The 56108-nt window shown below is 58.5% G+C and carries 54 protein-coding genes and 3 pseudogenes (2 of these 57 only partly in view); 20 read left to right on the top strand and 37 right to left on the bottom strand.

Annotated features, from left to right (window positions below):
• Positions 1–1559, bottom strand: partial view of a metallophosphoesterase gene (locus AC1DLT_RS01930; RefSeq protein WP_477485719.1) — the 5' portion only. Its footprint begins 595 nt before the window's first position; the window shows 1559 of its 2154 coding nt (coding positions 1–1559); the start codon lies at positions 1557–1559; its stop codon lies beyond the left edge, outside the window.
• A gap of 4 nt (positions 1560–1563) precedes the next feature.
• Positions 1564–2088 carry a hypothetical protein gene (locus AC1DLT_RS01935; RefSeq protein WP_477485720.1) on the bottom strand — a complete coding sequence of 175 codons (525 nt, stop codon included), beginning with the start codon at positions 2086–2088 and terminating at the stop codon, positions 1564–1566.
• Between the two features lie 139 nt (positions 2089–2227).
• On the opposite strand from AC1DLT_RS01935, the gene AC1DLT_RS01940 reads away from it, so the two are divergent.
• The 5 genes from AC1DLT_RS01940 to AC1DLT_RS01960 are packed head-to-tail and all read left to right on the top strand — an operon-like array spanning position 2228 to position 5567.
• Positions 2228–2533 carry a hypothetical protein gene (locus AC1DLT_RS01940; RefSeq protein WP_128441520.1) on the top strand — a complete coding sequence of 102 codons (306 nt, stop codon included), beginning with the start codon at positions 2228–2230 and terminating at the stop codon, positions 2531–2533.
• 3 nt (positions 2534–2536) lie between these two features.
• Positions 2537–2905: a helix-turn-helix domain-containing protein gene (locus AC1DLT_RS01945; protein ID WP_113559408.1), complete on the top strand. Its 369-nt coding sequence runs from the start codon at positions 2537–2539 to the stop codon at positions 2903–2905.
• Positions 2889–3743, top strand: a complete 855-nt coding sequence (locus AC1DLT_RS01950) for an ImmA/IrrE family metallo-endopeptidase (protein WP_477485721.1) — start codon at positions 2889–2891, stop codon at positions 3741–3743. Before AC1DLT_RS01945 ends, AC1DLT_RS01950 begins: the two co-directional genes overlap by 17 nt.
• Positions 3733–4536 (top strand): thymidylate synthase, encoded by an 804-nt coding sequence (locus AC1DLT_RS01955; RefSeq protein ID WP_477485722.1) that lies wholly within the window; start codon positions 3733–3735, stop codon positions 4534–4536. The genes AC1DLT_RS01950 and AC1DLT_RS01955 overlap by 11 nt, the downstream gene beginning before the upstream one ends.
• Complete coding sequence (locus tag AC1DLT_RS01960; protein ID WP_477485723.1) at positions 4533–5567, top strand: nucleotide kinase domain-containing protein; 1035 nt, start codon at positions 4533–4535, stop codon at positions 5565–5567. The genes AC1DLT_RS01955 and AC1DLT_RS01960 overlap by 4 nt, the downstream gene beginning before the upstream one ends.
• Here AC1DLT_RS01960 and AC1DLT_RS01965 read toward each other — a convergent pair.
• The 8 genes from AC1DLT_RS01965 to AC1DLT_RS02000 form a co-directional block, all read right to left on the bottom strand.
• Positions 5551–5925: a holo-ACP synthase gene (locus AC1DLT_RS01965; RefSeq protein ID WP_477485724.1), complete on the bottom strand. Its 375-nt coding sequence runs from the start codon at positions 5923–5925 to the stop codon at positions 5551–5553. The two genes, AC1DLT_RS01960 and AC1DLT_RS01965, sit on opposite strands and share 17 nt — an antisense overlap.
• A 3-nt stretch (positions 5926–5928) precedes the next feature.
• Positions 5929–6123: a hypothetical protein gene (locus AC1DLT_RS01970; RefSeq protein WP_477485725.1), complete on the bottom strand. Its 195-nt coding sequence runs from the start codon at positions 6121–6123 to the stop codon at positions 5929–5931.
• A gap of 1 nt (position 6124) precedes the next feature.
• On the bottom strand, positions 6125–7684 hold the full coding sequence (locus AC1DLT_RS01975; protein WP_477485726.1) for a patatin-like phospholipase family protein: 1560 nt from the start codon (positions 7682–7684) through the stop codon (positions 6125–6127).
• Between the two features lie 427 nt (positions 7685–8111).
• Complete coding sequence (locus tag AC1DLT_RS01980) at positions 8112–9203, bottom strand: UvrD-helicase domain-containing protein (protein WP_477485727.1); 1092 nt, start codon at positions 9201–9203, stop codon at positions 8112–8114.
• Positions 9196–10797 (bottom strand): ATP-dependent nuclease, encoded by a 1602-nt coding sequence (locus tag AC1DLT_RS01985; RefSeq protein ID WP_477485728.1) that lies wholly within the window; start codon positions 10795–10797, stop codon positions 9196–9198. Before AC1DLT_RS01985 ends, AC1DLT_RS01980 begins: the two co-directional genes overlap by 8 nt.
• 582 nt (positions 10798–11379) lie before the next feature.
• Positions 11380–11802, bottom strand: a complete 423-nt coding sequence (locus tag AC1DLT_RS01990) for a hypothetical protein (protein ID WP_477485729.1) — start codon at positions 11800–11802, stop codon at positions 11380–11382.
• A 53-nt stretch (positions 11803–11855) separates the two neighbouring features.
• A complete protein-coding gene (locus AC1DLT_RS01995; protein ID WP_477485730.1) occupies positions 11856–12353 on the bottom strand; it encodes a hypothetical protein in 498 nt (165 codons plus the stop codon).
• Between the two features lie 70 nt (positions 12354–12423).
• Positions 12424–13566, bottom strand: coding sequence for an RHE_PE00001 family protein (locus AC1DLT_RS02000; RefSeq protein WP_477485731.1), 1143 nt, complete (start codon positions 13564–13566; stop codon positions 12424–12426).
• A 433-nt stretch (positions 13567–13999) separates the two neighbouring features.
• Between AC1DLT_RS02000 and AC1DLT_RS02005 the strand changes: the two genes are divergently transcribed.
• The 3 genes from AC1DLT_RS02005 (at position 14000) to AC1DLT_RS02015 (ending at position 17478) form a co-directional block, all read left to right on the top strand.
• Complete coding sequence (locus AC1DLT_RS02005; protein WP_477485732.1) at positions 14000–16354, top strand: hypothetical protein; 2355 nt, start codon at positions 14000–14002, stop codon at positions 16352–16354.
• A 109-nt stretch (positions 16355–16463) separates the two neighbouring features.
• The gene (locus AC1DLT_RS02010) at positions 16464–16910 is read left to right on the top strand and encodes a MerR family transcriptional regulator (protein ID WP_105426600.1); all 447 of its coding nucleotides are present in this window, start codon (positions 16464–16466) and stop codon (positions 16908–16910) included.
• Entirely contained in the window at positions 16900–17478 is a 579-nt protein-coding gene (locus AC1DLT_RS02015) for a PIN domain-containing protein (protein WP_477485733.1), read from the top strand. The genes AC1DLT_RS02010 and AC1DLT_RS02015 overlap by 11 nt, the downstream gene beginning before the upstream one ends.
• Here the strand turns inward: AC1DLT_RS02015 and AC1DLT_RS02020 are convergent.
• Complete coding sequence (locus AC1DLT_RS02020; protein WP_477485734.1) at positions 17462–17788, bottom strand: hypothetical protein; 327 nt, start codon at positions 17786–17788, stop codon at positions 17462–17464. The two genes, AC1DLT_RS02015 and AC1DLT_RS02020, sit on opposite strands and share 17 nt — an antisense overlap.
• Before the next feature lie 438 nt (positions 17789–18226).
• On the opposite strand from AC1DLT_RS02020, the pseudogene AC1DLT_RS02025 reads away from it, so the two are divergent.
• Positions 18227–18391 (top strand): annotated as a pseudogene (locus tag AC1DLT_RS02025) (IS3 family transposase); the annotation flags it as partial.
• Positions 18392–18767: 376 nt separating this feature from the next.
• Here the strand turns inward: AC1DLT_RS02025 and AC1DLT_RS02030 are convergent.
• The 8 genes from AC1DLT_RS02030 to AC1DLT_RS02065 form a co-directional block, all read right to left on the bottom strand.
• Positions 18768–20303, bottom strand: a complete 1536-nt coding sequence (locus AC1DLT_RS02030; protein WP_477485735.1) for an ABC transporter substrate-binding protein — start codon at positions 20301–20303, stop codon at positions 18768–18770.
• Between the two features lie 50 nt (positions 20304–20353).
• On the bottom strand, positions 20354–21190 hold the full coding sequence (locus AC1DLT_RS02035) for an ABC transporter permease (RefSeq protein WP_477485736.1): 837 nt from the start codon (positions 21188–21190) through the stop codon (positions 20354–20356).
• Positions 21187–22164 carry an ABC transporter permease gene (locus tag AC1DLT_RS02040; protein ID WP_477485737.1) on the bottom strand — a complete coding sequence of 326 codons (978 nt, stop codon included), beginning with the start codon at positions 22162–22164 and terminating at the stop codon, positions 21187–21189. Before AC1DLT_RS02040 ends, AC1DLT_RS02035 begins: the two co-directional genes overlap by 4 nt.
• A complete protein-coding gene (locus tag AC1DLT_RS02045) occupies positions 22161–23864 on the bottom strand; it encodes an ABC transporter ATP-binding protein (RefSeq protein WP_477485738.1) in 1704 nt (567 codons plus the stop codon). Before AC1DLT_RS02045 ends, AC1DLT_RS02040 begins: the two co-directional genes overlap by 4 nt.
• Positions 23865–23875: 11 nt before the next feature.
• Positions 23876–24769, bottom strand: coding sequence for a fructoselysine 6-kinase (locus AC1DLT_RS02050; RefSeq protein WP_247032476.1), 894 nt, complete (start codon positions 24767–24769; stop codon positions 23876–23878).
• Positions 24770–24902: 133 nt separating this feature from the next.
• Positions 24903–25949 carry an SIS domain-containing protein gene (locus AC1DLT_RS02055; protein WP_477485739.1) on the bottom strand — a complete coding sequence of 349 codons (1047 nt, stop codon included), beginning with the start codon at positions 25947–25949 and terminating at the stop codon, positions 24903–24905.
• A 23-nt stretch (positions 25950–25972) separates the two neighbouring features.
• A complete protein-coding gene (locus tag AC1DLT_RS02060) occupies positions 25973–27583 on the bottom strand; it encodes a hydantoinase B/oxoprolinase family protein (RefSeq protein WP_477485740.1) in 1611 nt (536 codons plus the stop codon).
• Positions 27583–29628 (bottom strand): hydantoinase/oxoprolinase family protein, encoded by a 2046-nt coding sequence (locus AC1DLT_RS02065; RefSeq protein ID WP_477485741.1) that lies wholly within the window; start codon positions 29626–29628, stop codon positions 27583–27585. Before AC1DLT_RS02065 ends, AC1DLT_RS02060 begins: the two co-directional genes overlap by 1 nt.
• Here AC1DLT_RS02065 and AC1DLT_RS02070 point away from each other — a divergent pair.
• Positions 29542–30672 (top strand): LysR family transcriptional regulator, encoded by a 1131-nt coding sequence (locus AC1DLT_RS02070; protein ID WP_477485742.1) that lies wholly within the window; start codon positions 29542–29544, stop codon positions 30670–30672. The two genes, AC1DLT_RS02065 and AC1DLT_RS02070, sit on opposite strands and share 87 nt — an antisense overlap.
• Before the next feature lie 254 nt (positions 30673–30926).
• Here the strand turns inward: AC1DLT_RS02070 and AC1DLT_RS02075 are convergent, their stop codons facing one another.
• Positions 30927–31409, bottom strand: coding sequence for an Lrp/AsnC family transcriptional regulator (locus AC1DLT_RS02075; protein ID WP_247135104.1), 483 nt, complete (start codon positions 31407–31409; stop codon positions 30927–30929).
• A 35-nt stretch (positions 31410–31444) separates the two neighbouring features.
• On the opposite strand from AC1DLT_RS02075, the gene AC1DLT_RS02080 reads away from it, so the two are divergent.
• Genes AC1DLT_RS02080 through AC1DLT_RS02090 form a run of 3 tightly spaced genes read left to right on the top strand, consistent with a single transcriptional unit; the run spans position 31445 to position 34683 of the window.
• Positions 31445–33019, top strand: coding sequence for an aminotransferase class V-fold PLP-dependent enzyme (locus tag AC1DLT_RS02080; protein WP_477485743.1), 1575 nt, complete (start codon positions 31445–31447; stop codon positions 33017–33019).
• Positions 33006–33881, top strand: a complete 876-nt coding sequence (locus tag AC1DLT_RS02085; protein ID WP_477485744.1) for an MBL fold metallo-hydrolase — start codon at positions 33006–33008, stop codon at positions 33879–33881. Before AC1DLT_RS02080 ends, AC1DLT_RS02085 begins: the two co-directional genes overlap by 14 nt.
• Before the next feature lie 7 nt (positions 33882–33888).
• Positions 33889–34683, top strand: coding sequence for a sulfite exporter TauE/SafE family protein (locus AC1DLT_RS02090; RefSeq protein WP_247032489.1), 795 nt, complete (start codon positions 33889–33891; stop codon positions 34681–34683).
• Positions 34684–34807: 124 nt separating this feature from the next.
• Here AC1DLT_RS02090 and groL read toward each other — a convergent pair whose 3' ends face one another.
• From groL to AC1DLT_RS02150, 12 genes are all read right to left on the bottom strand, one after another.
• Positions 34808–36442, bottom strand: coding sequence for a chaperonin GroEL (groL, locus tag AC1DLT_RS02095; protein ID WP_247032495.1), 1635 nt, complete (start codon positions 36440–36442; stop codon positions 34808–34810).
• Positions 36443–36508: 66 nt separating this feature from the next.
• The gene (gene groES, locus AC1DLT_RS02100) at positions 36509–36805 is read right to left on the bottom strand and encodes a co-chaperone GroES (protein ID WP_040125314.1); all 297 of its coding nucleotides are present in this window, start codon (positions 36803–36805) and stop codon (positions 36509–36511) included.
• A gap of 182 nt (positions 36806–36987) precedes the next feature.
• Positions 36988–37596 (bottom strand): J domain-containing protein, encoded by a 609-nt coding sequence (locus tag AC1DLT_RS02105; protein ID WP_040125316.1) that lies wholly within the window; start codon positions 37594–37596, stop codon positions 36988–36990.
• Between the two features lie 166 nt (positions 37597–37762).
• Positions 37763–39019 (bottom strand): NAD(P)/FAD-dependent oxidoreductase, encoded by a 1257-nt coding sequence (locus AC1DLT_RS02110; RefSeq protein ID WP_477485745.1) that lies wholly within the window; start codon positions 39017–39019, stop codon positions 37763–37765.
• Positions 39020–39053: 34 nt separating this feature from the next.
• On the bottom strand, positions 39054–40553 hold the full coding sequence (locus AC1DLT_RS02115) for a tripartite tricarboxylate transporter permease (RefSeq protein ID WP_247135109.1): 1500 nt from the start codon (positions 40551–40553) through the stop codon (positions 39054–39056).
• Positions 40554–40562: 9 nt separating this feature from the next.
• Positions 40563–41021 (bottom strand): tripartite tricarboxylate transporter TctB family protein, encoded by a 459-nt coding sequence (locus AC1DLT_RS02120; protein ID WP_477485746.1) that lies wholly within the window; start codon positions 41019–41021, stop codon positions 40563–40565.
• The gene (locus AC1DLT_RS02125; RefSeq protein ID WP_477485747.1) at positions 41018–43393 is read right to left on the bottom strand and encodes a molybdopterin-dependent oxidoreductase; all 2376 of its coding nucleotides are present in this window, start codon (positions 43391–43393) and stop codon (positions 41018–41020) included. Before AC1DLT_RS02125 ends, AC1DLT_RS02120 begins: the two co-directional genes overlap by 4 nt.
• Positions 43394–43395: 2 nt before the next feature.
• Positions 43396–44367 carry a Bug family tripartite tricarboxylate transporter substrate binding protein gene (locus AC1DLT_RS02130; protein WP_477485748.1) on the bottom strand — a complete coding sequence of 324 codons (972 nt, stop codon included), beginning with the start codon at positions 44365–44367 and terminating at the stop codon, positions 43396–43398.
• Positions 44368–44462: 95 nt separating this feature from the next.
• On the bottom strand, positions 44463–45242 hold the full coding sequence (locus AC1DLT_RS02135; protein WP_477485749.1) for an SDR family NAD(P)-dependent oxidoreductase: 780 nt from the start codon (positions 45240–45242) through the stop codon (positions 44463–44465).
• A 10-nt stretch (positions 45243–45252) separates the two neighbouring features.
• Positions 45253–46200, bottom strand: a complete 948-nt coding sequence (locus AC1DLT_RS02140) for a 4-hydroxy-tetrahydrodipicolinate synthase family protein (protein ID WP_477485750.1) — start codon at positions 46198–46200, stop codon at positions 45253–45255.
• Between the two features lie 298 nt (positions 46201–46498).
• Positions 46499–47245, bottom strand: coding sequence for a TetR/AcrR family transcriptional regulator (locus tag AC1DLT_RS02145; protein WP_244447581.1), 747 nt, complete (start codon positions 47243–47245; stop codon positions 46499–46501).
• 233 nt (positions 47246–47478) lie between these two features.
• Positions 47479–48069, bottom strand: a complete 591-nt coding sequence (locus tag AC1DLT_RS02150; protein WP_477485751.1) for a helix-turn-helix transcriptional regulator — start codon at positions 48067–48069, stop codon at positions 47479–47481.
• Between the two features lie 77 nt (positions 48070–48146).
• On the opposite strand from AC1DLT_RS02150, the gene AC1DLT_RS02155 reads away from it, so the two are divergent.
• From AC1DLT_RS02155 to AC1DLT_RS02170, 4 genes and pseudogenes are all read left to right on the top strand, one after another.
• Complete coding sequence (locus tag AC1DLT_RS02155) at positions 48147–48860, top strand: CoA transferase subunit A (RefSeq protein ID WP_247032525.1); 714 nt, start codon at positions 48147–48149, stop codon at positions 48858–48860.
• On the top strand, positions 48860–49501 hold the full coding sequence (locus tag AC1DLT_RS02160; RefSeq protein ID WP_040125333.1) for a 3-oxoacid CoA-transferase subunit B: 642 nt from the start codon (positions 48860–48862) through the stop codon (positions 49499–49501). Before AC1DLT_RS02155 ends, AC1DLT_RS02160 begins: the two co-directional genes overlap by 1 nt.
• Positions 49502–49575: 74 nt before the next feature.
• Positions 49576–49701 (top strand): annotated as a pseudogene (locus AC1DLT_RS02165) (DNA polymerase IV); the annotation flags it as partial.
• Positions 49702–49912: 211 nt separating this feature from the next.
• Positions 49913–50221: a hypothetical protein gene (locus tag AC1DLT_RS02170; protein ID WP_247032527.1), complete on the top strand. Its 309-nt coding sequence runs from the start codon at positions 49913–49915 to the stop codon at positions 50219–50221.
• A gap of 13 nt (positions 50222–50234) precedes the next feature.
• On the opposite strand, the gene AC1DLT_RS02175 is transcribed toward AC1DLT_RS02170, so the two are convergent.
• On the bottom strand, positions 50235–50360 hold the full coding sequence (locus tag AC1DLT_RS02175) for a hypothetical protein (protein WP_258718730.1): 126 nt from the start codon (positions 50358–50360) through the stop codon (positions 50235–50237).
• A 169-nt stretch (positions 50361–50529) separates the two neighbouring features.
• Positions 50530–50778 (bottom strand): annotated as a pseudogene (locus tag AC1DLT_RS02180) (BA14K family protein); the annotation flags it as partial.
• A gap of 88 nt (positions 50779–50866) precedes the next feature.
• Here AC1DLT_RS02180 and AC1DLT_RS02185 point away from each other — a divergent pair.
• On the top strand, positions 50867–51070 hold the full coding sequence (locus tag AC1DLT_RS02185) for a cold-shock protein (RefSeq protein ID WP_040125337.1): 204 nt from the start codon (positions 50867–50869) through the stop codon (positions 51068–51070).
• 919 nt (positions 51071–51989) lie between these two features.
• Here AC1DLT_RS02185 and AC1DLT_RS02190 read toward each other — a convergent pair.
• Positions 51990–52820, bottom strand: coding sequence for an endonuclease/exonuclease/phosphatase family protein (locus tag AC1DLT_RS02190; protein ID WP_247032532.1), 831 nt, complete (start codon positions 52818–52820; stop codon positions 51990–51992).
• A 79-nt stretch (positions 52821–52899) separates the two neighbouring features.
• Entirely contained in the window at positions 52900–54042 is a 1143-nt protein-coding gene (locus AC1DLT_RS02195) for an epoxide hydrolase family protein (RefSeq protein WP_247032534.1), read from the bottom strand.
• 486 nt (positions 54043–54528) lie between these two features.
• Here AC1DLT_RS02195 and AC1DLT_RS02200 point away from each other — a divergent pair, with 486 nt between their 5' ends.
• Positions 54529–54780 carry a hypothetical protein gene (locus AC1DLT_RS02200; RefSeq protein WP_247032535.1) on the top strand — a complete coding sequence of 84 codons (252 nt, stop codon included), beginning with the start codon at positions 54529–54531 and terminating at the stop codon, positions 54778–54780.
• A complete protein-coding gene (locus AC1DLT_RS02205) occupies positions 54753–55661 on the top strand; it encodes an alpha/beta hydrolase (RefSeq protein WP_247032537.1) in 909 nt (302 codons plus the stop codon). Before AC1DLT_RS02200 ends, AC1DLT_RS02205 begins: the two co-directional genes overlap by 28 nt.
• A 110-nt stretch (positions 55662–55771) precedes the next feature.
• Here the strand turns inward: AC1DLT_RS02205 and AC1DLT_RS02210 are convergent, their stop codons facing one another.
• On the bottom strand, positions 55772–56108 hold the 3' portion of the coding sequence (locus tag AC1DLT_RS02210) for a 3-methyl-2-oxobutanoate hydroxymethyltransferase (RefSeq protein WP_477485752.1). It continues 458 nt past the right edge of the window; 337 of the gene's 795 nt are visible here — the last part of the coding sequence; the start codon falls outside the window, past its right edge; the stop codon is at positions 55772–55774.

Consider the following 56108-nt stretch of genomic DNA (forward strand, 5'->3'; position numbering starts at 1 on the left):
GTTTCACGCTTCCGAACCTGCATCATAGTAAAGGAAGGAAATGCCTCGTCTTCACCATTTCGATCGAAATCTCGCAGAGGATCGACGAGTACAGCGAGCGCTCGAGAAGATGGTTCTTTTTCCAAGAGCCTCACGATCCGGTCAATTTGATTTAGCTTTCCGCCGAATAGCCTGAGGCGCGATCCGTGTGGATATGGGAAGTCATTGTCCCGACTAGAACGTTCTAGCTGCCACCACTGAACAAGGTCCTCAAGCCAGTTCTGCATTTCCTCGTCTGTCACACCGTTTGAGCGGGGGTACTGAGACGGTAGTTTGAGCGAGCCCTTCCTCGTATCCGACGGGTCGTAGTGCACGATAAGGGTTTCGCCGATGTGGGATTTTGCTTTCTGAACGGCGCGCGCGTAGAGCTCGTCGAGATTAGATCCTTGTACAATAACCGGCGCGCCTTCCACATTCCGCAGACCGACAAGCATAAGAGATACAGGCTCCGACACTGTTAAATCGAGCGCCGTGCGGGGGAGGTCAATTCGTTCGACCGAGATCTCCGGCGTATAGGGGAGGCCTTTTAGAGTCAGCAACAGCGCCGCGTCATGATCTGCTCCATCTTGAAAAGTACCCGCAGACACGACGGCGATGCGATGCGGAGAATCGGGATCGGTGGACTGAACGTATTCGTAGCGAAAGTTATGCTCGTGCTTGTGCCCATGAATCGCCGCAGCAACATTCGTTTCTTTTAAGACGGAGCGCAACTGTTCGAGATTGGTGATGCCCTCGAAAGGTTTGTACTCCACCCGAAAACTTGGCGATCTAAGATGGTGATGCATGACGGCCAGCCTCACCTGCGAGCCCGCTGTCGGTTGCGGTGTATCATCGACAGTCTGGCGAAATACCTTCAATTGGTCATTCGAGATATTCGCCATGTCGTAGTCAAGAAGGCGCCCAAGTGCCGCTTTCACTTGTTCCTCAAGGATTCCGTTGCCCTGCGCCATTTTCTTCGGCAATTCATCCCAGACAGTTGTCAGATCTTTGGGAATATTTGCGCGAACCTGCGACCAATTGCTCGTATTCAAGGGGTATATGGCCCATTGAGCGTCATCCGCCACGAGGCGATGTCGAACCGTATCTGAAGGCTTTTGGGGATCGAGGCCATCGATCCATGGAACGATGCATCCCTTGTCGCGCCACACGGAAGCAAAATCTGCGTAACGTTCTTCCGAGCCCGGCGGCGATCCCTTCAAAACATCGTGGTTTCCTGGCGTGGAAACTATCTTGGCGGCGTCGATTCCGAATTCTTGAAAGGCGTCAACAATTGATTGGTATGCCGCGTCGTGGCTGCCTTTCGACCCCTTGTCTTGCGCGTCTCCGGCAAAGATCACAGCCTCGAGTGTGAGATGTCTACGCCGAAGATAGTCGGCGATTGAACTCAGCAATTCTCCCGTGGCCGCAATCCGGCTCGGGTTTTCGATCTTGGGAATTGAAGGCGACTTGATTTCGTCGCGCTTCAGTATGCCTGCCAGGTGTAAATCGGTGAGGACCAGAAATCGTGCTTCGCTCGCCATTCGTTCAACCCTGCTGATCGGCTGGGATGAGAAACTGGCGCTCAGTAAGCTGTTGCCGGCGAGCCAGGACTAGTGCTTCTAGATCGAATTTGTGCTCAGCAGCGAGAACGAAAATCCACTGGAGCATGTCGAGATTGGCTTGTTTTGCAATCGGAAGGAATTCTTCGAAGTGGTCAATTTTTTCACATGCATCGCAAAACCTACCTGAAGCGTCCGCAATATCCTCCAGAAGTCCGTAGACGAACTTGGCATCGGCTCTCACCTGGAAATCACGATCCAACCGCTGAGAAAGAACGTTCGCAGCGCTGAGCATCACCAAAAGAGCGTCCACAAGCGTCCGGCTCAAAACCGATAAATCATTTGGATGCAAAGCGACGCGGCCGGCATATTTGGCGTAATGCAAACCATAATGCTTGAGCCGATCTATGCGCGACAGACAAATAATGTCGGTATGGTTGCGTCTGTCATGTTGAAATTGCTGCTGCTGCCACCGAAGTAAAGTTTCCGGCTTCATTGCATTCAAGCTCATTTGCTTCCTCCGGTTATTTCTGTGGCTGCTTCGCTGAAGATAGACTTGAGCGCCGTCGCTATTTCAAGAAGAATTTTCGCGCCCCTTGCAAATCCGGTTGTGTAGGATTATCTTACGAGTCGGTAAGGAGTTCGTACCAATGACCAAAGACGAAGTCAAGAATGCCCTGCTGCAAGTGCTCGATCGCGTACAGTCGCTGAGTGGATGCCCAAGTCCTGCTCTCAAGGGCTCCGATGTTCCTGGAAAAGTGCTGGAGAGCTTCGACAGTACAGTTTGGCCGGTCGCGACTGGTTGGCTTGCGAAGAAGCTCGACATCATCATCCCCAATGATGTCCATATCTTCGGAACGTTGGACGGAAAAACCCTCCTAACTATCGACGAAAGCGTTGACCTGGTCCTCGCGAAGAAGCAAAGCAAGCCCCCGATTACGGTCGCGGCGGAGTAGTACATGAGCGAAAAAGATAGACAAAAAAGAATTGCGGACCGGATTAAGGAGGCCCGGCAACTGTCAGGCCTGAGCCAGGGGCAGGCTGCGAAGATGCTGGAGATGCATAGGCCGACGATCAGTGAGATCGAAAACGGTAATCGGAAAGTGTCAGCGACCGAGCTCGCCCAGTTCGCGGAAATCTACGAGGTTTCAATCAATTATCTGATGGGAGAAGGCCCGGATCAGATGAACCCCTCAGACCCGAAGCTTCAGCTTGCCGCCAGAGAACTGAGCAAACTGAGCCCAGATGCGTTGAACAGTTTGATGCGCGCGCTTGCGGTCATCCAGGGGGACGATAAGGATGACAATTCTGATGACGGCAAAGCGTAATCTCATCCTACAGGCATCCCAAGCGGCAGCCGACGCCCGTGATCAAGCAGGCGTAGACGATATCGATCCGATCGACGTTTATACGGTTGCGGATCGGCTCGGTTTGCGAGTGCGTTTTCTCAAGGTTAGTATGGAAGGGCTCTACAAGAAAGGCCCTCCCGCGATTACGTTTTTATCGTCGCTGCGGCCGGTTCCAAGACGCGCCTTCACGTGTGGACACGAGCTCGGACATCATTGGTTCGGGCATGGATCGACGATTGATGAGCTTAAAGAGGACGACCGCAAGTCGTCTGATAAGCCGGAGGAAATCTTGGCTGATGCGTTTTCGTCGTTCTTGTTGATGCCATCGATCGGTATCCGGAGGGCTTTCGCTTCCCGCAAATGGGACATTTCGGCCCCATCACCCCTGCAAATAGCAACGGTAGCAAGCGAGTTCGGCGTCGGGTATGGGACCCTAATCTCTCATTTGACCTATGTGCTTCACCACATAGGTGTGGAGCAACGGGCCGCTTTACTGAAGACGAAACCTCAGCAAATACGGCGCTCTCTTATCGCCGACGACACACTGACAGCTCTGCCGGTCTTCGACGGACACTCCCTGACCTCCACGGTCGACCTCGATATCGGCAATGGAATTGCACTTCCCAAGCTCAGCGAGATCAAGGGCGACGGTTTGGACTATCTGCAAGATGGCGGGGATTTTGCCATCTATAAAGCGACAACGCGCACCAAATTGAAGGTTCGGACCGGCCTGCGTCAAATGACTGTGCGTATCGGCCCTACTGAATACGAAGGCTTGATGAAACACCGACACGTTGAGGAGGAAGATGATGACTAAATCCGGATCACCACGCTTGATCGAGGCAAGCGGCCTTTCGATCGCTTGGGGACATGTTCTCTCTGAGCTGACATCACCGGGTTGCACAGAGATCTCGCCACTCACACTCTCGATCACGGGTTTTGATGACGAGGGATACCCCGTGGAGAACCAGAATATTCGAGCATCTCTCGATCATTGGTTGGAAATCACAGGCAAACGGGGTTGTGAAAATGTCGCATTCACGATCTTTCCAGAACGATATTATTTGCTCGCGCAAGGCAACCGCGCAGAGTTCTTCGAAATGTACCGAGAGGCATTTCAACGCATCCAAAAATTAAACCCGCAAAACAACAAGAAAGGCTCCTACTTCCAGCGCCTGATAGATTTTGAGGGAGGGGGCAAGGGTTTCAATCAGTTGGAGTGGATCCTTGCCGAATACGAACGTCGCCCAAGCGGCCGCAGATCCAGATGGCAGGCGACAACTTTCGATCCACACCGTGATGTCAGCAGGACATCGCTTCAAGAATTCCCATGCCTCCAGCAGGTCAGTTTCACGTTCTCAGAAACGAACGGCTTGATAGTCAACGCCTTCTATGCGACGCAGCAGATCATCCGAAAGGGATACGGGAACTACCTTGGCCTTAGCCGACTTGGTCGTTTCATGGCGCATGAGATGGGATTGAAGATGGAACGGCTCAACGTATTTGTAGGCGTCGCTCAAGCGGACGATCTGAAAAAAACGGACCCAGATTTTCTTGCTATGATGGCCGTTATCAAGGCGGAACTGCAGAACGCCCCGGTTCCAGCGTGACTGCTGAACGAAAGCTTGCGTCGCAACCATTTACAATAGGCTCGAACCGGTTTTCGAGCCTTGAGGTTACGCCGGTTTTCGACGCCTATTGGCAATTTGCTGCGGAGCGGCAGGAAATCTATTTCCGAAGAATTGAGAGGCGGCTCGGTCCTTGGACCGACGATCCAATCCTGAAGCAGTTTCGATTCACCAACGCCTATCGAGCCGCTGATCGTGTCAGCCAATACCTGATACGCTCAGTGATTTACGACCCAAACCTCGATCAAAATCCCGACGAGATTTTCTTTCGCACGATCCTGTTCAAGATTTTCAATAAAATCGAGACCTGGGAGGTCCTGACCGAGCAATTGGGCGCGCTCACATGGAACGCGTTCAACCCTGCTGCGATCGATAAGGTCCTCTCCAAAGCCCAGCAGAATGGAGGCCGAATTTACTCTGCGGCCTACATCATGCCTCCTGTAAAATTGGGGCCGCCTGACGGGGTGAAGCACCGCGGACATCTGGCTCTTCTTGAACTCATGATGCGGGAGCGGGTTTATGAACGCATTCAGGAAACGCAAAGCCTGAAGCAGGTCTATGAAATTTTGACCGCCTTTCCGTCGATAGGTCCGTTCCTCGGCTATCAGCTGACGATCGATCTCAACTACTCGTCGCTGATCCATCATGAAGAAAGTGACTTTGTCGTCGCCGGCCCCGGAGCTCTCGACGGTATTTCAAAATGCTTCGTAAACGCCGACAATCTGCAGCCTGCCGACATTATTGAGTTCATGACTGACCGCCAGGAACTAGAGTTCGAGCGTTTAGGTCTGAACTTCAAATCTTTATTCGGCCGCCGCCTACAGCTTATCGACTGCCAGAACTTGTTTTGCGAAATCAGCAAATATTCACGGGTGTCGCATCCTGACATCCCTGGGCGAGCGGGCCGCACCCGCATCAAACAGGGTTTTCGCGAGCACGGCGACGCGCCGCGACCGTTCTTCCCGCCCAAATGGAATCTTACCGTGCCGACAGGTGTCAACCTGACGCAATGACGACTGCGGCTGCAGCGTTCTGCGTATGCGTAATACTCAGAAGCCAGGACTTGATCTGCATCTCCTTAGCCCGGAGAGCGGCTTGGCCAGAAAGATGAATGGTGGGCTGACCGGCTGACGCGCGAATTTCGATCTCCGTCATTGCAGTGCCCTGCTGTAGACCACCAAGCACTTTTAGGACAGCTTCTTTGGCAGCAAATCGACCGGCCAGGCGGTCGATTTGGCTGGTGCTGTTCGCCGCTTCGCCGAGCTCAAAGGGGCTAAATACTCGGCCCAGCACGACGAGATCGTCTAAGGCATAAAGCGCGCGGAACTGCGGGATTTCTACGAGGTCAAGACCGATACCAATAAGAAGCACGCTCTAACGCGCCGCACTCTTGCGCAATTCCGGATCTTTGATCTTATCTATGGCTTCGCGCCGCTCCTCCGAAGCCCTCTGAGCCTTCTGCAAAATCACTTCCATCGCAGGGCGATGTTTCTCAATCGCAGTCGAAACCTTTTCGCCGGATTTCGGTGGGCCGCTGCGAGGCGAAAAACTTGCACTTTTCCAAGCCATTTCATTCCTCCATCTCTTTGAACCGGTCTGCAAGCATACCAAAAAACTCTTTCACATCGGTTTCGATGCTCGTGATCATCGTACCAACAGTTTCGTCTTCCGGCAAATCCCGTCCACCATCTATTTGCACCACGAAGCGGACAGGCCCATCACCAATTGAAATGGGTATGCACAGGACCCATTTCAAATCACTTCGAAGGGCCTTGCGACGCAAGCGATGTTCCGGAGCCGTTAAACTGAACTCCGGAGACAGTGGCGCGAGTTCGAACCAGCTATCGCCAGTCTTCCAGGCTTGCCCTGCCACTGTTCCATCGATTGGGATCAACATCCGCCCATCATGATGACCTTCATATCCTGTTGAATACCGAAGCCGCAAAGATCTCGTATGTCCTACGTCCGGGATTGCAATAGCAACGCGGACTTTGGGGTTGCGCTGGTCAAGCGCCGCTTCGATGACGTCGTCGACAAGCCCTTTGGTAAAACGGCAAGCTTCAGCGTAGGTCTCGGGTGTTTGAAAGAGCCATTTGTCCAACTTCGCCGTAGCCGCCGTTTCCGCGTCCAGAACCTCTTTAATGGCCCTGTCAACGGACAGGTCGAACTCGAGAAGATTCAGGCTTGTTGAAAGTTCAAGCCGTTCAGCTTGGCCGGCAGCACGGAGGTTAAGTTCGGAAGAGCCGAACAATCCGGTTTGAATGAAAGCACCCAGCCAATTTAGCCGATTAAGGATGCGCCGTTCCGTGGCTGTCTGAATCTCGACGGCGAGGGTGATGGCATCCGGATCAAGTTCACGCTCTTCATCAAACGACCAGGCAGGAAGGTTTGAGACAATCCCTCCATCCATATGCAAGTTTTCTTCAATGATCAGCGGTTCGAATATGATCGGAAGGGAGATGGAGGCAGCGACCGCATCCGCTACCGGGACATTCGGCGTTCGCTCAGGAGAAAAAAGCTCCATCTTCCCGGTCGTCAGATTGGCGCTTACGATCTTGAGGATCGGCCGACCGTCGCGGCCAAAGTCGCCCATTCGAACGACGCGTCCCGGTTCCGATGGGAACATCCGCTGCTGGAGAAGGATGCCAAGGGCTTCAGAAAACTCCCGCGATCTGGCAAGTCCTGATAAGAGCGAGGTTACAACGCAACAGAGAAAAATTATCAATGCAGCGAAAATAGCTGCGGCGAGATATATTCTGCCCCATGCCAGGAGCGCGCCGACCAAGATTAGAGTGAGCGCAACGCCGACCAGCGAGACGCATAAAATCGTCGGCAACATCGGCATCGCAGTGCGAAAAAGCCAGACTTTCCACCATCCCCATCTACCGAACAGATGCTTTGCCTGTTTGATGGAGGGCCTGATCTCACCAAGCCGGGAGATGACGGAACATTTGTCGAGCGGGTTCAGAAGCTCATCTGCAGAGAACCCCGAGGCCTTTAGTGTTGCAACCAGAGCTCCAGCGGATGTGCCAGAGAGCCCCCTGAAATCAACACCCTTTGCTTCCAGCGCTCTGAGAGCGCCAAGATGAATCAAGGCCTTCGCACCGCCCCCGGCAAACGCCACAAACATTCGATGTGTCAAACGCTTTCCACTGCTCGTTTATGACGTTGATCGTTCTTACCAAACAGAAGTGGAAAGCGGAACTATGAAGATCAAGTGTTGATTTCCAGCCGGCTTTAACCCGTTTTGCCATTTCGCGTTAGCCACCAGATCCGGTGTAGTGAATTGTGCAACAACAATTTTATCCGGCGTAAGTGGACCACTGCGAACGGAAAAATGGATCAAACACACACGGAAACGAACAACAAGATCAAGTGGCCCCTTCTCATATCCAGACGTTGCTGTTTCCAGGTCCGGTAACCCCACGTGGATCGGCGAACGCGCATGCTGGCCCCGCGATCATGGCCCTACTCTACCGACCATCGGCGTTGGTGGCCCCAGGACTTTCAACCTGACCACCCTTCCGGACAAACCACCTGCAGAACCCGGCTAGGGCCTATACCTCCTGTCTCGCCGCCGTTGGATTCCAGAAAGGCAACGAAGACGAGCCTGCCTTATCCAGAACAATCGCAACGCTCTGCTCCGCTCTCGTAACTGCGACGTAGAAGCTCGAAGCGGAATTTGCCTCTAGATAGGCGCCAGATGCGATGAACTTGGCGATGGGCGCGGTCGGGACTATCAGGACGCGTTCATACGTCATGCCCTTTGACACTTTGAAATTGAGGTAGTCAAGATCGAAGGCCTTGCCTGAATTGACGCTGTGTCGCAAGCACTGAGGCTGGAAGTGACGAACGTATTCGGTGACGTGCTTTGTCGATACCAGAAACACGCCATCGTGATCCGTAACTGTTCTGTTCTCAGACTGCGTCTCGGGGAACTTCCAAGACGGGTCGAAGATGCGGTCAGAGAATTTCGCAACGACGGGATGGCACCGCCAAGTCGTCACGCTCTCCACGATTTCAAGCAGCCCTTTAGCCTGACGCTCACGCGCCCACTTGACCGACCCCGCGTACGAGTATTTTGCATTCTTGGAACTACGCGGATTTGTCGCGAGCACCGACTGACGGATGTCGCCGACCATGCGAATGTCGACCGAAGAATCCAGCAGCACGTCGATGATTTCCCAATCGTGAGCGCTGAGATCCTGAACCTCATCGATCAGGATTTCGTCGTAGATGCACTCCAGCCTCTTCAGAAGCGCCCCCTTACTCTGAGCAACCAACTCGTGAGCGAGGCGACCAAGTTCACATCCGTATGCAGCACCGTTGGAGTCCAGAAATCGACCAATGCCGCTCGACATGCGATGGGGACGCCCATCGAAATTGAAGCCTAGGACACGTTTCCCGGCGAACTTGAACGGCAGGAAGGGCCTGGCAAAATGTCGTAGGAGGAAGGTGAACCAGCCCATCACTTCGACATGATGGTGGTCACCTGCGTACTGCTTCAGCCGGCTGATCAGTTCTTCTTGATTGGCTTGCGTATAGGTCAAGACCAGCACGTGTCGCTCGCGCGACACTGAAGCGCAGTGTTCAACGATGCTTTGTGTCTTCCGAGAGCCTGCGACCGCCAGCGTCAGATGGTTAACCATGCGCGAACTTGACAGCTTCCAGCATGTACGCCGGCGGAACAATCGTTTTGTCTGAAGCGCTGATTCGAAGAGCTGCCTCGGTCTTTTCCCTGGTCATCCATTTCAGCAGGTCTGCATGATCGGCGATCCTAAGAATGTCCCGAAGCAAGACTTCACCGGTGTGGTGAATCACTTGCGGCTCAAGCGTCTCACCGTGGGCGACCTCACCGATGAAAAGTTCGCGTACGCCCTTCTTTAGCCACTTGTCTACAGGCCCGCGAAGCTCATCTGGGTCAATGCCATCGTTGTCCCGTAAAGCTGTTATCGGCTTGCCGAGTGCAGCACAGAGTTCCAGACCGCGAGCCAGCGAGAGGCCGCGCATACTCAGCACGTCGATCCCGCACGCCATCGGACGCTTCCCGTACCGGTCATGGAAAATCCGCTCGAACACGATCTCGTCGGACGGTCCTTCGACCAGAACGATCTTGTTCGCAAGGACGATGCGCAGCGTGTCATATCCGGGAAGCTTCTTGAAGTAGTTGACTGTCTCCGGGTCGAGCGTTGAGAGCTTGGCGGTGACATCATGGCCCATCAAAAGAAGGGCATCCAGTCCCAGGCGATTGAGCACGAATGAGCTGTGCGTAGTGATGAATAGCTGTTGCTGCTCACCCGCAAGTGACTCGATTCTGGAAAGCAGAGTGACGAGGCTGGTGTGCGTCAAATGGTTCTCGGGCTCTTCGACCATGACGAACTTGGCGCGGCCGGCGTGCCGGTTCATCGCGAGCGAGATCTTGATTGCCGATTGCTGCCCCTGACCAGACATACTGAATGGAACGTCATCCACGTGCGGGGTGACGACACCTTCCCACGAAGTTCTCGCGCTTTGATCCATTGCAAGCGCGATCGGCCGGTTGTGCAGGGTCGCGTGCACGGAACTCATTCTAGTATTGACGGCATTCAATGCAGTGTTGGACAACGAAGCCTTTACACGGCGGTATTCGAGCGAAATCTGCGCTCGCTCCGCGGGCTCCAGTTGGTCGCCCAGGATTTGGCGCATGTGATAGTCGATACCAGATGAGGTCCGGACGGTGTGCGAGTTGATCACTGCAGTGGCCAGGACCTTCGGCCGTGTCGTCAGTTCCTTGTCTGCAAATGATCGCCATTCACAACGGTAATACTCTACCGGGAGAAGAGAGGTCGGAGCCTTGGCCCACTCTTCCAGTTCTGCCGCGTAGTCCGGATTCGCCGAAATCCGCATGCTCACGCCAGGACATGCCGTCGTCGGCACATGCGTGTTAACTGCACCACATAGGATTTGCAGCTCCGGAACATCCTCGAAATACAGCTCAATCAAAATCTCCGGAAAACTGACTGGAACGCCGCTAACTCGCTTCTTGATGAACTCCTCAACCACGGCTGTGTTGAACCAGTGCGGATTTAGTTCCTCGGAGACGCTGCGGCCGTTGATCCGGCCTGTGAGCGCAAGCGCGACAGCTTCCATGAGCGTTGACTTGCCAGATTCATTGGCTCCAACAATCAGGTTGAATTTCCGGTTCGGCTCGACTGACAGATTCTTATGTATTCGGTAACCCTGGATCTTGATTTTTCGAATCATCGCGTCCTCCTCCATTCCCGATTTTTATAGAGCGCTTTCTCGATTTCGGACGCAATCGCGGTATGGCTCACCCCAGGGGAACGCTCAGGCAGATTCAATCCTTCGTATCGCAACTTGGCAAGTCAGTGTGAATAGTAAGCGTGGTTCACCCTGCGGGTCAGCCACATCGTAGCAGGGACGCGGCGCGGGCCGATCTGGTGCCCTGCGGCGACGACAGGCTCCGCAGGGCACCAGATCGGCCCGTGCAACGCGATCCAGACAGGCGATTTCCGACCGTCGCTTTTTGGCTTCGGCCAGCGTCGCCTAGGCGCTGTAGAGCACGTACCTGCAAGGCATTGTTGATCCATTTCCTCACAAGGTTTGCGTTGACGCCGCCCCCCCGGCTCATCACAGCATGAAATGGGGATTACAATCGAAACAGACCACACTCTTCACTGGGCAACATCACGCCCGGTGAATTCGCAATGAAAATGGCTATGGAAAAACTGGCCAGATGGGGCCAGATTGAAAACCAAAGACTCTCCTGAAACTGGACGGAAGATGGGTCTTAGGTCAGTTAAAAAACTAGTATTGGGTCCGGGCTCAGCCCGACAAGGCCTGCGTGAAACCTCCAATCAAACCGCCGACAAAAGAACCGATTTTCGTGTAGGTCGAAGCGTCAAGTTCATCGTTGTCCGCCACGGTCTCTTCGACACTTTCACCAAGACTCGGATCAGTAGGTTTGGCCTGTACAGCGGCTATGCCTCTCGACGTTAGCTGCACGTCCTGGAATATGTAGCTGCTGTCCATCATTAAGTGTATTCTACCGCTGCGAATAAGGTTTTCCTCAAGCATCCACCTCAAGATGTCGGCAAAAATCATGGGAAGATCCTCGTCGGTCTCGATGCCGTTGGACAAGATCTTATAAGCGTCATCCTCTGTGAATTCGACGCGACGAAGTCCGACCTTGATCAAGTGCGCCAAAATGCGGCCCATGATTTCGTAGTGATTGTCCATGGTAGTCACGCACCACCTCCTAAGTCAGAGATCATAGCTTACACGACCTCTCAAACCGCTGATCATATATACATAAGGTGGTGCGAGACTATTTGAAGCTGGGGGTGATTGTCGCAAAATTCGTAGGCGATCCGGAGGACCGCATTGCCATCGGCAATGTGCTGCCGATCGTCCGCCTCGAGGCCGGTTTTCCAACCATGGAAAAAGTAGTTGCGGATACGCGCGAGCGCATGAAAAACGGCTGAGGCGTCGCCGCAATGCGGAGGTGTAGCGTTAAACCGAAGACCGAGGCCGGCTAAGTTTTCAATCGCTTTTGGAGGATCAGCGATAATGCGAGACGCCTCCACATCCGCTTTAACGAGTTGGTAAAACTTGCCGCCAAACGCCTGGCCGACCTTGTCCCAGCTGATGCCAGGGCTGGGCGGCTTAAGGGTGAACGTCTCTCCCTCCTGCCCAAAGGCCCACTCGAAACGAGAAAACGTGGAAAAGAACTGGATCGGGGCCGCATCCATTTGCGCCGAAAGGGTAGGAACCACTTTTCCCCACGAATCTTGTGTCATGGCAAATCCCTAGTTCTCGGTGCTATGACATTGTGGCTGAAAGTGTAGCACTTATCTGACGACCCTTCCACTACAGCACCCCCCACGCCCGAAACCTCCCCCTCCCCGTCATCTCCCTGAGCCCGAGTTCGCCGACGATCCGCACCGCCGCCTGCGGCGTCACGCCGACCGCCTTGACGATCATGCCGGCCGACAGCAGCGGCCGGGACATCACCAGGTCGATCAGCTCGGGCAGCTTTGACGTCTGGCGCCGGCCGATCAGCCGGCGTTCCATCGACAGTCGGGCCAAAACCAGACGGTCGTGTTCCCTGAGTCCAAGTTCAGCCGCCGCGATGATGCCGGCGACAATGGCCAGCATTCGGGTTGCGTGATCGCGGTGTCGGCGGCGATCGACCGGAATGGACTTGAGCCCAAGATTGATCGTGGCCAGATGCGCTCCCGTCGTAACGCCGACCTGGCGCAGCACAGAGGCCCCGAGCAGCCGGCCCAGCCAGGGCGCATGCTGCAGCACTTCCAAGCTATTCCAAGCATCGAGGGCGACAATCGCCTGCAGCACCGGTGGAAAACCGTCGAGCTCGCGCAGGACGGCCCGCCATTCGCCGAGCCGTTCGTCCTCATCCCAGTCGAGATCGTAGACCAGCGGATCCTTTTCCCTGGCCCGAGCCGGGCCGGGCGTTTTTGCCTGTTCGATGGCAGCGTCGGAGCGGGCCAGCACCGCATCGATGACGGCAAACTCGGCGTCGAGCACGCTGGCGCCGTCATCGTCGTCCTCCCCCTCCCCTCCTCCGCTCGCGCTGCCGTCCAGCTCGCCGGCGTCGATCGCCACGGTGTTGTCGTCGCCATGTGATGCTGCAGGCCACGCCTGCCCGCGCAGGCTGCGCAGACCATCAGTGCTGAGCGCCCAGCCCGGCGGCTGCGATGCGATCCGCCGCCGGGTCCTCAAGACGTCGCGGGCGATCGTCAGCTCGTGGGTTGGAGCGCGGATGTCGGCGCCAGCGTCGTGCAGCACCAGGTCCTCGAGATGGACGAGCTCGCCGTCGATCCACAGCGAGGCGCAGGCGTCGGCAAAATGCGATCGTTCGATCCAGCCCTGCCCGACCGGTGAGCGAGCGATGCGCTCGTCGAGACGGGCCAAGGCCGTGCCGGCGTCGGAAATCGGCCGCAGCAGGCTTGAGATGGCTAATTTCGACAAATCGTAAGACATTGAAATCATAGTAAACGATTTGCTAAACGAACTCTATCTGAATATTGCGGTTCGCCACATGGTATGACTGTGGGTTGGGTGTCTAACCATCGATAAGTACCTCTTATCGATGGTATATCTCTAAGTAACGGCTTGATCGTGATTTCTGATCCTCACGAGTATATTTCGATATCGGGATGATGGGATATTCTATACGTCTGAGCCGGCGGTTAGGCGCCTTTATCGGATCGGCGCTGCACTATTAGCCAAGGTCAATTTCCGGGCGGGACGGAGACATGCCTGCCGATCGGATACTAAGCAGGTCAGTGGTTCGCCGGAACCGATGTTGGGGTGGTCCTCCTGCCTACTCGATGCTGCTGGCGGCCCGATAATCCTTTGTTAAAAATCAGCTCCTATTTCCGCTCGCCCTTGGCACTGGTGCCAAGAGCTATGGAATGCAAGCATGCCAAAACAAGATATTGCCTCACGTCATTTTCAACGAAAGATCTCGGATTTCTGCGACGTGCGCATCGCGCCAATCGCTCCGAAACGGGTGCTGGAGAATATCAGATCCTACCTGATCAGCCTCATCATCTACCGGAAGTCCCCGCCCCTTTTAAACGGCCGGATCGACTGGACAGCGGTTGCAGACGCTTGCGGAATTGAGACAGAACTGACAGCCGAGCTGAAAAAGCGGCTTCGTCCTGGCCTTGACGCCATCATTCGATGGCTCGGCACGCCGGCTTTGGAAGAAGGTCCCGCATCCAAGCCGAAAACTAAACCGGCTCGACCCGCTCGCCGCTCACCGGTGCCGGCGACATCGTCCACTCGCAAGCCTCAACGAATGGGCAGCGACGGGACACCGGTTCAATCTGCGTCGCCTCAGCGAGGCCCGCAGCCAAAACCGATCCAGGAGTTTCCTGAGCCGCTGTTTGAAGCGACGGACAATCCAGAAACCTTCCAGGACGCGCTCGTCTATCATATGCGCCGGTTTGGAGACAGCTATTGGCAGCTATGCCGCGCCATCATTCGCCTCGGTGAAACATTCGACGACAAAACCCTGCTCTCCTGGATCCAGGCTGGCCGAATGCCAAGATCCATTGCCAGCTTCGAAATCCTTTCCCGCATCGAGCGGCGCTACCAACTCCGACAAGGATATTTCAAAGAAAAGCTGCCGCATCCGTCGCGATCGCTCTACGGTCACAAGCTCGCCGATATCAGCCCCGCTGAACGACGAAGGCTGGCTTGGCACCTGCCAGACGACTTTGGCAGCCTGTCATTCTCGAAGCGCGAGGAAATCCTCGATTGGGTCCGGCGGGTCATCATCTCCGGCTCAACTGATTATCGCCGCTATCAGGCGGCGGCGAGTAAGCAACGTTATGCCATCCGCTTTCCCGGCGTCACTTATGGCGGAGGATCTTTGTCTCCGCGATCATCCCTTCTCGCCGGCGGCATGAGTAAGAGTGCGGATGTTTCATTCGAGGATCCCGACCTGCTGTCCGGCGTGGTCGACGCGCCGCGGCGGCTGGCGATGGAGATGGCGGACCTGATCCGCTTCAAGACTTCGACGCTGACGGCGGTCGGTTTCCAGCGCAACGGCGTCTGGTGTGAAGAAACGGCGTCGCAGAAGGTGGAGCATCTCGGACTAATGTTCGGCGCGCTCGCCGCTTCACCTGCCGGCGTCGTCAGAGGCCGCGGTGTGCCGCTCAGCCAGTTGACCTTCGGCTTGCTGATCTTTCCAGGCGTCTGGGACTGGTATCTGCAATGGCGTGAGCAGCGGCGCGGCTTTTTCACCAAGTGGGAGGAGGACATGCTGATGGTGGCGCAAGCCCTCACTCGTGCCGAGGTGGGCTGGATCCGCCAGCATCCGGAGCTTCTGAAGAATGTCAGGCCGATCGAGGGCCTCATCGCACCAGAGGAAATCGAATTTGCCACCCGCGACTGGCACGGCGCCTGTGATGCTTTCCATCGCCATGCGGCCAATCGTTCGAAGGAAGTCCAGAGGGTGATGCGCGTGCATCGCGATCCATTTGAGGCGATCATGGTGATCCTGGAAGCGGAAAGCCCGCTGGCGGAATATCGCAAGATCACCGATGAGATCTTGATGCGTATGCCAGACGAAGACCGCTATCCGCGGCCGACTGCGGAAGCTGTGCGCTCCTTCCTGATGCTTCGGCTCGGATTGCATCTGGGACTTCGGCAGAAGAACCTTCGCCAGCTTCGCCTCTGCCCGCGAGGACACTTCCCGACCTCCGAGCGCCGGTTGGAAGACATGAAGTGCGGGGAATTGCGGTGGAACGACCGGGAGCGTGGCTGGGAAGTGCTGATCCCGTCGGTTGCCTTCAAGAACTCCGGCTCGTCCTTCTTTGGACAAAAGCCCTTCCGGCTGATCCTGCCGGACCTGCTCGACCTCTACAAATACCTAGAGGCCTATATCGACCGGCATCGCGGCGTGCTGCTCGGCAGTGCAAAGGATCCGGGCACGTTCTTCGTGAAAACGGTGAAGACAACCAGTTACGACGCGGCCTATGACTCGACAAAGTTCTATGAGGCGTGGAGGACGATCATCCAGCGCTATGGCATCTACAACCCCTACACCGGTCGCGGCGCCATCAAGGGCCTGCTGCCGCACGGGCCGCATAATCTGCGGGATATCCTGGCGACGCACATCTTGAAGCAAACCGGATCCTATGAGCAAGCAAGCTACGCGATCCAGGACACATCGGATGTGGTGCAAGAGCATTACGGGCGCTTCCTGCCGCAAGACAAGGCGGCGCTTGCGGCAAAGATCCTCAACCAGGTTTGGGAAGCAGCCTGATGTGGAGGTGGCGGTGCGGTGACCGCATCGCCAACGCCCATTTCCGTGGTTTTCAGTTATTGCAGTTACAGGCCTGGCACATTATGTTAGTAGCCAAGGAGACTTTGCCATGGCCAGTCAAATCGTTCATTTCGCCGGATTGTCGGATCGCGACCGCGAGGCAGCTTCGCCCTTGCCGAAGCTGGCCGCGGGCGACAGGATGGAACTTCATGTTCGTCACGAAGGCGGTACAGAACAGACGCTTAAAATCCCTCCCACGGCCGCGGCGGCAGTTGAAGCGCTTCTGGCGCATATGTTGCGCGGCGAACGCGTCGCTGTGCTGGCCGCAGACCAGGAGCTCAGCCCGACCGAGGCATCGGCGGTTCTAGGCATCTCGCGTCCACTCGTCGTCCTGCGTATGGACCGGGGCGATCTGCCATTCCGCTATGTCGGCAAACACCGCCGTGCCTTGCTCAAGGATGTGCTCGCGCTAAAATTCAGGCTGGACGGCCGGCAGGCTGCGATGGATTCGCTTGCCGAAGACACCGAGGATCTTGTTGAGACTCATGGCCTCTAAACCGCCCGTCGCGGTCTATGATGCCTGCGTCCTCTATCCATTCCACCTGCGCAATGTCCTCATCCAGTGTGCTTTCGACGGCCTCGTCGAGGCGCGGTGGACCGACGATATCCATGACGAATGGATACGCAATCTTGCAGCTAACACGCCTTCGTTGCCCATCGAACGCCTATTAGCCACACGCGACAGGATGAAGGCCGTGCTACCGGAAGCGCAAGTGGGAAACTACCGCCCTCTGGTCACCGAACTTGAGCTACCAGACCCCGACGATCGGCATGTTCTGGCAGCCGCCATCGCCGGGAAAGCATCCGTCATCGTTACTTGGAACCTGAAAGATTTTCCAGCACCAAACCTCCGCCCCTACGGTGTGATCAGCCAGTCACCCGATGATTTTTTGTTCGAACTCCATGCCGCGTTTCCCGATGCGTTGATCTCCAGCGTCAAAGGTGCACGGCACAATCTGCGCAAGACGGCGCCGTCCATCGAAACGTTTGTGGGCGCGCTTGAGCAAGGCGGGTTGAAGAAATTTTCGGCCATTCTTCGTCGAAATATCACCAAGCTGAAGTGACCGTATGGACCAGCGCAGAGCACAACGACTGGAACGTCCTGTACGCTGCAGACAATTTATTCTTCCTCGCTCTCCGCCTCAGCCGAGAGCGGCTCATTCTGAACCTCCTTCCGGCTGAGCAATCCGCATCCTCGAGCGCTTCGACGTTGGCAAGATCACGCAGCGTCTCCATTCCGAATGCGGAGGGGAAGTATGGAGTGGTCACATAGGTGTAAGGTGCGCCTGGCATCGGACTGCGCGGTCCGGAAGCAATGAAGCTGGAACCCCGGAGCGCTGCGATGATATCGCGGCTGACCTCCTTGCCGAACATTATGCTCAGCTCGCCGCGGGTGACGGGCTGGAAATAATCCCACCGCCATCAGGACCATCACCTCGAATCCCGACAGCGCCGCGGCCCCTCCCCGCGACGGCGCCGACGAGGCCCGAATCGTCTCGCCAAAGCACGGTCGGGTGCGATACTGCCCATGCGGATCGGAGCGGATCAGATCGCGGAGTGATTTCAGGGCAATGCCGGCGGCAAAGGCAGCATCCGCCTCGCCGCCATCCTGGGGGCGCGCGGTCGCCCGGGCCGGCAGGGGCGGCACGGCCGCGAGCAGAACCGCGACGGTGAAAGGGAGCGGGAGCACGGGTTCATGCCGAGCATCATCTTTCCTTGAGCGGTTTGTTGCGCCGATTGCTGCCAAAACCGCACGTCATGTCTGCTCAAGCAAATGAACGATAAACTTCCATTATCGGTTATATTTGACTTGCTCGGCACAAGCATGCAACGCAGAGTGCGCTGACTGCCACTACGTCGCAGGTGGAGGTCGTCCCGGCATCCGAATATCGGGCGCTTCAGAACCAGGTGAAAGAGCAGCAGCGCCTCCTCGACAAGAAGAGGATGGAAGGCGAAATCCTCAAAGAAGCGCTCGAATAGCATCAGGGTCAAAAAAACCACCGGTTGCGGCGCGCTAGCGCTCCGGCAGGCATCGTGCAACGATCCAACCTGGGTCCGACAAGAGCTGGCCCGCGAATCCCATCGGGAATGAACAGCCAGCTTCGCGCGATCCGTCACAACGGTCGCTCTGCCGGCCCTGCTATTGGCGAAGGAGGCTAACTACGGTCACAATCGCCCTGCTAACGCTAAAGGTCTGCAGTGCAGACGCAGAAGGTACCCACGCTCGCGGGTACCTTAAATTTTGCACCAGCACCGTTCATCATCATCAACCACGGTCACTCATTCGACAAGCAAATATGTGCGTTCCCCCGATCTGAAAGATCGGGGGAATAAATCAGCCATTCTCAACTGCCTATTCCAGTTCGGTGTCTTCCACCGTGATGCCGGACTGGAATGTCAGAAAGCCGGGAATGTTGGTAAAGCCCTTGACGTTCTTGCGAAGGCCGAAACTCTGGTCGCGCCACATCAGATAAACAAAAGGCGACTGCTCCAGAGCACGGTCGACAAACTGGCCGTAGATCTTCCCCCGCTCGGCCGTGTCGAGCGTGACGCGCCCCTTGTCCAGGAGATCGTTGATGGCCGGATCGTTGAAGTAGGCTGAGTTGTTGAGCCGGACCAGTTGCTGCCCACCGTAGAAGAAGTTGCTGAGCCAATCGGGGTCGGCGATGTCGCCTGCGGTGCCCGCGACAAGAAAATCATAGTCGCCGGCGTTGTTCTTGGCGATGCGGCCGGACCAGTCCGGAAGATCAAGCTTCGCCTTGATGCCGATCTTGGCGAGCTCCGCCTGCACCGCGATCGCGGTATTGTTATGGAAGCCGTATTGGGCGGTCGACAACAGCCGTGCCTCGAAGCCGTTCGGATAACCCGCCTTCGCCAGCAGTGCCTTCGCCTTGGTAATGTCGTAGCTGAAGTAGTTGGCCTTCTCCTTGGAATAGCCCATGTATCCTTCCGGAACCGCAATTCCGTAAATCGGCGTGCCCCGACCATTGAAGGCCGTGTTGATGACCGTGGCGCGATCGATGGCGTAAGATACGGCCTGCCGCACCTCCGGCTTCGAAAACGGCTCGAATTTGGTGTTGAACTGCAGCATCATGAAAGGGCCGGTCGTGCTTGCCAGCTTCAGATTGGAATCGGCTTCGATCGAGGCGGCGTCCTTCCACGGAACGTAGTCGATGATGTCGACGTCGCTCGATTTCAGCGCATTCACGCGGGTATTTTCGTCGGCATAAAAGACGTAGTGGACGTCATCGAGGTGAGGCCTGCCCTGCTTGTAATATCCGTCGAACTTTTCGACGGTCAATTCGCGACCACGTTCCCATGCGGAAAACTTGAAAGGCCCGGCGCCAATCGGCGTTGCATTCGGATCCTTGCCATGATCCCTGATCCAGGCGGCGGGCACGATGGCCGATTCCGGAAGCGCCAGGTAGTGGATGAGCGGAACGAATGGCTTGGAAAGCGTCAGCTTGACTGTCTTGGCATCGAGCGTATCGATCGCTTTGATCACACCCAGCTCGTTTCGATAAGTCGCCTTGCTGTCTGCTGCGGTGATGCGCTCGATGGACGCCTTCACATCCTGCGCGKTCACCGGCGACCCGTCGTGGAATTTGGCGTCCCGCAGCTTGAACGTATAGGTCAGTGCGTCTGTGGAGACCTCGTAGGATCGCGCAAGTTCCTGCGACAGCTTTCCATCAGCGCCGTAGTTGACGAGGCCGCGGTGAATGGCGAGCCGGATCGTGCGGGCCGGCGTTCCCGCGTTAATGGTGCTGTCGAGCGTGGAAGGCTCGCCGGAGAGACCGAAATAGAGAGTACCGCCCTCAGCAGCCAGGGCCTGATGCGCGGAAACGCTGGATGCGAGGGCGAAGATAAGCCCGAGAACTGATTTCTTCATGCTGTACCCCTTTTTTGCTTGTGCTTGTTTATTCGTCTTTTCCATGTCGGCTATTCCTCCCTGAGACGTGGATCGAGAATGTCGCGCAACCGGTCGCCCACCACGTTGATGGCGAGCACTGTCAGCGCGAGAAGAAGGGATGGCCAGATGACATACATCGGGTTCTGGCCGAGATAGCCGCGGGCGGTCCCGATCATCTGGCCCCAGGACGGTTCCGGCGGCACAATGCCTAGGCCAAGGAAGCTCAGTCCCGATTCAAGGAGAATCGCCGCGGCGACCGTCAGCGTCGCCTGGACGACCAGCGGCGACAGGATGTTCGGCAGAATCGCCGTGAAGACGACACGCCGCACCGAGGCCCCCATGGCATGCTCGGCTTCCATGAACTCCTGGCGTGTGACCTGAAGCGTGGCAGAATGAGCGACACGGGCAAAATGCGGGATATAGAGCACGCCGATCACGACGGTCAGGCTGAGAACGCCGCTTTCCCAGAACCCGACCGCGAGCAGCGCAAGCAGAATTGGCGGAAAGCTCAACATGATGTCGACGGCGCGCATGATCAGAAAGGACAGCCACAAACGTCCGTAAGCACCTGCGATTCCAAGGAAAGTTCCGAACACAGCGGCGATCACCGTGGCGCCAAGCGCTACCATGAGGGTCGGACGGATGCCGATAAGAAGCCGGCTCAGCAGATCGCGGCCGAATTCGTCGGTTCCCAGCCAGTGGCTGGCTGAGCTGCCCTGGTTGACGGCCTGCGGGTTGAGCATGAATGGGTCGTGAGGCGCGAGCCAGCCGCCGAAGATCGCCATCAGAAGGACGATCGCCAATACGGCAAGACTTGCGACGAATGCCGGCTGACTGCGAGCGACGCCAAGGGTGCGGGAGGTCACGTGCGTTTCCTCCTGATGCGCGGGTCGAGCAGGCTATACAGCAGTTCGACCAGCAGATTGATGCAGATGAAAAGCGCAGCAATGGCAAGCATCGCGCCCTGGACCAACGGATAATTGCGGGCCGATACCGCACCCACCAGCAGCGTGCTGAGCCCCGGCCAATTGAACATTGCTTCGACGAGCACCGTGCCGCCCATCAGGTTGCCGAGCTGCAGCCCGATGATGGTGACGATCGGGATTGCCGCATTGCGCAGCACGTGCTGCCAGATGATGCGTCGCTCCGACATGCCCTTCGCCCGTAGCGCCCGCACGAAATCCCGTCCAAGGATTTCCAGCATCGATGAGCGCGTCATGCGTGCAATCGAGGCGGCAAGGCCGAATCCGAGTGCCACCGCCGGGAGGGTGAGCTTGCGGAAATGCTCAAGTGCGTTTCGCGAAATGTCCGTATAGCCGCTGGCGGGCAACCAACCGAGTTTCAGGCTGAAGAACAGAACCAGCATCGTGCCCAGGATGTAGACAGGCACAGAAATCCCGATCGTGGCGACGGACGTCAGGATCGTATCGCGCAGACTTCCACGCTTGAGGGCAGCGGCAATGCCAAGCGGAACACCGATCAGCGTCGCGATGATGATCGCCGCGAAGGCCAGTTCCAGCGTGCGCGGTAGGTTGGAAAGCACATATCGCGAAACCGGATAGCCGTTGGCGAGCGACGCCCCGAAATCAAGATGCAGCGCCTTCCACAGCCAGACGAAATACTGAGACATGACCGGCTGATCCAAGCCAAGCTGGCTGCGCATGGAGGCAACGGCTTCCGGCGAGGGATTGCTGTCAGCGCCGAGCAACAGCAGCACCGGATCACCCGGCATGATGTACATGACCGAGAATATCAGTGTGGCGATTACCAGCAGTTGGATAAAGGCCGTCAGCAGCTTTCGTCCAACGAGCAGCAAAGCTCCGGCAACAGAGGCGTTCATGCGACCCCCTTTCCGACACGGTCCGAACCGATGGTCGGCACCGCATCGAGCAGCATCCGGGTATAGGCTTCCTTCGGATTGGCGAAGATTGCCTTCGCCGACCCGTATTCGACGATGCGGCCCTTCTGCATGACGGCGACCGTGTCACTGATATGTTCGACCACGGAAAGGTCGTGGGAAATGAAGAGATAGGTCAGGTCGAACTCCACCTGCAGATCCTTGAGCAGGTTGAGCACCTGCGCCTGTACGGAAACGTCGAGGGCCGAGACAGCCTCATCGCAGATCACGAGCGACGGATTGAGTGCGAGAGCCCGGGCGATGGCAATCCGCTGTCGTTGTCCGCCGGAAAACTCATGTGGATATTTCGCCGCCGCGGCGGCCGGCAGACCGACCGCTTCGAGCAGGCCAGCGACGCGGCGGCGACGCATGGGCGCAGTGCCTTCCCCGAAGATAACCAACGGCGCTTCGACAAGCTCGGCGACGGTCTGGCGCGGATTGAGGGAGCCATAAGGGTTCTGGAAGACCATGGCGATCTCACGCCGGAACGGCCGCATCTCGCCTTCCGAAAGTCTGGCGATATCTCGTCCCTTGAGCAGGATTTCGCCGGCGTCGGGGCGATAGAGCCGCATGACGGCGCGGGAAAGGGTGCTTTTACCGCAACCGGATTCGCCAACCAGCCCAAGTGTCGAGCGCGGTGCAATGCTCAGGCTGACACGGTCCACAGCCCGCATTTCGACCGGCACCGCAAGCGGTGCAGGCTTGATCCAGTAGGACTTGACGAGATCCCTGATCTCGAGCAGCGGCGTAGCGTTCGCGTCCGGTGCCGCCGCGACATTGCTTGAACGGACGCGCGGTTCGGGTCGGACGCTGAAAACGTTGCCAAGCGCGTCACGCTCGATCACTGGCAAGCGGTCATGCTGGCCGCCGGGCGTCGGCATCGAGTCTATCAGCGCCTTGGCATAACTGCTCTTGGGATTATTGAAGAGATCGGCGGTGGTCGCCTCCTCTATTCTGTCTCCGGAATACATGACCACGACCCGGTCCGCGACTTCGTAGACAACGCCAAGGTCATGCGTGATCAGCAGGATGGCTGCCCCCACCTCCTCGTTAAGGCCACGCAACAGGTCGAGAACCTGTTTCTGCACGGTCACGTCGAGCGCCGTGGTCGGTTCGTCGGCAATGATGATGCGGGGTTTGCAGGCGACCGCCATGGCGATCATGATGCGTTGACATTGGCCGCCGGAAAGCTCGTGCGGATAGGCACGCATGGCGCGCTCGGGATCAGGAATCCTGACCTTCTCAAGAAGTTCTATCGCCTTCTGGCGCGCCTGCGCCTTGCCAACCGTTTCGTGAAGCCGGATCGCCTCGATGATCTGGTCGCCGCAGGGGAAGATCGGGTCGAGCGACGCCATCGGATCCTGGAAGATCATCGCAATATGCCTGCCGCGCAGCTTGCGCAGTTCACCGGGTCCGAGTTGAAGCATGTCGATGCCGTCGACCAGAACCTCGCCGCTCGTGACTATCGCATTCGGCGGGAGCAAGCCCATCACCGCAAGCGAGGTGATCGTCTTGCCGCTACCGCTCTCCCCGACCAGACCGAGTATTTCGCCCGGCCCGATGGTGAAGTCGATATTGCGCACCGCGAACTTCAGTCCGTCGCGGGTCTTGAAAGCAATCGAGAGGTTCCTGACTTCCAGCATCGCGCCTCCGATCAAGCCGTGACTTGCGAGTGGATGGGTGCCGGATAACCGAACGCACCCTCGATCCGGCAGATCTCGGCGGCAAACTGCGAGCCCTTTTCCATCGCGGCGTGGATGGCCTGCGGCCCTACATGCTCGCCGCGCTTCCAGCCACGGGCAGCCAGCGTCAGCAGCGTCGCGGTGATGAATGCATCGCCAGCGCCAAGCGTATCGACGACATCGGTGGGTACGGGCGCAACGGACACGAAGTCCTTGCCATTATAGGCAACAGCGCCCTCCGGCCCGAGGGTCGCGAGCGCCAGGCCGCAGCCATGCCCGACGACCTCGCGCAGGACTTCCAATGCACGGCCACGCCCGACATCGCCTGCCGACAGGGCGGCGAAATCGAGGTGCGGCGCCACCGGCGCGATCAGGTCCTCCACCTGCCAGCGATAGGAGAAATCATAGGACAGCAGATGGCTGCCATTCTTCAGCGTCGCGAGATGCTGGTTGAGGTGACTGTAGCAACTCGTGTGCACCAGTGCGAATGCGGAGAGGTAGTCGATATCGCCCTGACCCGGCGTGAACGGATTTTCCCGCGCGACGCCGCCTCTATTGGAGAACACGAACTCCCGGTTTCCGTCGACGACACGCACATCCGCATGGCCGTTTTCGCCTTCGATAATACGGCTGTGCGTTGCCGGCACGCAAAGCGCTTCAAGCGTGGCCCGAACATGCCGCGCGGCGGCATCCGTACCGAAGGTACCCAGAAATGCCGCATCGGCGCCAAGCATCTTGGCATAGACAGCAAAGTTCAGGGCATTTCCGCCAGGATACATCTTGCCGGTGTTGAGATAGCGGTCGACAACGTTATCGCCGAGCCCGAGCACCTTGAACGTGTTGAAAGACGTGTCGGGCGTGATCATTTTTCGGCCGCCTTCTTTTCATGCGAGACATAGGGCGCGACGGAGAAACCGCCCGCCCGCGGAGGCGATGCCGTGCCGAACCGCGACGAACTCGCGCGAGGCAGAAACAACCATGCGGGCGGGCGCTTAACCATCAGTAGTCGACCTTCCACATGTAGCGGCGCACGGACAGCGGATGCTCGCGCAATACCGACAGCGTGTGGGCGAACCAGTACCAGGTGACGCCGATCACGAAGGGCGACAGCAGCGGTGAGATGTCTTCGTAGCGGCCGGCGTCGAAAGTGATGATCTTGTCGGTGACCCGGCGCGTGAACTTCAGCGCGCGCTGGTCGATCTTGCGGTTCTCGCCATTGTCCATGAGGAAGACATAGGCCATCTCCGGATCGGCAACCTCGAAGGGACCATGGCGAAATTCGCCCGAATGGATGTCGGATGCATCAAGCCATAACATTTCGTTGAAGATGCAGATCGAATACTGGTAATTGAGACCCGAGAGGATACCGCTGGAGAGCACGTAGTAGATGTTCTCGTCTTTGTAACGGCGGGCGAGCTCCATGCCACGCTCGCGCTCGGCATCCTTGATGTCGTGCAGCTTGGCCGGCATCGCTTCGAGGTCACGCAGCAGTTGCGGGCCGACCGGGCTGCGGAGGTGCTTTAGCAGGTAGGCGGCGAACAGATAAGCGACCATCGTCTTCGGCATGCCCGGCAGCTCCTTGCTGTAGGGCAGAAGGTAATCGCAGATCTTTGCCAGACCGCTTTCGTGGCCGGAAGTGAGCGCGACGGTAACCGCGCCGGTAGTCTTGGCCCAGCGGGCGGCAACCACGGTGTCTTCGGTCTCGCCGTTATGTGAGGTGAGAAGCACGACAGCCTTCTCGTTGACAGGCTTCGGGCGGCGCGTTTCGAACTCGGTCGAGTTGATACGCTCGATGCGCAGGTCGCAATACTTGTCGAGGATGTACTTGATCGGTTCGATGTAGGAATTCGAGCCGCCGGCGCCGACCAGATAGACGGTGTCGATTTCACGCGACGAGAAGATGTCCTCCACCAGCTTTTCGGCCAGAGGGTTGCCGTCGCGGAAGGTCATCTCCAGGACGCCCTTCAGATAGTCACCTTCCAGGTAATTCGGGTTCGGAGCGGACTTGATCTCTTCGTCGCTTGGCGTCAGGTTTTCGAGAGCCATGATAGTTTTATTCTCCAATCAGTTCAGGGCGCGCGACCGAAGCCGCCGCCGCCCGGCGTTTGCAGGAACAGGCTGTCGCCACGGTTCATGTGGATATTGGTGATCGAGATGTCGTATTCGGTCACAGTGCCGTCGGCAGTGCCGAATTTCAGCCGCGCAACCTCGCCCTGTCCGCCGCCGAAGACCCCGTCGGCTGGAGTACGCAGTCCCTCGCAGGAAGCGTTGGCGCGTATGCCATCCGTCATGGCGACGACCTCGCGGACGATGCCCATGCCGCCCGTAGTGTGCCCCTCGCCGCCCGACCCGTCGGCGAGCGCATAACGACGGACCATCAGCGGATATTCGATCTCGAGTGCTTCGGCCGGCAGGTTCGACGTGTTGGTGATGTGAACCTGAATGCCGTTCATGCCATCATGATCGAGGCTTGCGCCGGCACCACCGCCGACCGTTTCGAGATAAACGAAGCTGCCCTCACGGGTCTTGTGTGGCCCGAAGAAGATCATCGTCGCATTCATGTCGGCGGAAGAAGCGAACACCTTTTCCCGGGGCAGAACGTCGGAGAAGGCCTGGAAGATGGCGCGCACTACCCGCTGGCAACTCGTCGAGCGGATGCCGACGGCGGCGGGAAACTTCGGCCGTACCAGCGTGCCCTCCTCGGTAATGATGGAGACCGGCAACGCCATGCCTTCATTCGGCGGAAGCGACGGGTCCAGAAGCGCCTTGATGGTGTAATAGCAGGTGGCGTCGAGGGCGGTCTTGGGAATGTTGACCGCGCCTCGCGCCTGACTGTCGGTGCCTGTGAAGTCGAAGGTGATCTCCTCACCTTCCACTTTGATGGCGACCTGGATACGGCAGGGATCGAAACCAACGCCATCGCCGTCGATGAAGGCTTCGCCTTTGTAGACGCCGTCAGGCATTTCCTTGATGCGCTTGCGCAGCCGGCTTTCCGAATACGCGATCAGGTCCTCGATCGCCTTCTCGACCGTGGCGATGCCGAATTGGTCGGCAAGGGCCACGAGCTTCCGCTGCCCAATTTCGTTGGTGGCTATCTGCACCTTGAGATCGAGGATGCGCTCCAGCGGATCCCGGCTGTTGGTGCTGATGAGTTTGACGATCTGCTCATCGAGCACGCCCTCGCGCGCGATCTTCAGCACGGGAATACGCAGGCCTTCGGCAAAGATGCTGGTCTGGCTCGGATCGCAGGAGCCGGGCACGCCGCCTCCGACGTCGGAATGGTGACCCAGATTAGCGGCGAAGAAGCAAAGGCGGCCTTGATAAAAGACGGGCGTGAGGATGGAGATATCCGGCGTATGCGAGCCGCCCGCCAGATATGGATCATTGCAGATGAACGCATCGCCCGGCTTGATGTCCTCGAGCCTGTAGTTCTCGAGTACGGCCGCTACGCCGCCCTGCAGCGACCCCAGATGCACCGGGATGTGCGATGCCTGGACGACCAGGCGTCCTTTACCATCGAACAGGCCAACGGAGCAGTCCTTGCGTTCCTTGATGTTGGTGGAGAAGGACGAACGTACGAGGCTGAGCCCCATCTCGTCTGTGATCGACATGAACCGGTTGGAATAGACCTCCATTTCGATGGTGTCGAACTCGCGCGCTGGTTTGACGTGCTGCTGCATCACGCACGGTCCTTCACAAAGCTGAGGATGATGTTGCCATAGGCGTCGACGACGCCGGTCTGATCGGGAAGCACATAGGCGGTCGAGGTGAGTTCCTCAATAATGGCTGGGCCGGTGAATTTTTCCCTCTGCGGCATCAGCGTGCGCTTGTAGACTGGCACAATTTTCCAGCCGCCTTCGGGGCCGACATACACATCGCGCTCGCCAACCCTGGCATCCGCCATGGTGCCGGAAGCGCTTTCCACCGTCTGCAGCGGTCGACCAGCGTGGCCGATCGCCTGGACACGCAGGTTGACGATCTCGACCGGGTGATTGTCCAGTGCGTAACCGTAGACCACGCGGTGGGCGTCGGCGAAACGAGCCGCGAAATCCTCCGCGCTCGACAGGATGCCTTCGACACGAATTTCGTGGTTCTGGCCCGCATAGCGCGCTTCGGCGATATGCTGCAACACGCGCTTGTCGTCGGGGATGGTCTCCGCCTCGAGCCATTCCCTGGCCTGCTTCTCAAGATCTGCGACGGCTGTCGTGATCTCGCTCCAACCTTCGCCCTGTGCCCGCTTGATCTGAGTGGAGACGAAATCGCGGGTGACGTCGGAAAGGAGAACGCCGCGGGCGCACATGGTGCCGGGCGATTCCGGGATGATGACGGTATTGAGACCGGTTTCGGCCGCAACCAGCGAGGCATGCAGGGGGCCTGCGCCGCCGAAGGCCATCAGCGCGAACTGCTTGAGATCGTGGCCCTTGTCCATCGACACGGCGCGAATGGCGCGCGCCATATTGGCGACGGCGATCCGAATGATGCCCCAGGCAGTGTCTTCGACGCTGCGACCGATCTTTTCGGCCACTGCGCTGATCACACTCAGCGCTGCCTCGCGATCGACGGGCATGGCGCCATCAAGCAGCGTAATCGGGTTCAGGCGCTGCAGGACGATGTTGGCATCCGTGATCGTGGCATCCGTTCCGCCCTTGCCGTAAGCGGCCGGACCCGGAACCGCCGCCGCGCTCTGCGGGCCGACCTTCAGGCCGCCGGCATCGTCAAGCCATGCGATGGAGCCGCCGCCTGCCCCGATGACGCTGACATCGACCATCGCGCAACGGATGGAATAGCCGGCCACGTCACGGTCGGCCGAATAGGCGGGCTTGCCGCCGGCGATGAGAGCGACGTCGGTAGAGGTGCCGCCCACGTCATAGGTAATGATGTCGGGAAAGGATGCCGCCTTGCCGACGAGCGCTGCACCGACGACACCGGCCGCTGGACCCGACAGGCAGGTCCGCACCGGGTAGTTGCGCGCCGTCTCGGTGGACATCAAGCCGCCATTGGAATGGATGGTATAAGGCTTGGCATCGATGCCGGCCTGGCGCGATCGTTTCATGAAGCGATCGAGATAGCCGTCCATGCGCGGCATCAGATAGGCGTTCATCACCGTGGTGGAGAAGCGCTCGTATTCGCGGAACTCCGGCAATACGTCGCTCGACAGGCTGACGAAGACATCCGGCAGATGCTTGCTGACAATCTCGGCTGCGCGCCGCTCGTGAGCGGCATTGCGATACGAATGGAGGAAGCCGATGGCGATGGCTTCGACGCCCTCTGCCCTGAAACGTTTTGCAGCGTCTTCCACGCCGGCTTCATCGAGAGGAACGATGACTTCGCCGTCGGGACCGAGGCGCTCGGCGACTTCCAGGCGCAACGGCCGCACGACCAGCGGATCGGGCTTGCGGACGCTCATGTCGAACAGGTCGGGGCGGGTCTGGCGACCAATTTCAAGAACGTCCCGGAAGCCTTCGGTGGTGAGGAGGCCCGTCTTGCCGCCGCGACGCTCGATGACCATGTTCGTGGCAACCGTCGTGCCATGACCGAAATGGACGACGTCGGAGGCTCTCAGGCCGCGTCCTTCGAGGCTGGTGATGCCGATCTCGATTGCCTCGGAGGGATCATGCGGTGTCGAGGACACCTTGAAGTGGCGCATGCCGCCCGTTTCGTCGTCGAGTACGGTGAAATCCGTGAAGGTTCCGCCGACATCGATGCCAACCCTGATGTTGCCCATGATGATCTTCGTGCTTGGGCGTCGGCTCCCGCGTCCGCCTGTCCTGTAATGATCAGCAATCTAAAAAGGCATGGCGCATCTTGTAAAATTCAATTATTCGAGCTTTCCATTCCCTTTTGGAATACTCTGGAGAAATCCATCATGCGCCGGATCAAGTTGCGCCATCTCGACACCCTGGCCGCCTTCATGAAAACAGGCTCCGTCACGGAGGCGGCGCTTGTGCTGCACACGACGCAGCCCAACGCGAGCAAGTCGTTGAAGCAGCTTGAGGATTTTGCCGGCGTCAAACTGTTCGAGCGCAGCGCCGGCCGGCTGCGTCCGACGCCCGAGGCGGAGCTGCTTTTTGCGCATGCGACGCTGCTGATGGACGAGCTGATGCTGTTCGAGAATCTGTCTCTCGACCTCACCACCATGTCGCAGGGCTATGTGAATATCGGCATACTTTCGGCGTTCAGCACCGCGCTGATCCCGATGGCTGTCGAGCGTTTCAACAATCTATACCCCGGAATCCAGGTCCAGGTGGACCTTCTCGACTCCGACAAGATCCACACCTATGTCAGTCGCGGAAACTACGATTTCGGCTTGGTGCATCATCCCGAGCATGAGGCCGACCTGATGACGCAGACACTCAAGACCTCTTCCATGGTCTGCATCATGCCGACCGATCACGAGCTTGCGAAACATCGCATCATCCTCGCCAGCGACATCGCCGACCAGCCGTTCGTGACCTATCCGCGCTCGGTCCCGTTTGGCGCGGCGATCTTCCGATCCCTTTCCGACGAAGGCGTACGACCTTCGAACAGCCTGATCTCGAACCAGAGCCAGCTTATCCGGCGCCTCGTCGAGCGGGGGCGCGGAGTGGCCCTCGTCGATCATTTCTCGGTTTGGGACGCCAATGAGTTCGACCACATCGCCGTGCGCCAGTTCGAGCCCCGCATCCCGGTTTCCGTCGGAATGATCATCCCCAAACGCCGGCCCCTATCGCTTGCCGCACAGACGTTCGTTGGGACGTTGAAGGAGGTGCTGGAGCAAGGTCCAGGATAGGGAGTTGTGGTGCTGAGGCGACGTTTTGAGCCAAACGTGCAAATTCCCATGCCGCGGAAAACCCCACGGCAGGTCCAACGGTCTCCGATGGCGCTTGTGATTTCCGTTGGAGGCTGAGCTAACGCAAGGAGAGACGGCGCCTGCCGTGATCGTGGGCGGGATAGCCAGATGGGCCGCCCGAGGCAAGGGCGTGCCAACACAGAAAAAAAAGCATTGATAGCTACCAGCGCTGACGGGCGCCTCGGTCAGGGTCGTTACCGCAACCGGCTCAGGTCCACCGGACGATTGTTGATGATGGCTTCCATGGAGAAGAAACCGGTGACCGTCGCAAGGTCGAAATTGGTGATCAGCTTCTGGTAAAATGCGTCGTAGCCGGACATGCCTCTGGTCACGACCTTGATCAGATAGTCCCAGTCCCCGCCGATCCGGTAGAAATCGATGACCTCGGGAAGACGCTCGACATGGCTGCGAAAACCGTCGATCCATTCTTTGGAATGATGGCGGGTGCGGATCATCACGAAGACGGTGAGATCCAGCCCCAGCGCGCTGAGGTCGATATCGCTGTGTGAACCGCGGATCATGCCGATCGTCTGGAGCCGCTGAAGCCGCCGCCAGCAAGCGTTTTGCGACAGGCCGACCTTCTCCGCCAGATCCCGCTGCGAAAGGCTGGCGTCTTTTTGCAAAACGGTGAGGATTTTCAGATCAAACACATCGATCTTTGCTGTAGATTCGATCATACGACACAACCTGGGGGGAAATTCGCATAAAATAGGTGAGTTCTTCGAGACTGAAGCAGAATACAATCGCTGTCAACTTCGAGACTGAAGAGGATGACAGCGAGATGACCGTGCAAGCCATTCGTCGTGAAACCAATCAGGCCTTCACGCCTCTTGCTCATTTTCGCAAGTCCCTCAACCATCCCGGGCTGATCGCCGATCTTCGCGACGATCTCGTTGGCGCGACGGCACAGATCGAAGGTCCGTATGGCGTGAAGAACCTGGTCTATGCGGATTATGTCGCCTCCGGCCGGGCGTTGCGCGCGATCGAACACTTCGTGATGGACGAAGTCCTGCCCTATTACGCCAACAGCCATACGGAAGCTTCCTATTGCGGCGGCTTCATGACCCGGATGCGGCGGGAAGCGCGGTCGCTGATCGCCGAATTCTGTGGCGCGACCGAAGAGCATGCCGTCATCTTCACCGGCTCCGGCGCGACGTCCGGCCTCAATCGCCTCGTCAAACTGTTCGGCGTCACAGAAGCGGTCGCGGCAGGGAAAACCGTCCGGGTCATCATCGGACCCTATGAACACCACTCGAACATCCTCCCCTGGCGCGAAAGCGGCGCGGAAATCGTCGAGCTCTCCGAGTGTCCGTCCGGCGGCCCCGATCTGTCCCTTCTCGACAAGGCACTACGCGACGGATCGCCGGACCTGACGGTCTGCACATTGTCTGCCGGATCGAACATCACGGGGATTACCAGCGATGTCGCCGTGATTACCAGAATGGTCAAAGCCGCGGGCGCAAGGATGATCTGGGACTATGCGGGCGCCGGTCCCTATGTGCCGATTTCCATGTCGCCTGGTGCGGATGCACAGATCGACGCCATCGTCATTTCGCCGCATAAGTTCATCGGCGGTCCTGGTGCTTCGGGCATCCTTATCGTCCGTCGCGAGGGCGTGGCGACGAACAAACCTTCTTGGCCGGGCGGCGGCACGGTGAAGTTCGTCTCGCCGGAGACCCACGATTACAGCAGCAGCCTGGAAGCGCGCGAGGAAGCGGGCACGCCGAACGTCGTCGGTGACATCCGTGCCGCTCTCGCCTTCATCGTCAAACACGCAATCGGCCTTGAGGAGATGGATAGGCGCAACCGAGAACTGACGCGGCAGGCATTTGCCGCGTGGAGGCAGGTGCCGCAACTGGAATTGCTCGGATTGCCCGGCACGGATCGGCTGCCGATCTTTTCCTTTCGCATTCGCAACGGCAAGGGCGGTTATGTCCATCAGCAGCTTGTCACGCGCATGCTGAGCGACCGCTTCGGCATTCAGGCGCGCGGCGGCTGTGCCTGCGCCGGACCTTACGTGCACCGGCTGTTGTCAATCGATGCCAAGCAATCCGAAGAGATGCGCCAGGCCATTCTCGCCGGCGACGAAATCAGGAAGCCGGGTTTCACGCGGTTGAACTTCAGTGTCCTGCTTTCGGATGAAAAAATACGGTTCATCATCGAGTCCGTGGCGCAGCTTGCGGCAGACGCGCCGATGTTCGAAGCCGACTACGATTTCGACCCGGCACGAGCGATCTTCTTTCCGCGCATGGAGACCGAAGAGGGCCTGACCTATGCACAAGCCTGATGTTGCCGCTTTCTACGATGCGCGGACGGGCAGCATTCAATATGTCGTATCAGACCCGGCGGCGCGCAAATGCGCTATCATCGACCCGGTCCTCGATTTCGACGAGAAATCCGGCTCCACCGCCACGGTGAATGCCGACGCGATCCTCGACCACGTCGCCTCTCGCGGGCTGACGGTGGAATGGATCCTCGACACGCATCCGCACGCCGATCATTTCTCGGCAGCACGTTACCTCAAGGCGAGGACCGGCGCGCCGACCGCGATCGGCGAGCATGTGGTGGCGGTGCAGAAAATCTGGCGACAGATCTACAACTGGCCGGATCTCGCCTGCGACGGCTCCCAATGGGACCGGCTGTTGCGGGACGGAGAGACCTTCGCGATCGGCGAGCTCGAAGCACGGGTGATGTATTCGCCCGGACACACACTCGCCTCGATCACCTATGTCGTCGGCGATGCCGCCTTCATTCATGATACGCTGTTCATGCCCGACACCGGCTCCGCCCGCGCCGATTTCCCCGGCGGTAGCGCCGCTAACCTCTGGACGTCGATCCAGGCAATCCTGTCGCTGCCCGACGAAACTCGCCTCTTCACCGGCCATGACTACCGGCAGGGTGGCCGCGAAGCCTTATGGCAAAGTTCGGTCGCGCAGCAGAAGGCCAACAACCCGCATGTCGCCGGCAGGTCGCAGCTGGATTTTGTCGACCTGAGAGAGGCCCGCGACAGGACCTTGCCGATGCCGAAGCTGATCCTGCACGCGCTGCAGGTAAATATTCGCGGCGGCGAACTGCCGCCGGCCGAAGACAACGGGTGCCGTTACCTGAAGATTCCGCTCGACGCGTTTCCCCATTCGGTCTGGAATTGACGGCTGCATGGACGGATCAATCGAGCAGGTCCTGCTTGCGATCGGCTCAGGATCGCTGATCGGTTTCACCCTCGGCCTGATCGGCGGAGGCGGCTCAATCCTCGCGACACCGCTGCTGATCTATGTCGTTGGCGTCAAGGACGTGCATACTGCGATCGGCACCGGCGCGCTCGCCGTCTCCGTCAATGCCTATCTCAATCTCGTGGGCCATGCGGTTCGCGGCCATGTCTGGTGGCGATGCGCCTTGATCTTCACCATCGCCGGGTCGCTCGGCGCCTATTTCGGCTCCAGTCTCGGCAAGGTCGTCGAGGGCCAGGACCTTCTCTTCATGTTCGGACTGCTGATGATGTTCGTCAGCTTCGTCATGAGCAAGACACGCAGCCAGATCGGCATTACGCCGCAATCCCTGACGGTCCGCACCCATGGAAAGACCAGCCTGGTTGCCTTGCTGACCGGCCTCTGTTCCGGTTTCTTCGGCATCGGCGGTGGCTTCCTGATCGTGCCGGGACTGCTGTTCTCTACCGGCATGCCGCTGATCAACGCGGTCGGTTCGTCTCTCCTCGCGGTCGGCACGTTCGGCCTCACGACAGCGGCCAACTACGCCTTGTCCGGACTGGTGGACTGGCAGGTCGCGGGATATTTCATTGCCGGCGGCGTCGGCGGCGGGACGCTCGGCACCATAACCGCTACGCGGCTCTCTACGCATCGCAATACGCTGGCGCAGATCTTCCGATGGATCATCTTTTCCGTCAGCCTCTATGTGCTGTGGCGAAGCTACGCTGCACTGCCTTGGACAAGATGATCGCAAAACCTCAGGCGGCGGGCAATTGTGGAAGCGAGACGTAGCGAGCATATGACAAAAGGGCCCCGATCGATCGGAGCCCTTCACCGCGAACGGCCTATTTGAGTTCCCGATTGGGAACCGTTTACATCATGCCGCCCATGCCGCCCATGTCAGGCATGCCGCCGCCGGCAGCATCCTTCTTCGGCAGATCGGCGATCATGGCTTCCGTCGTCACCAGCAGACCGGCAACCGAAGCCGCGTTCTGCAGAGCCGTGCGAACCACCTTGACCGGATCGACGATGCCCATGGCGATCATGTCGCCAAATTCGCCGGTCTGGGCGTTGTAGCCATAGTTGTCGGTATCGCTTTCCAGGATTTTGCCAACCACGATCGAACCTTCGTCACCGGCATTCTCGGCAATCTGACGAACCAGCGACTGCAGGGCCTTGCGGATGATGCTGATCCCGGCATTCTGATCCTCATTCTCGCCCTTGATGTTCAGAAGGATAGAGGCGCGAAGAAGGGCTGTCCCCCCGCCAGGCACGATACCTTCTTCGACCGCTGCACGCGTCGCGTTGAGGGCGTCGTCGATACGGTCCTTCTTTTCCTTGACTTCGACTTCCGTCGAGCCGCCGACGCGGATCACGGCGACGCCGCCGGCCAGCTTGGCCAGACGCTCCTGCAGCTTTTCGCGGTCGTAGTCCGAAGTGGTTTCCTCGATCTGAGCCTTGATCTGGCCGATGCGTCCGTCAATATCCGCCTTGGTGCCCGCACCATCGACGACAGTGGTGTTCTCCTTGGTGATCGAGACCTTCTTGGCGCGGCCGAGCATCTCGAGCGTGACGTTTTCGAGCTTGATGCCGAGGTCTTCGGAGATGACAGTGCCGCCGGTCAGGATCGCCAGATCCTCCAGCATGGCCTTGCGGCGATCGCCGAAGCCCGGAGCCTTGACGGCAGCGATCTTGAGGCCGCCACGCAGCTTGTTGACGACGAGCGTCGCAAGAGCTTCGCCTTCGACGTCTTCGGAAATGATCAGCAGCGGTTTGCCGCTCTGGACGACGGCTTCCAGGATAGGCAGCATGGCCTGCAGGTTGGAGAGCTTCTTTTCGTGCAGCAGCACATACGCATCTTCCAGCTCAGCCACCATCTTTTCGGCGTTGGTGACGAAATAGGGCGACAGGTAACCCCGGTCGAACTGCATGCCTTCGACGACTTCGAGCTCGGTTTCGGCGGTCTTGGCTTCTTCGACGGTGATCACGCCCTCATTGCCGACCTTTTGCATCGCGTCGGCAATATACTGGCCTATTTCCTTCTCGCCATTGGCCGAGATGGTGCCGACCTGGGCGATCTCTTCCGATGTGTTGATCTTCTTTGCCTTGGCAAGCAGGTCCTTGACGACGGCGGTGACAGCAAGATCGATGCCGCGCTTCAGGTCCATCGGGTTCATGCCGGCAGCAACAGCCTTGCCGCCTTCGCGAACGATCGCCTGGGCAAGAACGGTAGCAGTCGTGGTGCCGTCGCCGGCGACGTCGTTGGTCTTCGAAGCGACTTCGCGGACCATCTGGGCGCCCATGTTTTCGAACTTGTCGTCAAGTTCGATTTCCTTGGCGACGGCAACACCGTCCTTGGTGATGCGCGGTGCGCCGTAGGATTTGTCGATCACCACGTTGCGGCCCTTCGGACCGAGCGTGACCTTGACTGCATCGGCAAGAATGTCGACGCCGCGCAGCAGCTTTTCGCGTGCATCACGGCCGAATTTGATCTGTTTGGCAGACATGGCAATAACTCCCGGGCCATTGGCCCCATAGTCGTCATCAAAAGGAAATAAAGAAGCGCCCGAAAATCAGGCGATGACGCCCATGACGTCTGCTTCCTTCATGATCAACAGGTCTTCGCCGTTGAACTTGATCTCGGTGCCGGACCATTTGCCGAACAGGATGCGGTCGCCAGCCTTGACGTCGAGGGGAACGATCTTGCCGCTCTCGTCACGTGCTCCGGTGCCGACGGCGACGATTTCGCCTTCCTGCGGCTTTTCCTTGGCGGTATCGGGAATGATGATCCCGCCTTTGGTCTTGGCTTCAGCCTCGATGCGGCGCACGACGACGCGGTCGTGCAACGGCCGAAAAATGGTATTATTCATTTGGGTTCCTTGGCGAGAGCGCAGCCCAATGGCGGGTTCCCGATCGGATATCCTTAGCACTCTTATGCTGAGAGTGCTAGAGCGATTCGTGCCTTAGTTGTGATCCGCCATCCGTGGCACCTCCCTTTGTCGGAGGTACACGCCGCTGCCACCGAGACTACCGCAGATCCCTTGCCACGCCCCTAGCAGAAGCCGTTGAGCTTGAGGATCTTATGGGCGTCAATCGACGCCCGAAGCTCGTCCTCAGAGTTGCGCTCTCCATGGTTTGCGTCCGGATGGTGCATCTTGAGCCTCTGCTTGTAGCGGCTTCTGATCTCCTCCGGTGTCGCATCCGGCGAAAGATCGAGGGTCTCGAAAGCCTTGGCCTCCAATACCTTGAGCTTGCGTCGCTGAAGATCCACCTGCGCCGCCTGGCGTTCTGCAGCGCTTTTACGTGCGTTCGTTGCCTTTGCAGAACCGGAGCGAGCCGTCGAGGGGAGCGGCATTTCCGACGCGCGATTGATACCAGTACCCCAAGTCGGGCGGCTGCCGTTTGCCGCTTCCGTCTGATAGCGCCTAATTAAAGGGTCAGACAGATTTGGCGCAAAGTTATAACCTTTGCCGTATTCCCTTACATGCTCGGGACAGAACAGCAGATACAGCCCTTCAGCATCTCGCCCGACGGGAGCGCGATGGGTGCCATTCTTTTCGCATCCGTCCCATTGGCATTTCGCACGGCTTGGTTCGTGGTCCGGGGCCGGTTTTTTGCGGGTCGACCGCAGGCCAACAAATATCTTTGAATCAGACGTCATCGCGCCTTATACGACCGGCCAATCCTCTCGGCAACGAATATGGATCGCCCAGCCGCATAGATTTTCGAACTGGGGGATCGCCGGATGCCGTCGAAGCGCATGAAAGCAGGGATTAGGGCCATTTCAGCCGCATGATGTTCTCCGACTCGATCCTGCAGATTGCGGATTAGCGAAAACGGGCGGCGGACAGCGCGGATAGATCGATGGCACATTGGCGCCCAGCGATCAGGCCTGCAACAAGCGCGCCGCTGACCGGTCCGGCTGCAAGGCCGACGTGACCGTGGCCAAACGCGTGAACGATGTCTTCGGAAGACTTCGAAAAACCGATCACCGGAAGGCCGTCCGCAGTCGAGGGCCGATGCCCCATCCACCGATCGATATTCTTGCCTTCGGATAGATCCGATAGTGCCGGATAGGTTCCTCTGGCGTGTTTCAGCAGGATTTCGGCGCGGGTCCAGTCCGGTCTTTCTTCAACACTTGCCAGTTCGACCTGCCCGGCGATACGAAGCCCGGCAAGAGTCGGATTGTTGCCCATCTTGCCGTCGCTCGGCATGATCGGCATCTCCCCCTCCGCCAAATGATAGGGAATGACGACGTGGTAACCGCGCTCGCTCTGCATCGGGATCGCGTCGCCGGTCAACGCCGCAAGCTTTTTTGAGTGTATGCCGGCAGCGATGACGGCCTTGTCGCACGTCACGGTGCCCGCCTCTGTCCGGATACCGGAAAGCCGGTTGCCGGTAAGATCGAAACCGGTCGCCCTCGCGTTGATACGCTGGGCGCCGAGACCCACCGCATGATCGACCATCGCTGCGACATAGCCTCCCGGATCCACGCAATGACCACCATCTTCGACGAAGGCAGCAAAGGAATAGCGGGATGAAAGATTCGGCTCGAGTTCATGCAATTCTGCCGAAGATAGTTCTCGATAGGAAACGCCGTTGTCGCGTCGCAGGCGCCACGCAAAAGTCTCTGCCTCGAAAGCCGCGCGATCCTGATACACGTAGAGCAGGCCCTTGCGCCGGATGAGATCCGACCGTCCGATTTTCTCGGCCAGAGCCGCATGCCGTGATGGGGCATCGTGCAGGAGGCTCGCCAGAATTTGCGCGGTCCGTTCGACCTTGGCTTCCGTCGAACCGGCCAGCACGAAGCGCAGCAGCCAGGGCGCGAGGCGCACCAGATGCCGCCAGCGGATGGTCAGTGGTCCGGAAGGGTCGGCAAGATAGCCGGGCACCTTCCTCCAGAGGCCTGGCATCGACATCGGGATGATCGAGGCAGGGCTCAGCCAGCCGCTGTTGCCATAACTTGCGGCGTGGCGCCCGCCGGGTTGTTCCGGTTCGACGATGGTGACCTCGTGCCCGTCTTTCAACAACTCGAGTGCCGTCGCTGCGCCGACGATACCCGCTCCAATGACCACTACATGCATGGTGTTTCACTCTGCGTGTCCAGAATAAGCCGGTTCATTCCTGAAATGCCTCTTCGCGGACGGCCTTGATCTTCGGCAGTGCGACCGCGAGGATGGCGAGCACAGCAAGGACAAGCAGACCCGCCGAAATCGGACGATCGACAAAAATGCCCGGATTACCGCGGGCAAGGAACATCGCTCTACGGAAATTTTCCTCCATCATCGGCCCGAGAATGAGGCCCATCACCAGTGGTGCCGGATCGCAATCAAGCTTGGCGAAGATGTAGCCGGCGACGCCGAAGGCTCCAAGCAGCCAAAGATCGAAGACCGAGTTGCTGAGCGAGAATGCGCCAATCGAGCAGAACACCACGATAGCCGGAAAGAGATAGTGGAAAGGCATCGTCAGCAAGCGGGTCCAGATGCCGATCAGTGGCAGGTTCAAGACCAGCAGCATGAGGTTGCCGACCCACATCGACACAATGACGCCCCAGAACACGTCGGGATGTTCGGAAATCAGCGTCGGCCCGGGTGCGATACCTTGCATGATCAGGGCGCCGAACATCAAGGCCATGACGGCGTTGGCCGGTAGGCCGAGCGTGAGCAGCGGGACGAACGAGGTCTGCGCACCGGCATTGTTGGCGCTCTCGGGCGATGCAACGCCTTCGATCGCACCACCGCCGAAACCTTCGGGCGGATTGGCAACGCGCTTCTCTATGGCATAGGCGGCGAAGGCAGCGAGAAGCGCGCCTCCACCCGGCAGAAGTCCCAGCACGGAACCGATCCCGGTGCCGCGAAGGATCGGCGCAACCATCCGGCGCCAGTCTTCCCGCGACGGGATCATCGAGAAGAATGGTGCGTTGATGGCCGTGCGGCTTTCCGGGTTCTCCAGATCCTTGATCAACTCGCCGATGCCGAATAATCCCATCGCCACCACGACAAAATTGATACCGCTCGACATCTCTTCAAAACCGAGCGTGAAGCGCGGCACGGCAGTTTGCACATCCTGGCCGACAAGGCCGACCAGAATGCCGATGAAGACCATGGCAAGTGCCTTCGGCAGCGATCCGCGCGAAAGCACGACCGAGGCGACAAGCCCGAGGATCATCAGGGAGAAGTACTCCGCGGGGCCGAACAGCAATCCAATTTCGGCAAGCGAGGGCGCGAACAATGCCAGCAATAGCGTGGCGACGGTACCGGCAAAAAAGGAGCCGATCGCCGCCGTCGACAATGCCACGCCCGCTCGTCCGTTGCGGGCCATCTTGTAGCCGTCGATCGCTGTAACAACGGACGATGCTTCACCGGGCAGATTGAGAAGGATGGCCGTTGTCGAACCGCCATATTGCGCACCGTAATAGATGCCTGCCATCATGATCAGCGACGTCACCGGTTCAAGTCCGATGGTGAAAGGCAGGAGGATGGCCATTGTGGCGGCGGGCCCGAGGCCCGGCAGGACGCCGACAAGGGTCCCGAGCAGCGTGCCGATCAGGCACCAGAACAGGTTCGTCGGCAGGATTGCCTGGTCAAAGCCGAGTAGCAGCGCGTTCAGCGTGTCCATGTGATCGTCCTAAAGCCCGAACCAGGGACCAATGATGGCAACCGGCATGCCAAGCCCCTTGACGAAGGCCAGGCTGCAAGCCGTGCCGAGCCCGAGCCCGTACAACATCGATTTCACCGGCCGCAAAGGGCGCGACGCCAACGAGGAGATGACGCAGCAACAGAAGACCGCCGGCAGCAACCCTCCTCCACGAATGACCAGCCCAAACACCACTATCGCTGCAATGATGAACGTGACCTTCGATGAATAAAGGCCCGGCGGCTCTTCACCGGCGTCATGTTTCTCGGCCGTGAAGGCGACGATAAGGCCCATGGCAATCAGCGCCGAGGCGACCAGGCCCGGAAATGCACCCGGACCGATTTTGCGCCAGGTACCATAGGAGAGATCGAGACTGCTCAACAGAAAAGCGGCGCCGATCAATACGAACACGAGCCCTGCGATCAATTGCGGATTGAGACGTGAGGTCATGGGCATTCCTTTCCGTGAGCGTCATTCAATCGCGGGTCGGGGACCAGATCCGGCGGGCGGTAGGCTCGCACCTGCGGCGGTGTGCCGATGAAACGGGAAATCTCGACAAGGCATGAGTTCGGGCTTGGCCCCTGCGTGAGGCGGGAGGTTCCATGATCCGGCGTCAGGACATTCGGATTGCCGTTCAGTTCCAGCGAACCCGGCGTCGAGGGATCCGCCGGATCGAACCAGGCGCCCGTCGCCAACTGCACGACGCCGGGCATGACGGCATCGGTGATGGCAACGACCGCCAGGCATGCACCGCGGGTGTTGGAAATGGTCACCACCTCGCCTTGCGCCAGTCCGCGAGCCGCGGCGTCGTCGGGATGAATGCGCACCGGCTGGCGGCCGCCGCTTTTGGTCCGGCGCGACGGTGCCGCATGGTCCCACTGGCTGTGTAGCTTGTCATGCGGCTGGCAGGACAGGAGATGCAGTGGATAGACGTCCGCCAGTTTGCCCCCCAGCCATTCGGCCGGTTCCGCCCACGCCGGATGGCCAGAGCAATCGACATAGTCGAAGCCGGCAATGAGTTCCGAGGAAAGCTCGATCAGACCGGACGGCGTGTGCAGCGGATGGGCAACCGGATCGGCGCGAAACGCAGCAAGCAAAGGCCTGTCGGCGTCTTGGCTTTCCACCTCGATCAGTCCCACATTCCGAAACGTCGAAAAATCAGGCAGGGAAATGTCGCCTGACGCGGCGTTCGCCTGCGCGTCGGCATAAAGCTTCTCCAGCCATTCGGATTCGCTCAATCCACCGGTGAATGCCGCTTCAGTCCCCAGCTTTGCCGCAACGCGACGCAGGATCTCGTGATCCGAGAATACGTCCGCAGGTGGCGCCGTCGTGTGTGTCGAATATCCGAGAAAACCGTCGCGGCCGCTGGCAACCAGATCGTCGCGCTCCAGGAATGTCGAGGCCGGCAGCACGATGTCGGCATGCCGGGCGTGGGCATTCCACCAATGCTCGTGAACGATGATCGTTTCAGGCTTCTGCCAAGCTTCAACCAGTCGATTGAGATCCTGATGATGGTGAAAGGGATTGCCGCCAGCCCAATAGATCAGCCTTATGTCCGGATAGATCCGTTTTTTGCCGTCATGGTCGTATTCCGCTCCCGGCGAAAGCAGCATGTCGGCAATTCGGGCGACCGGAATGTAGTCGGAAATCGCATTCTGCCCTTGCGGTAGCGACGGCCATTTCACGGCCGGCGCCGGCTGGCCGATGCCCGATACGGATGCATAACCGAAACCAAATCCTCCGCCAGGCAAACCGATGCGACCGAGCAGCGATGCCACCGCGATTGCCGCCCAATAGGCCTGTTCGCCATGGTCGGCGCGTTGCAGCGCCCATGCCATCATGATGAAGGTTTTTCGCGAGGCCATGGTCCGGGCAAGGGTGAGGATGTCCTGCGCTTCAAGACCCGTAATGCCGGCTGCCCAGGCGACATCCTTGATGACGCCGTCCGCCTTGCCAAACAGATAATCCTGCAATGTCTCGAAGCCAACGGTGTAGCGTCCGATGAACCCCGCGTCGTAACGATCCTCCTTTATCAGCACATGGGCGATGGCCAGCAGCAGGGCGACGTCCGTCCCGGGCCTGAGAGACATCCACTGGGCATCGAGCTCGCCGGCGGCGTCATCCCGGACGGGTCCGACGTTGATGAAATGGGCGCCGGCCTCCTTGCAATCAAGCAGACCCTGGCGGGTTTCATGCCGCGAAACGCCGCCGGCATTGACCTGAGCGTTGCGAAGCGGCGTGCCGCCGAACATCACGATCAGATCCGCATGGCCGACGATCTGGCTCCATGGGCTATGGCCGGTAATCAGCCCATCGGTGGAGCCGATGACGTGCGGCAGGATGATTTCGCCAGCGGCATAACTGTAGCTCTGGACGGAACGAACGGAACCGCCGTTCATGTTGAAAAACCGTTTCAGCTGGCTTTGCGCATGATGAAATCGCCCGGCGCTCGACCAGCCGTAGGAGCCGGAAAAAATCGCGCCGTTGCCGTGCTCGTCCCTGACGCGGCGAATTTCGCCGGCGACCAGTTCGAGTGCTTCATCCCAGGAAACTTCGACAAATGCCTCGGCTCCCCGCCGGCCGGCACGATTACCCGGTCCCTTTTCAAGGAAGGATCGCCTAACCGCTGGCCTGAGGATGCGGCACGGCGCGAGCCTGTCGGCTGGAAGCTCCCCGCCGAATTGAACGGGATCGGGATCGCCCGCCATCGGACGAATGGCGCCGTCCAAGCCATCATGGCTGTAGAACCCCCAATGGGTACCGACATGGCGCCGGCCTGCCGAAGGCTCCGAATATTGCGTGGTTTTCGGAGCCTTCGTCATCTTCATTCTACCTTGATGCCGGCTGTCTTGACGATCTTGCTGTAACGCTGTGTCTCGTCAACCACGAAGGCCTTCAGATCGGCGCTGTTCTTGTACATCGGCTCGAAGCCGAAGACCGTCAGCTTGTCCTTGAATTCGGCGGAGGTGACAACGTCCTGAAGGACCTTGCCGAGATATTCCCCCGCTTTTGGATCAAGATTTTTCGGCGCCCAGACACCGTACCAGGAGAGCATTTCCAAGGCAGGCATGCCGCTCTCGGCAACGGTCGGGACATCCGGTGCTAGGGGCGAGCGGGTCAGGCTGGTCACCGCAAGCGGCTTCAGCCGGCCTGCCTTGACGTGCGGCAGGGACGACAGGATCGGATCGGCGATCAGTTGCACCTGGCCGCCAATCATGTCGGTAAGTGCCGGACCGGCTCCCTTGTAGGTAACCACTTCAGTATCGACGCCAGCTTCGCCCTTCAGCACTTCCACAGCCAAATGACCAGCCGAGCCATAACCCGACGTGGCGAAGTTGTAGGAATCCGGAGCCGCCTTCACCTCGGCGAAGAATTCCTTCAGCGTGTTCGCCTTGTCCGACGGATTGGTGGTGATCAGCAGAGGGCCAGCCGCGATGCCGCTGATGTGCGTGAAGTCGTTGACGACATCGAAAGGCACGTTCTTGTTGATCAGCGGCGTGACCACATGGATCGACGCATTCAGCAGCAGGGTGTAGCCATCCGGAGCAGCCTTGACCACATCGGACGAACCGACCACCCCGCCGGCACCGCCCGCACGGTTATCGACCACGAAGGTCTTGCCGGTCTTGACCGAAAGCGTGGCGGCCAGAACGCGTGCGACGCCATCGACTGCACCGCCCGGCGGATAAGGCACGACAATGGACACAGGCCGGCTGGGATAGTCGTCCGCCTTGGCGAGGCCGGCCACCGACAGCGTCATCGATAGAGAAAGCAATACTGTTCCGAAGCGGTTCATGATGGATTCCTTCTGGCTCCAAGAGGATGTATGCAGTCGAAAGTCATTGTATGCATCGCGGATTCTTCGCGGCGAGCAGCAATCCGCTCCTGCCGTCAGAACGTTCCGGGATATTGCCCGCCATCGATCAGCAGGTTCTGAGCGGTGACGAAGCCGGCATTCGCCGAGCAGAGGAAGGCAATGTAGGCGCCGACTTCTTCGGGGCGTCCGTAGCGGCCAGCCGGATTCTGTGCCGCACGGGCGGCCCAGATTTCGTCGAAAGAGCGACCGCTTTCCTGAGCAAGTACCTCGACATGCTGGCGCTGGCCATCCGAAGCGACAATGCCCGGGAGCATATTGTTGATCGTCACATTGTGGGCGATCGTCTGCCGGGCCAGGCCCGCGACGAAACCGACGAGGCCGGAGCGTGCCGCATTCGACATGCCAAGCTCGGCCTGGGCGATCTTGACGCTCCGCGACACGATGTTGACGATACGGCCGAACTCGCGCTCCATCATTCCGTCGACAGTCAGACGCATCATGTCGATCGGTGTCAGCATCATCCGATCGATGCCCCGCAACCAGTCCTCACGAGACCAGTTGCGGAAATCACCGGGCAGTTCGCCATCGGCGTTGTTGACCAGGATGTCCGGTTTTGGGCAGACGGACAGAACGGCTTCACGACCGGCAAGCGTGGTAATATCGCCAACCACGGCGGTGACGCGGGCGCCGGTAGCCGCTCGGATTTCCGCGGCTGTCGCCTGTAGTGTTTCGGGCGTGCGAGCGATGATGGTCAGATCCACATTCTCCCGCGCGAGAGCCATTGCGGCGGCCTTGCCCATGCCCCGGCTTGCGCCGGTAACGATAGCATTTCGACCGGAAATCCCGAGATCCATCGGCCGAGCCTCAAGCGGCCAAGGCGGAAGCGGGCTGCAGCTTCCAACCATATTTCTTGTCGAGGCCGAGGTCCTGGACGATGCGAATGCCCTTTGCGAGCGCTTCGCCTTCCAGACCGGTCAACGGCCGCCGCAGTTCGCCAGCCGGCAGTCCGACAGCCTTCATCAGCGATTTCACGGCCACCGGATTGATCGCCGAGTAATTGTAGTGCAGCAGCGGCAGAAGCTTCAAATAATTGTCGCGGAACCCTTCGGCTTCGAGATAACTCGTCCACGGACGCGACATCACCGCCACTTCGGCCGGGGCAATATTACCGCCCATGTTGGCGGTGCCATGACCACCAAGGCTCATCGTTGGAACGACGAGGCCGAGATTGGGGCTGTCGCAGCACATGACCGAAATATCCGGACGCGCGGCGAGAACCTGGGCAACCTGGCCGACACGCGCAGTTGATTCCTTGTGAATGACGTAGTTCGGATGCTTGAAGATGCGCAGCAGGTGATCCCAGTGCAGGTCGCTCTTGACGCGAGGCGGGTTGTTGTAGAGCCCGAGGGGCAGATCGGTGGCGTCGGCCACTTCCAGGAAATAACCTTCGATGTCGGCTTCCGGCGCGCAGATATAGGCTGGAGCAGCAAGGATGGCACCATCCGCGCCGTTGTCCTTGGCGAACTTCACATTTTCGATCGTAACGTCGGTGTTGTTGCCGGTGCAGCCAAAGAAGATCGGCATCTTGGCCGATTTCATTTTCGACGTCTCGACGATGATTTTCTTCTTCTCCTCGGCCGACAGCATGGATACCTCGCCGGTCGAACCCATGATCAAGACGGCTGAGGTGCCGTTCGCCTCATGGAAGGAAAGCAATTCGCGGAATGCACCCATATCGACGGCGCCTGACTTGTCAAATGGGGTGATCAAGGCAACGAAGGATCCGGTGATCTTCGGGGCAGCAGCAGTCATTGCAGGACTCCGTGAATGTTAAACAATGTTTGAAACATAATTTGAGACGAGATGGAGTCAATGATTTTAATCGGTCAAACCGCCCAAGAATCAAGCAGCAGCCGGTGACTTTGGAAAAACCAGAATGCCATCGAAGGGATAACGGGAAAGACGGTCTAACCTTGAAATATAGGCCGTGATCTTTTTCTCAAAATGAAGTAAAAAATATTATTATCCAGCGTAAAATCCGAGATTATACAGAAACTGGAGTATAGCTCATCCTGATCGGTCTCCACTATAAGTTCGAGATCCGAGATCATCACCCGATGGCAGGCGCCTGGAACCCGATGCAGATAAACCGCGAGAGCTGACGGATAATCTCTTCATCATCATCGGTATCGCAAAGGCCGCCGGACAGTTGCTTGAGGCGGTACGATGCTGGGTCCGAATCGATCAGGACCTGCATGATGGCGCCAATCGAAAAATTATAACGCCAGAAAATATCGCGGCGCTGCATATCCGGGAGTGCTCGACTGAAGGCATCGATAAAGCGGAACACGGCTGGATCGACGCGGCGTATGAAAAAACGGTTGGTCGATTCACGCGGCCGCGAACGGACCTGCAGGATCAGCCGCGTCAGGGGGCGGGCACCCGAGGCGTCGCGGCTAAATTGTACCATCGGTCGGACAAGAGCACCGACGACCTCCTCCAAAACCGGGAATCCCGGCCGAGCTGCGGCCTCGCATTTTTCCAAAGCCTCGATCCGGGCATGGGTATAGGGCTCCATCATCAGGTTAAGCACCTCGCTGATGAGATCCTCCTTGGAGCCGAAATAATAATTGACGGCAGCAACATTCACATCGGCCCGCCTCGTGATGTCGCGAACGGTCGCCAGATCAAATCCCTGCTCGATAAACACTTCGCGCGCGGCCGCGACAATACGCTCTCGCGGCTCATCCGCACGATTGACGCTGGACGTTCCGTTATCTGCCTTTTTCACCATACATCCCAAATTCTTTGCTTCGCGGCTATCGTCGTCGTTTTGTAGCGGACCGACGGGGGCCATCAAGTGCAATTTTTGGGAGCATGAGGATTTGTGGGGCCGTCATCAAGCTTGGCACCGCAGTCCACACCGGTCAATTTGGCAGCGGCAAAATGGCGTTTGATGCCGTCCCGCACGAAAACCGCCCCGCCAGCATAACTCGGCGCTCATCCTGGGCAGATGATGGCGCCGACCTCGTTGTTTGGGAAAGGAGCCTGACTGAGGATATGACCTCTACTCGGCCAGATTGAATGAACTCATCCTTGCCGTTTATGACCTGCCGTAAACCAGGCTACCAGCTCGGCCGAATTACGTACGCCTACGGCTTGCATAAGCCGGGCGCGATGAGATTCGATGGTACGTTTCGAAAGTCCGAGTTCGTCAGCGATCATTGCGTTACTCTTTCCCTGGGCAACCAGGGTGATGATCTGGTGCTGCCGGTCGGTAAAGGTAGGACCCGAGCTTTTGATCGGCCGGTTGATCGCTTGGAAACAATAGAGTGCTTCGGCGAACGGATCGGCCAGATTGTGGCTACGGCCGTTCACCCTGCACCAGAAGCGTCCGCCATCCCCCCTCGTCATGATCCGCTCGTCATAAAAGACCTGCCCGGCAGGCAGATGACTGCGCCACAAATGACCGATGCGCACAAAATCTGCGATCTTCGGGTAGAGCCGTGCAAAACTGGTGTCCAGGATCTCTTCCCGGCGAAGCCCAAAAAGCGTCGCGAATTCGACGTTACAATCGCGAATAATGCGATGCCTTGCATAAACCATCGGCACCGGCATATCGGCCAGCAGAAACCGATGGCTCTGATCCGGATCCGCGATTGATGCTGGAGCTTCAGACATGCAGTATAAATACGGCTAGTCGCCGGGGCCGATCAAGCCTTAGTTTCGCAGTAACGTAATTTCGTGGGAGGGTCGGGATGCGAAAGATAGTATCGAGCGCCACTGAGGCGCTGGCAGGCGTCTTGAAGGACGGCATGGTGATCATGTCGGGAGGCTTCGGGCTTTGCGGAATACCGGAAACGCTGATCGAGGCCGTCAAGCTGTCCGGCGTAAAGGATCTCACGGTCGTCTCGAACAATGCCGGCGTCGATGGGATAGGCCTCGGCTTGTTGCTGGAAACGCGACAGATTCGGAAAATGATCTCGTCCTATGTCGGGGAGAACAAGCTCTTCGCCCAACAGTTTCTGTCCGGCGAACTCGAGCTCGAGTTTAATCCGCAGGGCACGCTTGCCGAACGGATACGCGCAGGCGGCGCAGGCATCCCGGCGTTCTTCACAAAGACGGGTGTCGGTACGATCATTTCGGAGGGCAAGGAGATCCGGGAGTTCGGCGGCGAGCAATATGTGATGGAAATGGCGCTGACCGCGGACGTATCGCTTGTCCATGCCTGGAAGGGCGACACCGAAGGCAATCTCGTCTATCGCAAGACGGCCCGGAACTTCAATCCGATGATGGCGACCGCGGGCAAGTTCACGGTCGCCGAGGTCGAACATCTCGTCGACGTCGGCCAGATCGACGCCGACCATATCCATACGCCGGGCATCTTCGTCTCGAAAATTCTCCATGTTCCCGATGCGAAGAAACATATCGAACAGCGGACCGTGAGATCCGTACAGACGGAGGCGATGTAATGGCTTGGACACGCGACCAGATGGCCGCGCGCGCAGCGCGTGAGCTTCAGGACGGCTTCTACGTCAACCTTGGCATCGGCATTCCGACGCTGGTGGCCAACCACATTCCCGACGGGATCAATGTCGTGCTGCAGAGCGAAAATGGCATGCTCGGCATCGGCCCTTTCCCGCTCGACAATGAAGTCGACGCCGACCTCATCAATGCCGGCAAGCAGACGGTCAGCGAACTGCCGATGACGAGCTTCTTTTCGTCAGCCGACAGTTTCGCGATGATCCGCGGCGGTCACATCGACCTGTCGATCCTGGGCGCCATGCAGGTGGCCAGCAACGGTGACCTCGCGAACTGGATGATTCCCGGCAAGATGGCCAAGGGCATGGGTGGCGCGATGGACCTCGTCGCCGGCGTCAAACGCGTCGTGGTACTGATGGAGCACGAGGCCAAGGGCGAGTCGAAGCTTTTGCCGGAATGCGATCTTCCGCTGACAGGCAAGCGCGTCGTGGACCTCGTCATCACCGACCTCGGCGTTTTCACGATCGCAAGGACGGGCGCTCCTGAAATGGTGCTGATCGAAATGGCAGACGGAGTGACCTTGGAAGAAATCAAGGCAAAGACCAGAGCTGATTTCAGGGTCGGTCTTTGATCGTCGCATGGGGCGATACATCCCGCGAGGTGATCGCCCACGCCGGAGCCGATCTCTTCCTGATCGGTGGGAACGTGGTCGGCCTGCTGCTCGCACCAATCTTCCCACCGCGAAAAGGGATCCGCCTGCTCAGCGTCACCCTGTCTTCGCTGGAGCGGCGGGCCTCTGGAACGGAGCCGCTGCTGCGGCTGCCGCTTTAGACCGCCAGCTTTGTCTGAGCAGGAAAAGTTGAACGGTGAAGCGCCCGGCGGAAGCCTATACGGGATGTCTGGTTTAGGAAGGAGCCCCTCGAGCCAGTTATGCGTCGATCGGGGCTTGGAAATAGTAAACAGTTGGATTTAGCGCGAATTCGCACGATTGACGACTGACAATCTGGCCCTAGCTTCGTGCTCTCATCGCGGCCAGGATCCTATGTCAGCACTTATTTCCGTACTCCGCCAAGCCATCCAGCGCTCCAGCGACGCCACGGTCGAAGGGCGGCAACGTATCTATGCTTCCGCCCGCCGCGCAGTAGAACGGCTTCTTACACGCGCAGACATGCCTGCTGGGGATGGTTCTCTGCCGATCCAACTGCACAGGCTCGACGAGGCGATCAAGGAAATCGAAAGAGAATTCTTGGCGGATGACCGCGACCACACCGGCCTGCAGTTGGATGGCAATCTGCCCGACCTTTCGACCGAGCGCCGGCAGCGGCGTAGCCGTGTCAAGAACAGCACGTGAGGAAAATGTCTTTCTACCGGATCGTGCCAGTCACGATGGGATCAAGTTTGTCGAGCTGGTCCCAAGCGAGCGACGCGCCAAACAGCAGCACCGCAATAATCGGGATAACCAAAAGCACAGCACCACCGGGAACACGCATGACAAAACCTCTCAGCGATTGAGCCCCAGACTCATGCTCCGGCTTCGTTACTGAGAGGTTAATTGCGTCTCGCTTTTACACAGGAAGGCACCCCAGGATGAAGCTGCGCGATCGGTCGATTGAGCGGCTTCATCAGAAATGGCTACTAGAGCACCCGTTCGAAACGGCTTTATCTATAGGGCGATGAACAGATTACTCGCACGCCTGCGCGCGGAGAATCCGTGGTGTCGCAAGCGCGATAGGACTGATAGCGGTTTGTACACCACTGTGCATGGCTGCCGCCACCCGCGCGATGAGGCTGGCTCGCGATGGCACCGCCGATGATAGCGGCAGCACCGAATGCTGCAAGGGAGTACCAGAAACCATCGCTGTGGTGGCGGTAGCCTGTACGTCTGTTTCCGTATCCGCGTTGCCCATTGTCGATATTCGCGACGATCATTGTATCCACGACGGTCATCCCGCTATAGAGTGCACCCGCAACTCTGCGAACACGGGAATAGGTATTCATGGCGACTGGTACAGTGAAATTTTTCAACGACGACAAGGGTTTTGGTTTCATCACGCCCGAGAATGGCGGACAGGACGTTTTCGTCCACGTCTCCGCACTCGAGCGCGGCGGATCGCTCCGTGAAGGCGACAAGGTCAGCTTCGAACTGGGGCAAGATCGCAAGACCGGAAAATCAAAAGCAGAGAACGTTTCGGTTCTTTGACTAAGAACTCGGCTTCGCGAAATACAGGGCTCTGCCAGGAAGCGCTGTTCAGCTTGAGCTGGCAGTTTCGCCAACGAGCCAAGCTGATCCATGTGGCACATCGACGAGATCAACGCGCCGGAATAGCAGGCCTGCCGAGATTGGATGTAGGTTGGACAAGCGAGCCGTTAGCTTGCCAGCGAGGTCCCGACGGGTAGGGTCCAGGACAGGGCTACGATGCCCTGCGAGATCTGATAAGGTTTCGGGAGAGACTGACTAGGTGCGGGGAGCGGAGTTCGCGGTCGGTACGGCGGCCGGGCGTGACGCTGATCGCAATCCGCCTTCCGCACTTCCCAACCAGGTCGATGAGATCGAAGCCGTTCAGCACCCCTCCTGATAAACATGGGCGGGTGCAAGTTGTCTTGGCGATTCCGGGACAAAGAATGCTGTAGCCTGCCGGCGAGCCCGAGCTGCGGCTGTAAAGATTCTAAGAAGGAAGCTGATAATGGGATGGAAAACGCCAAAGGTCGAGTACGTCAACGGTTATAGGATTGTTGAGCTCGAGGGACCGACCTTCAAAGTTTATGACGGCGACCGCCAGCTCGGTGAGGATTTCCCCTACTCCGGCGAAGCGGCCGCTCACGCGAAGTCTCTTCCAACGCTGGATCCTCCGCGGCGATGAGTAGGACTTCCGAACGGTTTTCGGACATTTCCTCTTCGGCGGTCACGGTGGAAATCGGACTCAAGGACACCTAGCTGAATATCACCTTCATTGGGACCATGGATTGATCACTTTCAATCCGGCGGCCTCGAAGGGGCTTGTGTCGCGCGATCTGGTCAAGGCGGTGGGCATGAGTGGTATCATGAGTGGTATCTTCAAGAGCCAGATATCTCGGATTTGCGAAGAGATCGATGAGAAGGTCACGGCTTTTCCATCCCATCAAAGGCCCACGTCAATTTCGGCGACCACACCAAAATGATCGCTTAACCAAATTCCATCCCGTGGTTTGTCAAAGGCGACCTGCGCGGAATGCACAAGCGCATGGGCTTTCGGGTGACCATCCCAGGAGCCAACAAGGACGTAGTCGAACCGGCGATGATATTCCGGCTGTCGAATGATCTGATCGATGCCTGCCTTTGCATTGGGATTGTCACTGGTCCACGTGAACCCCACTCCCTCACCCGCAATGTCCCAGGCATCGTGGTAGAGCACACTTCGGCCGCCCAATGACTGACGACCCGTCAGAAATCTCATACTTGACGAATCTGGATCGGCATTGAAATCTCCGGCAATAATGGTCGGGAGCGCCCGGCGATGGCGGAGATCAAGATCAACGATCGCCTGTACCTGCCGTTCGCGAGCCGCTTCTGCGCTCGGACGCCACGCGGTCGTCGCAGCGATGAAAAGCATTTCGCCCTCATTGGGAACATCGACGGCGGCAGCCAGCGTCGCCCAAGGCACATCGGGTGCTTCAGCGAGCCGAAGGTCCAGCGCCTCTAGCGGCCGCATCGGCCACTTGCTCGCAATCGCTGTCCCACCATATTGATCGGCAAAGGGCGGAAGAAATCGTTGAAGGTCCACTTGATGGATCGACCCGATGTCCAATCCTTCCAGGATTTCGTCAAGCATCCGGATATTTTCGGACTGGACGACTTCCTGCAACGAAATGATATCCGGTTGAAGCGCCCGCAATTCCTGATTAATCAGAGAAATCCTGCGCGCATCGCCTTGTGTATTCCACACATTCAGGGTGACAACACGGATACGCATTTTATCACGAACTCCTCTGTAGTGAGTAACGTCCTGACGCGCTTTCGCGTCGTGGAAGCATTGTGCTTGGCACAGGAGGTCACGCGGCGATCCCGCGTACCCAGGCGCGCAGATCGGCGACGAACGCCTCCGGTTGTTCGGTGGGTGGGAAGTGGCCGCCGCGCGGTTGTTCGCTCCAGTGGACGAGATTGCAGGTGCGCTCGACGAGGGACCGTGGTGGCGCTGGGTGCCTCGGATCGGGCCAGGAGGCATAACCGGTAGGCACCTCGATCCGGCGGCCTTTGGGTAGCATCTTGCTCTTCTCTCGCTCCGAGGCGGTGTAGATCCACGTCGATGTCGCGAACGTGTCGGTCATGACATAAAGCATGATGCTGGTGATCAATCGGTCGTGACCGAACACGTCGATGATCGATCGTTCGCCCAGGTCGGCCCAATCGTGAAAGCGCTCGAGGAGCCAGGCGGCTTGGGCCACGGGATTGTTATGCATCGCATAGGCGAGTGACTGTACCCGCGTGGACTGAAGGTGTGAATACGCACCCAGCCGCTTCTCATAGTCCGCAAACTGCTGCATCCAGCGTCGCTCGGTGTCATCCTGCGGCGCGTCCTCAGGGACAGTGCCGAGATAATCAATATGCAAGCCGAGGATCGAATTGGCCTGATCCAGCGCCATCCATGGACCGATCACGGCACCCCAGTCAGTCCCATGAACGAGGTAGCGATCGTACCCCAAGACCTCGCGCATCAGCGCGTTGAACAGTGCACCGATGCGCCGCGGATCGATCGGCTGGTTGGGCTTGGCAGAAAAGCCATAGCCCGGCAGCGATGGGACGACGAGGTCGAAAGCATCGTCGGCACGTCCACCGTTACGAGATGGAAACGCCAAGGCTTCCACCGCCGGCCAGAATTCGTAAGTCGAGCCGGGCCAGCCGTGGATCAGGAGCAGTGGCCGCTTGCTCTCAGCCTCGCCTCGAACGTGAACGAAATGAAGCCTCAGCCCATCAACCTCCGTCGTGAACTGCGGAAAGCAGTTGAGATCTCTGACCATCGCATCAACATCGTAGCGGTCAACCCAATAGGCACAGAGTTCGCGCAGGGTTTGGGGATCACAGCCATAGGACCAATCGGAATCATCCGGCTGGTCAGGCAAACGATATGATCGCACCCGCGCCTTCAATGCATCGAAGGCCTCATCTGACCAGTCGACTTTGAACGGTGTTGCCATTCCCTTTATCCTTTCCGCAACGCGTTCAGGCGCCCGCTGAAATACGTTGGCCACACAGGTCGAAGAATAATCTTGCTCGCTTCGTGCCCAGGTGAGCGCGCACTGGCGCCAATCGACATTCACCGACACGTGTCATCGATGATCGTCTCCCTCTCGCCCTTCAACGCGTCGCCGCGGCGAGAGGGGAACCAGCCTCTCCCCTGATCGTTGTAGCGAATTGCGACTTCGGCAGGTGGGCCAACATGCGGAGTGGCATCGCTGATCGCTGACCAGCGATGCACTGCGGCTCACCTGGGAAAGATCTAAAACACGTGTTGGACGACTTTGGTTTCATGCTCATGACGAAATACATCAAAAAGGCCCCATCTTAATCTCGCCTATGAAGAGGCGGGTGACCGCCGAGGAAAACCGATCGTGCTGTTCGCAAGGTCCGGAAAAATCGATCGCGTCTAGGGGTATTGCCACCGAGTACGAGAAGGCGGTGAAATGCTTGACGAGGTCAAGGCCGATCGGCGCGCTTTCGCCTGTATGCTCGGCGGCGAGGATCGATCGACCCTCTTCATCACCACCGCGCAGTGGCTCGGTATGGACAAGATGAATCAGATGGCCGGCACCGGTCAAATCGTTTCCATCGAAGTAACCACTGCCGGGACCCGGCTGGCCGTTCAACTGAGCGCACGAGTGACGATGACGCTGCAAGGAGAAGCAACATGCCGAACCACAGCCATGCGCAAATAATTTCCGTGTCGGGTGGATCGATATTCACCACCGTTGCCGGGAGCGGCCCGCCGCTTCTCTTGCTGCATGGCTTCCCACAGACCCATCTCATGTGGCGCGACATCGCTCCTCTGCTTGCCTCTGAGTTCACCGTCATCTGTGCCGATCTGCGTGGATATGGCGCCAGCGCTTGCCCTCCTTCCACCCCCGATCACCTCCCCTATTCCAAACGCGCGATGGCGGCCGAGATGGTCGAGCTTATGGAAAAGTTCGGCTTCAGCGAGTTCATGATCGGTGGCCATGACCGGGGCGGCCGTGTCGCTTACCGCATGGCGCTCGATCATCCGGCGGTGATAAGAAAGCTTGCCGTTCTGGATATTGTCCCGACCTCCACCGTCTGGGATCAAGCTGATGACCGATTTGCGTTAGGCTTTTGGCCGTGGGTCTTACTGGCGCAAGCCGAGCCTTTGCCGGAAAGACTAATCGCAGGTGCACCGGAGGCCGTTATCGACGATGCGCTCACAGGCTGGGGATCTTCCGCCGCGGTGTTCCCGCCACAGATCAGAGAGGCCTATGTCGAGGCGCTTAGAAGTGCAGACCATGTTCACGCGATCTGCGAGGAGTATCGTGCTGCAGCAAGCGTCGATCGCCAGCATGACGTCCAAGATCAAATCGCCGGACGCCGTATTCGTTGCCCACTCATGGCCCTCTGGAGCGGAACCGGTGCATTAGCCACCTGGTATACCAATGACGGAGGGCCGTTGGCGTTGTGGCAACAATTCGCAGGCGATGTCGTCGGTCATTCGATGCCGGGCGGCCACTTTTTTCCTGAAGAGTATCCCATCGAAACGACGAAGGTGCTGGCCGAATTCTTCGGCGACGCAGCGTTTTCTTCCGGTTGATCTGTATGCCGCTCACCCAGCACGAGATTGACAGGTTCAACAACATCGTCGCGGAGTGATCCGTTCTCTCAGCGGGCGCGRCCTCTTTCATGCCACCTCCTGTGGCTCGATCAGCCGTCGATCATATCGCGGAAACGGGCAAGTTCCTCGCCTGCCACACCGACATTGTGCGGCTCTGCCGGATAGGCTCCGCTCTCGACATCCCGGCGGAATTCCCGGAAGGCTGCGATGCGCTCGTGCTGCAGGCGGTCGAACTCGGCAGCAAAGTTGCGATAGGTCTTCGCATGTCGGGGCACGTGCCCGCGGTTCTGTCCGAGCACGTCATCGGCAAAAAGATATTGCGCATCGCAACCGGCGCCCGCCCCCATCGAGATCATGAAGAGAGACGTCCGGGCGCTGATCAGCGAGGCAATTTCGGCGGGAACCACCTCGATTTCGGCGGCGAAG

It is taken from the genome of Neorhizobium sp. 05N33, assembly GCF_056397445.1.

Excerpts from the sequence above, each read along its gene's own strand:
- AC1DLT_RS02115 (WP_247135109.1), bottom strand. The coding sequence starts at position 40,553 with ATGGACACGCTGAACGCGCTGCTACTCGGCTTTGACCAGGCAATCCTG.
- AC1DLT_RS02110 (WP_477485745.1), bottom strand. The coding sequence starts at position 39,019 with ATGCATGTAGTGGTCATTGGAGCGGGTATCGTCGGCGCAGCGACGGCA.
- AC1DLT_RS02045 (WP_477485738.1), bottom strand. The coding sequence starts at position 23,864 with ATGCTGGAAGTCAGGAACCTCTCGATTGCTTTCAAGACCCGCGACGGA.
- AC1DLT_RS02190 (WP_247032532.1), bottom strand. The coding sequence starts at position 52,820 with ATGCGTATCCGTGTTGTCACCCTGAATGTGTGGAATACACAAGGCGAT.
- groES (WP_040125314.1), bottom strand. The coding sequence starts at position 36,805 with ATGAATAATACCATTTTTCGGCCGTTGCACGACCGCGTCGTCGTGCGC.
- AC1DLT_RS02075 (WP_247135104.1), bottom strand. The coding sequence starts at position 31,409 with ATGATCGAATCTACAGCAAAGATCGATGTGTTTGATCTGAAAATCCTC.
- AC1DLT_RS02050 (WP_247032476.1), bottom strand. The coding sequence starts at position 24,769 with ATGATCACGCCCGACACGTCTTTCAACACGTTCAAGGTGCTCGGGCTC.
- AC1DLT_RS02135 (WP_477485749.1), bottom strand. The coding sequence starts at position 45,242 with ATGGATCTCGGGATTTCCGGTCGAAATGCTATCGTTACCGGCGCAAGC.
- AC1DLT_RS02195 (WP_247032534.1), bottom strand. The coding sequence starts at position 54,042 with ATGGCAACACCGTTCAAAGTCGACTGGTCAGATGAGGCCTTCGATGCA.
- AC1DLT_RS02055 (WP_477485739.1), bottom strand. The coding sequence starts at position 25,949 with ATGGCTCTCGAAAACCTGACGCCAAGCGACGAAGAGATCAAGTCCGCT.
- AC1DLT_RS01945 (WP_113559408.1), top strand. The coding sequence starts at position 2,537 with ATGAGCGAAAAAGATAGACAAAAAAGAATTGCGGACCGGATTAAGGAG.
- AC1DLT_RS01980 (WP_477485727.1), bottom strand. The coding sequence starts at position 9,203 with ATGGTTAACCATCTGACGCTGGCGGTCGCAGGCTCTCGGAAGACACAA.
- AC1DLT_RS02140 (WP_477485750.1), bottom strand. The coding sequence starts at position 46,200 with ATGACTGCTGCTGCCCCGAAGATCACCGGATCCTTCGTTGCCTTGATC.
- AC1DLT_RS02000 (WP_477485731.1), bottom strand. The coding sequence starts at position 13,566 with ATGATTTCAATGTCTTACGATTTGTCGAAATTAGCCATCTCAAGCCTG.
- AC1DLT_RS02090 (WP_247032489.1), top strand. The coding sequence starts at position 33,889 with ATGGACGGATCAATCGAGCAGGTCCTGCTTGCGATCGGCTCAGGATCG.
- AC1DLT_RS02125 (WP_477485747.1), bottom strand. The coding sequence starts at position 43,393 with ATGACGAAGGCTCCGAAAACCACGCAATATTCGGAGCCTTCGGCAGGC.
- AC1DLT_RS02015 (WP_477485733.1), top strand. The coding sequence starts at position 16,900 with ATGGCCTCTAAACCGCCCGTCGCGGTCTATGATGCCTGCGTCCTCTAT.
- AC1DLT_RS02065 (WP_477485741.1), bottom strand. The coding sequence starts at position 29,628 with ATGGGCAACATCAGGGTTGGCATCGATGTCGGCGGAACCTTCACGGAT.
- AC1DLT_RS01975 (WP_477485726.1), bottom strand. The coding sequence starts at position 7,684 with ATGTTTGTGGCGTTTGCCGGGGGCGGTGCGAAGGCCTTGATTCATCTT.
- AC1DLT_RS02185 (WP_040125337.1), top strand. The coding sequence starts at position 50,867 with ATGGCGACTGGTACAGTGAAATTTTTCAACGACGACAAGGGTTTTGGT.
- AC1DLT_RS01935 (WP_477485720.1), bottom strand. The coding sequence starts at position 2,088 with ATGAGCTTGAATGCAATGAAGCCGGAAACTTTACTTCGGTGGCAGCAG.
- AC1DLT_RS02120 (WP_477485746.1), bottom strand. The coding sequence starts at position 41,021 with ATGACCTCACGTCTCAATCCGCAATTGATCGCAGGGCTCGTGTTCGTA.
- AC1DLT_RS02010 (WP_105426600.1), top strand. The coding sequence starts at position 16,464 with ATGGCCAGTCAAATCGTTCATTTCGCCGGATTGTCGGATCGCGACCGC.
- AC1DLT_RS01985 (WP_477485728.1), bottom strand. The coding sequence starts at position 10,797 with ATGATTCGAAAAATCAAGATCCAGGGTTACCGAATACATAAGAATCTG.
- AC1DLT_RS02200 (WP_247032535.1), top strand. The coding sequence starts at position 54,529 with ATGCTTGACGAGGTCAAGGCCGATCGGCGCGCTTTCGCCTGTATGCTC.
- AC1DLT_RS02155 (WP_247032525.1), top strand. The coding sequence starts at position 48,147 with ATGCGAAAGATAGTATCGAGCGCCACTGAGGCGCTGGCAGGCGTCTTG.
- AC1DLT_RS02060 (WP_477485740.1), bottom strand. The coding sequence starts at position 27,583 with ATGCAGCAGCACGTCAAACCAGCGCGCGAGTTCGACACCATCGAAATG.
- AC1DLT_RS02040 (WP_477485737.1), bottom strand. The coding sequence starts at position 22,164 with ATGAACGCCTCTGTTGCCGGAGCTTTGCTGCTCGTTGGACGAAAGCTG.
- AC1DLT_RS02175 (WP_258718730.1), bottom strand. The coding sequence starts at position 50,360 with ATGCGTGTTCCCGGTGGTGCTGTGCTTTTGGTTATCCCGATTATTGCG.
- AC1DLT_RS01950 (WP_477485721.1), top strand. The coding sequence starts at position 2,889 with ATGACGGCAAAGCGTAATCTCATCCTACAGGCATCCCAAGCGGCAGCC.
- AC1DLT_RS02130 (WP_477485748.1), bottom strand. The coding sequence starts at position 44,367 with ATGAACCGCTTCGGAACAGTATTGCTTTCTCTATCGATGACGCTGTCG.
- AC1DLT_RS01955 (WP_477485722.1), top strand. The coding sequence starts at position 3,733 with ATGATGACTAAATCCGGATCACCACGCTTGATCGAGGCAAGCGGCCTT.
- AC1DLT_RS02170 (WP_247032527.1), top strand. The coding sequence starts at position 49,913 with ATGTCAGCACTTATTTCCGTACTCCGCCAAGCCATCCAGCGCTCCAGC.
- AC1DLT_RS02085 (WP_477485744.1), top strand. The coding sequence starts at position 33,006 with ATGCACAAGCCTGATGTTGCCGCTTTCTACGATGCGCGGACGGGCAGC.
- AC1DLT_RS02005 (WP_477485732.1), top strand. The coding sequence starts at position 14,000 with ATGCCAAAACAAGATATTGCCTCACGTCATTTTCAACGAAAGATCTCG.
- AC1DLT_RS02160 (WP_040125333.1), top strand. The coding sequence starts at position 48,860 with ATGGCTTGGACACGCGACCAGATGGCCGCGCGCGCAGCGCGTGAGCTT.
- AC1DLT_RS02150 (WP_477485751.1), bottom strand. The coding sequence starts at position 48,069 with ATGTCTGAAGCTCCAGCATCAATCGCGGATCCGGATCAGAGCCATCGG.
- AC1DLT_RS02205 (WP_247032537.1), top strand. The coding sequence starts at position 54,753 with ATGCCGAACCACAGCCATGCGCAAATAATTTCCGTGTCGGGTGGATCG.
- AC1DLT_RS01970 (WP_477485725.1), bottom strand. The coding sequence starts at position 6,123 with ATGGCTTGGAAAAGTGCAAGTTTTTCGCCTCGCAGCGGCCCACCGAAA.
- AC1DLT_RS02020 (WP_477485734.1), bottom strand. The coding sequence starts at position 17,788 with ATGTTCGGCAAGGAGGTCAGCCGCGATATCATCGCAGCGCTCCGGGGT.
- groL (WP_247032495.1), bottom strand. The coding sequence starts at position 36,442 with ATGTCTGCCAAACAGATCAAATTCGGCCGTGATGCACGCGAAAAGCTG.
- AC1DLT_RS01940 (WP_128441520.1), top strand. The coding sequence starts at position 2,228 with ATGACCAAAGACGAAGTCAAGAATGCCCTGCTGCAAGTGCTCGATCGC.
- AC1DLT_RS02105 (WP_040125316.1), bottom strand. The coding sequence starts at position 37,596 with ATGACGTCTGATTCAAAGATATTTGTTGGCCTGCGGTCGACCCGCAAA.
- AC1DLT_RS01995 (WP_477485730.1), bottom strand. The coding sequence starts at position 12,353 with ATGACACAAGATTCGTGGGGAAAAGTGGTTCCTACCCTTTCGGCGCAA.
- AC1DLT_RS02145 (WP_244447581.1), bottom strand. The coding sequence starts at position 47,245 with ATGGCCCCCGTCGGTCCGCTACAAAACGACGACGATAGCCGCGAAGCA.